Source organism: uncultured Thiodictyon sp., assembly GCF_903946935.1.
GTDB lineage: Bacteria > Pseudomonadota > Gammaproteobacteria > Chromatiales > Chromatiaceae > Thiodictyon.
This window is the reverse complement of the sequence record NZ_CAJAXH010000151.1, coordinates 1-57,671: the sequence shown is the minus strand read 5'-3', so window position 1 is coordinate 57,671 and position 57,671 is coordinate 1. Positions and strand designations below refer to the sequence as shown.

The 57,671-nt window shown below is 64.3% G+C and carries 49 protein-coding genes and 1 CRISPR repeat array (1 of these 50 running past the window's edge); of the genes, 30 read left to right on the top strand and 19 right to left on the bottom strand.

Annotated features, from left to right (window positions below):
• The 5 genes from glgX to QZX93_RS13510 form a co-directional block, all read right to left on the bottom strand.
• A protein-coding gene (gene glgX, locus QZX93_RS13530) for a glycogen debranching protein GlgX (protein WP_295389667.1) crosses the window boundary here: on the bottom strand, positions 1-1,307 show its 5' portion. Its footprint begins 817 nt before the window's first position; 1,307 of the gene's 2,124 nt are visible here — the first part of the coding sequence; it begins with the start codon at positions 1,305-1,307; the stop codon falls past the left edge of the window.
• A gap of 421 nt (positions 1,308-1,728) precedes the next feature.
• On the bottom strand, positions 1,729-2,868 hold the full coding sequence (locus QZX93_RS13525) for an MFS transporter (protein ID WP_366760355.1): 1,140 nt from the start codon (positions 2,866-2,868) through the stop codon (positions 1,729-1,731).
• Between the two features lie 35 nt (positions 2,869-2,903).
• Positions 2,904-4,007 (bottom strand): chorismate synthase, encoded by a 1,104-nt coding sequence (gene aroC, locus QZX93_RS13520; protein ID WP_295389665.1) that lies wholly within the window; start codon positions 4,005-4,007, stop codon positions 2,904-2,906.
• Between the two features lie 88 nt (positions 4,008-4,095).
• Positions 4,096-5,457, bottom strand: coding sequence for a TolC family outer membrane protein (locus QZX93_RS13515; protein WP_295389663.1), 1,362 nt, complete (start codon positions 5,455-5,457; stop codon positions 4,096-4,098).
• A gap of 206 nt (positions 5,458-5,663) precedes the next feature.
• Entirely contained in the window at positions 5,664-6,149 is a 486-nt protein-coding gene (locus QZX93_RS13510; protein WP_295389661.1) for a MarR family transcriptional regulator, read from the bottom strand.
• Between the two features lie 101 nt (positions 6,150-6,250).
• Here QZX93_RS13510 and QZX93_RS13505 point away from each other — a divergent pair, with 101 nt between their 5' ends.
• The gene (locus QZX93_RS13505) at positions 6,251-6,523 is read left to right on the top strand and encodes a DUF4351 domain-containing protein (RefSeq protein ID WP_366760353.1); all 273 of its coding nucleotides are present in this window, start codon (positions 6,251-6,253) and stop codon (positions 6,521-6,523) included.
• Positions 6,524-6,552: 29 nt separating this feature from the next.
• Here the strand turns inward: QZX93_RS13505 and QZX93_RS13500 are convergent, their stop codons facing one another.
• The 4 genes from QZX93_RS13500 to QZX93_RS13485 all read right to left on the bottom strand — a co-directional run bounded on the left by QZX93_RS13500 (position 6,553) and on the right by QZX93_RS13485 (position 12,081).
• On the bottom strand, positions 6,553-10,746 hold the full coding sequence (locus QZX93_RS13500) for an NACHT domain-containing protein (protein WP_295389660.1): 4,194 nt from the start codon (positions 10,744-10,746) through the stop codon (positions 6,553-6,555).
• A gap of 127 nt (positions 10,747-10,873) precedes the next feature.
• Entirely contained in the window at positions 10,874-11,359 is a 486-nt protein-coding gene (locus QZX93_RS13495; RefSeq protein ID WP_295389658.1) for a toll/interleukin-1 receptor domain-containing protein, read from the bottom strand.
• 93 nt (positions 11,360-11,452) lie between these two features.
• A complete protein-coding gene (locus tag QZX93_RS13490; protein WP_295389656.1) occupies positions 11,453-11,839 on the bottom strand; it encodes a type II toxin-antitoxin system VapC family toxin in 387 nt (128 codons plus the stop codon).
• The gene (locus QZX93_RS13485) at positions 11,836-12,081 is read right to left on the bottom strand and encodes a type II toxin-antitoxin system Phd/YefM family antitoxin (RefSeq protein ID WP_295389654.1); all 246 of its coding nucleotides are present in this window, start codon (positions 12,079-12,081) and stop codon (positions 11,836-11,838) included. Before QZX93_RS13485 ends, QZX93_RS13490 begins: the two co-directional genes overlap by 4 nt.
• A gap of 161 nt (positions 12,082-12,242) precedes the next feature.
• Here QZX93_RS13485 and QZX93_RS13480 point away from each other — a divergent pair, with 161 nt between their 5' ends.
• The 12 genes from QZX93_RS13480 to cas2 all read left to right on the top strand — a co-directional run bounded on the left by QZX93_RS13480 (position 12,243) and on the right by cas2 (position 25,488).
• Positions 12,243-13,640 carry a pitrilysin family protein gene (locus QZX93_RS13480; RefSeq protein WP_295389652.1) on the top strand — a complete coding sequence of 466 codons (1,398 nt, stop codon included), beginning with the start codon at positions 12,243-12,245 and terminating at the stop codon, positions 13,638-13,640.
• Positions 13,630-14,985 carry a pitrilysin family protein gene (locus QZX93_RS13475; protein ID WP_295389650.1) on the top strand — a complete coding sequence of 452 codons (1,356 nt, stop codon included), beginning with the start codon at positions 13,630-13,632 and terminating at the stop codon, positions 14,983-14,985. Before QZX93_RS13480 ends, QZX93_RS13475 begins: the two co-directional genes overlap by 11 nt.
• Positions 14,972-15,574, top strand: a complete 603-nt coding sequence (gene rsmD, locus QZX93_RS13470) for a 16S rRNA (guanine(966)-N(2))-methyltransferase RsmD (protein ID WP_295389648.1) — start codon at positions 14,972-14,974, stop codon at positions 15,572-15,574. Before QZX93_RS13475 ends, rsmD begins: the two co-directional genes overlap by 14 nt.
• A 394-nt stretch (positions 15,575-15,968) precedes the next feature.
• The gene (locus QZX93_RS13465) at positions 15,969-16,703 is read left to right on the top strand and encodes a hypothetical protein (RefSeq protein ID WP_295389646.1); all 735 of its coding nucleotides are present in this window, start codon (positions 15,969-15,971) and stop codon (positions 16,701-16,703) included.
• Positions 16,704-17,113: 410 nt separating this feature from the next.
• On the top strand, positions 17,114-19,417 hold the full coding sequence (gene cas3, locus QZX93_RS13460) for a CRISPR-associated helicase Cas3' (protein WP_295389644.1): 2,304 nt from the start codon (positions 17,114-17,116) through the stop codon (positions 19,415-19,417).
• A gap of 41 nt (positions 19,418-19,458) precedes the next feature.
• A complete protein-coding gene (gene cas5c, locus QZX93_RS13455) occupies positions 19,459-20,205 on the top strand; it encodes a type I-C CRISPR-associated protein Cas5c (protein ID WP_295389642.1) in 747 nt (248 codons plus the stop codon).
• Positions 20,206-20,207: 2 nt separating this feature from the next.
• On the top strand, positions 20,208-21,965 hold the full coding sequence (gene cas8c, locus QZX93_RS13450) for a type I-C CRISPR-associated protein Cas8c/Csd1 (RefSeq protein ID WP_295389640.1): 1,758 nt from the start codon (positions 20,208-20,210) through the stop codon (positions 21,963-21,965).
• A complete protein-coding gene (gene cas7c / locus QZX93_RS13445; RefSeq protein WP_295389639.1) occupies positions 21,962-22,975 on the top strand; it encodes a type I-C CRISPR-associated protein Cas7/Csd2 in 1,014 nt (337 codons plus the stop codon). The genes cas8c and cas7c overlap by 4 nt, the downstream gene beginning before the upstream one ends.
• 51 nt (positions 22,976-23,026) lie before the next feature.
• Positions 23,027-23,686 carry a CRISPR-associated protein Cas4 gene (gene cas4 / locus QZX93_RS13440; RefSeq protein WP_295389638.1) on the top strand — a complete coding sequence of 220 codons (660 nt, stop codon included), beginning with the start codon at positions 23,027-23,029 and terminating at the stop codon, positions 23,684-23,686.
• A gap of 168 nt (positions 23,687-23,854) precedes the next feature.
• Entirely contained in the window at positions 23,855-24,142 is a 288-nt protein-coding gene (locus QZX93_RS13435; protein ID WP_295389636.1) for a DUF433 domain-containing protein, read from the top strand.
• A 4-nt stretch (positions 24,143-24,146) separates the two neighbouring features.
• Entirely contained in the window at positions 24,147-25,181 is a 1,035-nt protein-coding gene (gene cas1c, locus QZX93_RS13430; RefSeq protein WP_295389634.1) for a type I-C CRISPR-associated endonuclease Cas1c, read from the top strand.
• Between the two features lie 16 nt (positions 25,182-25,197).
• Positions 25,198-25,488, top strand: a complete 291-nt coding sequence (cas2, locus tag QZX93_RS13425; RefSeq protein ID WP_295389632.1) for a CRISPR-associated endonuclease Cas2 — start codon at positions 25,198-25,200, stop codon at positions 25,486-25,488.
• A 179-nt stretch (positions 25,489-25,667) separates the two neighbouring features.
• Positions 25,668-27,076: a CRISPR direct-repeat array (repeat unit 37 nt; unit sequence GCATCGCCCGGCGAATTCGCCGGGCGTGGATTGAAAC).
• 769 nt (positions 27,077-27,845) lie between these two features.
• Here cas2 and QZX93_RS13420 read toward each other — a convergent pair.
• The 3 genes from QZX93_RS13420 to QZX93_RS13410 form a co-directional block, all read right to left on the bottom strand.
• Positions 27,846-30,521 carry an AAA family ATPase gene (locus QZX93_RS13420; RefSeq protein ID WP_295389631.1) on the bottom strand — a complete coding sequence of 892 codons (2,676 nt, stop codon included), beginning with the start codon at positions 30,519-30,521 and terminating at the stop codon, positions 27,846-27,848.
• Positions 30,522-30,525: 4 nt separating this feature from the next.
• Positions 30,526-30,978, bottom strand: a complete 453-nt coding sequence (locus QZX93_RS13415; protein ID WP_295389630.1) for a hypothetical protein — start codon at positions 30,976-30,978, stop codon at positions 30,526-30,528.
• Positions 30,979-31,136: 158 nt separating this feature from the next.
• Entirely contained in the window at positions 31,137-32,033 is an 897-nt protein-coding gene (locus QZX93_RS13410) for an NAD(+)--dinitrogen-reductase ADP-D-ribosyltransferase (protein WP_295389629.1), read from the bottom strand.
• A gap of 182 nt (positions 32,034-32,215) precedes the next feature.
• Here QZX93_RS13410 and nifH point away from each other — a divergent pair, with 182 nt between their 5' ends.
• From nifH to QZX93_RS13360, 10 genes are all read left to right on the top strand, one after another.
• Positions 32,216-33,097, top strand: a complete 882-nt coding sequence (nifH, locus tag QZX93_RS13405; protein WP_295389627.1) for a nitrogenase iron protein — start codon at positions 32,216-32,218, stop codon at positions 33,095-33,097.
• 120 nt (positions 33,098-33,217) lie between these two features.
• Positions 33,218-34,702, top strand: a complete 1,485-nt coding sequence (gene nifD, locus QZX93_RS13400) for a nitrogenase molybdenum-iron protein alpha chain (protein ID WP_295389625.1) — start codon at positions 33,218-33,220, stop codon at positions 34,700-34,702.
• A gap of 104 nt (positions 34,703-34,806) precedes the next feature.
• Positions 34,807-36,378, top strand: a complete 1,572-nt coding sequence (gene nifK, locus QZX93_RS13395; protein ID WP_295389623.1) for a nitrogenase molybdenum-iron protein subunit beta — start codon at positions 34,807-34,809, stop codon at positions 36,376-36,378.
• A 145-nt stretch (positions 36,379-36,523) separates the two neighbouring features.
• The gene (gene nifT / locus QZX93_RS13390; RefSeq protein ID WP_295389621.1) at positions 36,524-36,739 is read left to right on the top strand and encodes a putative nitrogen fixation protein NifT; all 216 of its coding nucleotides are present in this window, start codon (positions 36,524-36,526) and stop codon (positions 36,737-36,739) included.
• Positions 36,740-36,794: 55 nt separating this feature from the next.
• Entirely contained in the window at positions 36,795-36,989 is a 195-nt protein-coding gene (locus tag QZX93_RS13385) for a 4Fe-4S binding protein (protein WP_295389619.1), read from the top strand.
• Between the two features lie 334 nt (positions 36,990-37,323).
• Positions 37,324-38,028 (top strand): dinitrogenase iron-molybdenum cofactor biosynthesis protein, encoded by a 705-nt coding sequence (locus QZX93_RS13380; protein WP_295389617.1) that lies wholly within the window; start codon positions 37,324-37,326, stop codon positions 38,026-38,028.
• The gene (locus QZX93_RS13375) at positions 38,025-38,309 is read left to right on the top strand and encodes a DUF6129 family protein (RefSeq protein WP_295389615.1); all 285 of its coding nucleotides are present in this window, start codon (positions 38,025-38,027) and stop codon (positions 38,307-38,309) included. The genes QZX93_RS13380 and QZX93_RS13375 overlap by 4 nt, the downstream gene beginning before the upstream one ends.
• Before the next feature lie 37 nt (positions 38,310-38,346).
• Positions 38,347-39,075, top strand: a complete 729-nt coding sequence (locus QZX93_RS13370; protein WP_295389613.1) for a 4Fe4S-binding leucine-rich repeat protein — start codon at positions 38,347-38,349, stop codon at positions 39,073-39,075.
• Between the two features lie 224 nt (positions 39,076-39,299).
• Positions 39,300-40,256, top strand: a complete 957-nt coding sequence (locus QZX93_RS13365) for a hypothetical protein (protein ID WP_295389611.1) — start codon at positions 39,300-39,302, stop codon at positions 40,254-40,256.
• Between the two features lie 41 nt (positions 40,257-40,297).
• Entirely contained in the window at positions 40,298-40,861 is a 564-nt protein-coding gene (locus tag QZX93_RS13360; protein ID WP_295389609.1) for a hypothetical protein, read from the top strand.
• A 136-nt stretch (positions 40,862-40,997) separates the two neighbouring features.
• On the opposite strand, the gene QZX93_RS13355 is transcribed toward QZX93_RS13360, so the two are convergent.
• From QZX93_RS13355 to QZX93_RS13345, 3 genes are all read right to left on the bottom strand, one after another.
• Positions 40,998-41,435, bottom strand: coding sequence for a bacteriohemerythrin (locus tag QZX93_RS13355; protein WP_295389607.1), 438 nt, complete (start codon positions 41,433-41,435; stop codon positions 40,998-41,000).
• Between the two features lie 439 nt (positions 41,436-41,874).
• The gene (gene ppc / locus QZX93_RS13350; RefSeq protein WP_295389605.1) at positions 41,875-44,691 is read right to left on the bottom strand and encodes a phosphoenolpyruvate carboxylase; all 2,817 of its coding nucleotides are present in this window, start codon (positions 44,689-44,691) and stop codon (positions 41,875-41,877) included.
• 120 nt (positions 44,692-44,811) lie between these two features.
• Positions 44,812-45,243 carry a phosphate-starvation-inducible PsiE family protein gene (locus tag QZX93_RS13345; RefSeq protein ID WP_295389603.1) on the bottom strand — a complete coding sequence of 144 codons (432 nt, stop codon included), beginning with the start codon at positions 45,241-45,243 and terminating at the stop codon, positions 44,812-44,814.
• A gap of 178 nt (positions 45,244-45,421) precedes the next feature.
• Here QZX93_RS13345 and QZX93_RS13340 point away from each other — a divergent pair, with 178 nt between their 5' ends.
• Positions 45,422-46,084: an LON peptidase substrate-binding domain-containing protein gene (locus QZX93_RS13340; RefSeq protein WP_295389602.1), complete on the top strand. Its 663-nt coding sequence runs from the start codon at positions 45,422-45,424 to the stop codon at positions 46,082-46,084.
• Positions 46,085-46,243: 159 nt separating this feature from the next.
• Positions 46,244-46,855, top strand: coding sequence for an Hpt domain-containing protein (locus QZX93_RS13335; protein ID WP_295389597.1), 612 nt, complete (start codon positions 46,244-46,246; stop codon positions 46,853-46,855).
• Positions 46,856-46,868: 13 nt separating this feature from the next.
• On the opposite strand, the gene QZX93_RS13330 is transcribed toward QZX93_RS13335, so the two are convergent.
• Both QZX93_RS13330 and QZX93_RS13325 read right to left on the bottom strand, forming a co-directional pair.
• Positions 46,869-49,577 carry an ATP-binding protein gene (locus tag QZX93_RS13330; protein WP_295389595.1) on the bottom strand — a complete coding sequence of 903 codons (2,709 nt, stop codon included), beginning with the start codon at positions 49,575-49,577 and terminating at the stop codon, positions 46,869-46,871.
• A gap of 29 nt (positions 49,578-49,606) precedes the next feature.
• Entirely contained in the window at positions 49,607-50,545 is a 939-nt protein-coding gene (locus tag QZX93_RS13325; protein WP_295389593.1) for a transporter substrate-binding domain-containing protein, read from the bottom strand.
• Positions 50,546-50,827: 282 nt separating this feature from the next.
• On the opposite strand from QZX93_RS13325, the gene QZX93_RS13320 reads away from it, so the two are divergent.
• The 4 genes from QZX93_RS13320 (at position 50,828) to QZX93_RS13305 (ending at position 54,656) form a co-directional block, all read left to right on the top strand.
• A complete protein-coding gene (locus QZX93_RS13320; RefSeq protein WP_295389591.1) occupies positions 50,828-51,328 on the top strand; it encodes a hypothetical protein in 501 nt (166 codons plus the stop codon).
• Between the two features lie 12 nt (positions 51,329-51,340).
• A complete protein-coding gene (locus tag QZX93_RS13315) occupies positions 51,341-51,763 on the top strand; it encodes a YajD family HNH nuclease (RefSeq protein WP_295389589.1) in 423 nt (140 codons plus the stop codon).
• A gap of 315 nt (positions 51,764-52,078) precedes the next feature.
• Positions 52,079-54,250, top strand: coding sequence for a bifunctional 23S rRNA (guanine(2069)-N(7))-methyltransferase RlmK/23S rRNA (guanine(2445)-N(2))-methyltransferase RlmL (gene rlmKL, locus QZX93_RS13310; RefSeq protein WP_295389587.1), 2,172 nt, complete (start codon positions 52,079-52,081; stop codon positions 54,248-54,250).
• Positions 54,237-54,656 carry a SufE family protein gene (locus QZX93_RS13305; protein WP_295389585.1) on the top strand — a complete coding sequence of 140 codons (420 nt, stop codon included), beginning with the start codon at positions 54,237-54,239 and terminating at the stop codon, positions 54,654-54,656. The genes rlmKL and QZX93_RS13305 overlap by 14 nt, the downstream gene beginning before the upstream one ends.
• A gap of 51 nt (positions 54,657-54,707) precedes the next feature.
• Here the strand turns inward: QZX93_RS13305 and QZX93_RS13300 are convergent, their stop codons facing one another.
• Positions 54,708-55,388, bottom strand: a complete 681-nt coding sequence (locus QZX93_RS13300; protein WP_295389583.1) for an OmpA family protein — start codon at positions 55,386-55,388, stop codon at positions 54,708-54,710.
• Positions 55,389-55,827: 439 nt separating this feature from the next.
• Between QZX93_RS13300 and QZX93_RS13295 the strand changes: the two genes are divergently transcribed.
• The gene (locus QZX93_RS13295; protein ID WP_295389581.1) at positions 55,828-56,601 is read left to right on the top strand and encodes a DUF1295 domain-containing protein; all 774 of its coding nucleotides are present in this window, start codon (positions 55,828-55,830) and stop codon (positions 56,599-56,601) included.
• Between the two features lie 327 nt (positions 56,602-56,928).
• On the opposite strand, the gene QZX93_RS13290 is transcribed toward QZX93_RS13295, so the two are convergent.
• Complete coding sequence (locus tag QZX93_RS13290; protein ID WP_295389580.1) at positions 56,929-57,537, bottom strand: formylglycine-generating enzyme family protein; 609 nt, start codon at positions 57,535-57,537, stop codon at positions 56,929-56,931.
• Between the last annotated feature and the right edge of the window lie 134 nt (positions 57,538-57,671).

Below are 57,671 nucleotides of genomic sequence, written 5' to 3'. Positions count from 1 at the left end.
TCACTGCTGCCGGCGAGCCGGGTGGCCACCTCCGGGATCAGGCCGGGGTCGCCGCGCACGAAGCGCCGGATGCTGTCGCGGTAACGCCCGTTCCACTCCATCCAGCGGTAGCCCGGAAAGGAGCCGACCTGATAGAGCCCGGCCGCATCCCAGGCCTCGGCGATGATCTTGGCGGCGGCCAGGGTGTCCGAGAGCTCGATCCCCCACAACACCGGCGGGTGCTCCATGGGCTGACCATGCCCATCCCGCGCCATGGCGCTCGCCAGGTCGAAGCGAAAGCCGTCGACATGCATCTCGCGCACCCAATACACCAGGCAGTCCAGGATGAAGCGGGCCACGAAGGGGTGATTGGCGTTGACGGTATTGCCACAGCCGGTGAAGTCCAGGTAGATGGACTTGTCGAGTTGATCCAGGCAGTAAAAGGTCTCGTTGCCGAACCCCTTGAAGGACAGGGTGGGACCGCGGCCGTTGCCCTCGCAGGTATGGTTGAAGACGACATCCAGGATGACCCCGATCCCGGCCTTGTGCAGCGCCCGCACCAGGTCCCGGAACTCCTGGCGGTGGCTGCCCAGTTGCGGGGTCACACAGTAGCCCGGGTGGGGCGAGAAGAAACCGAAGGTGCTGTACCCCCAGAAGTTCTTGAGACCCGCCTCCCCCACCGCCGGGGGCACGTCCTGCTCGTCAAACGCCATGAGCGGCATCAGCTCCACATGGGTGATGCCTAGTTCCCTGAGATAAGGGACCTTCTCGATGAGCCCCGCAAAGGTCCCGGGGTGACGCACGGCGGCCGATGGGTGGCGGGTAAAGCCGCCTACATGCAGTTCGTAGATGATCATCTGCTCGGAGGACACCGGCAGCGGGGTATCCCCACACCAGTCATAGTCTTCGGCGAGCACCACGGCGCGCGGCGAATCATGGGGCATGACTCCATCGGCCGCGCGGCGCGCACGGTCCCAGGTACACGGATTGACCGCGCGCGCCCAGGGGTCCAAGAGTTCGATGTTGGGGTCGAAGCGCCAGCCGTGGTGGCGCGGATCATTGGGGCCATCCATGCGCCAGGTGTAATGAGTGCCGGGCGGCAGGTCCACCACCAGCAGGTGCCAAGAGAAAAAACTGTGGTTGACCTCAGGGTCCAGGCGGATGACCTGGAAGGGCTCAACACTGTCAGCCGCGGCGTAGAGTAGCAACTCGGCACCCATCGCATGGCGGCTGTAGACCGAGAAATTGATCCCGTGCTCTTCCTGGGTAGCCCCCGGCGGGTAGCGGCGACCCGGCAGGGTGCGATAGGGACCGAGAGCGTCTGACATAAACCTGACCTGATGCGTGGGACCGCGGGAGGCGCGGAAATGCCGGGACGCGTAGGAGTCAGGAGGCGTGCCGCTCAGGCCGCCGCCGCAGACCGCTCCCGGGTGCGCTGCGGGAGGCCGCTGCGTACCCGCTGTGAAGACGTCCAAGCAATTGTATTTTTTGTAAACTTCGCTCTATTACCGACGGGACGGCGAAGCGCAATCGTAATCATAACACGCACCCGCGACGGGCGATGCGCTCGGTGCGTGGTTGCGGACGCTCGCGCCTGGGAGCGCCGACAGTCTGTCGGCCGGACCGCGGGCGGTTCGCGGTTTCGCGGTGAATCGCGAAGGGCCTTGTTTTCGCGAGGACCCAACGGCGCTTCGCGCCGTCGCCGACAGAATGTCGGCGCTCCCAGACGCGGCGGGGTTTGGTGTTTGGTCAATACCGCCGCCCCAGGTCAACCCACCGCCACACCGCCCACAGGCCGATGAGCGCAGCGACCGCCCCCACGCCGAAAGCGGCGAAGGGACCCGGCGTCACCCAGAGGACGCCGCCGATCAGGCTCCCGATCGCCCCGCCGGCGCCGAAGCTCAGGCTGTTATAGAGGGCCTGGCCGCGGCCCTGGGTGCGGCCGGGAAAATAATGGTGGATCAGATGGATGGCGGCGACATGGAAGGTGCCGAAGCTGGCCGCGTGCAGACTCTGCGCGACGATCTGGATCGGCAGGGACGCGACAAAGGCGCCGATCAGCAACCACCGCAGCGCGCCAAGCCCCAGGCTCCAGAGCAGCACCCGCCGCGCCCCGAAGCGGATCAGCAAGCGGTGCATCACCAGGAACACCAGCACCTCCGCCACCACCCCGAAGACCCACAGCCCGCCCACCAACCCGGTCGAGTAGCCGGCCGCCTTGAGGTGGATGGAATAGAAGGCGTAATAGATACCGTGGCCCAACTGCATGAGAAAGCAGGCGCCGAGCAGGGCGATGACCTCCGGGCGGCGCAGCAGTCCACGCAGCGTCGGGGCCGGACCCGCCGCCTGGACCGGCGGGCTGTCCGGGACCACCAGGGTGCTGAGCCAGTTGGCGAAATAAAGGCTCAGAACCCACACCGGCACGATCGCCAACGGCGCGCTGTCCAGATGCAGCCCCAGGGTCCCCACCACCAGGATGAAACCCACCGACCCCCAGACCCGTATCCGGGCATAGTGGGCCGGCCGCGGCCCCAGGTGATTGAAGGTCACCGCCTCCACCAGCGGTAACGAGGCGTTCCAGAAAAAGCTGAACAGGGTCATCGCCAGTACCATGGTCCAGAAGCCGTCGGCGATAAAGACGGTGCCGAAGACCAGCACGGTACCCAGGGCGGCGACGCGCACCAGCGGCATCCGCCGGCCGCTGCGGTCCACCCAGTGCCCCCACAGCAGCGGGGCGACGATCTTGGTCGCCCCCAGGATAGCCATCAACTGGCCGACGGCCAACGCGTCAAAACCGCGCGACTGAAGATAAAGCCCCCAATAGGGGACCAGGGCACCGAGGGCGGCGAAATAGAAGAGGTAGCAGGCCGAGAGCCGCCAATAAGGCAGCGGCGCCCGGGGGCCGACGGCCATGGGCGCGGGGTTCAGCGGGGCGCCGCGGCCGGGATCGGCGGGGTCGGCGGGATCACATCGCCGTTCTGCGCGCGGTTACGCAACCAATGGTCGAGCAGGACGATTGCGACCATCGCCTCGGCAATGGGGGTGGCACGGATGCCGACACAGGGATCATGGCGGCCGGTGGTGATCACCTCCTTGGCCTGCCCGTCGGTGCCGATGGTGCGCCCCGGCAGCCGCAGGCTGGAGGTGGGTTTGAGCGCGATGCGGGCGCGGATGTCCTGCCCGGATGAGATCCCGCCCAAGATGCCGCCGGCATGGTTGGACAGAAAACCCGCCGGGGTCAGCTCGTCGCGGTGCTCGGTCCCCTTCTGCTCGATGCAATCGAAACCGGCCCCGATCTCGACCCCCTTGACCGCGTTGATGCTCATCAGCGCGTGCGCCAGGTCCGCGTCCAGCCGGTCGAAGATGGGCTCGCCTAGCCCGGCCGGCATGCCGCTGGCGATCACGGTCACGGCCGCGCCGATGGAGTTACCCTCCTTGCGCAAGTCGTCCATGTAGGCCTCAAGCTCCGGCACCGTCTGCGCGCAGGGACAGAAAAAGGGGTTGCGCTCCACCTCCGCCCAGTCGAACCCGCGGGGGCGGATCGGGCCGAGTTGCGAGAGGAAGCCGCGCACCAGGACACCGCAACGCTCCAACAGGACTTTCTTGGCGATGGCCCCGGCCGCCACCCGCACCGCGGTCTCGCGCGCCGAGGAGCGGCCGCCGCCGCGATAGTCGCGCCGGCCGTATTTTTGATCGTAGGTGTAGTCCGCGTGGCCGGGGCGGTAACGGTCGGCGATCTCCGAATAGTCCTTGGAGCGCTGGTCCTCGTTGCGGATCAGCAGGCCAATGGGCGCACCGGTGGTGACACCCTCAAAGACCCCGGACAGGATCTCCACCTGGTCGGATTCGCGCCGCTGGGTGGTATGGCGCGACTGGCCGGGCTTGCGCCGGTCCAGGTCCAGTTGCAGGTCCGCCGCGCAGAGTGCCAGCCCCGGCGGGCAGCCGTCGACGATCCCGCCGATCGCCGGGCCGTGACTCTCACCGAACCCGGTGACCACGAAGAGCTTGCCGAGGCTGTTACCAGACATAAGAAGGTTGGGTCCGCCAATGAACGCCAATGAACGCCAATGAAGAGTCGCTTTTCATACCATGCATCCCAATCGATCCTGGCACCCGTCAGTAGGCCGGCGGCATCACCTTATCGGCCGGATTCAGCCAGGCGTTGCCCTTGGCCAGGACGTCCCGGGTGAGCGTGCTGGTGGCCTGGTGGAGTTTGACACCGTTAAGGATGTAGGCATAGCGGGAGGCGAGATAGTCGAACTCCGCCTGGAAGAGTTGGCGCTGGGCGTTGAGCACATCCACCTGGGTGCGGGTGCCGACCTCCAAACCTGCCTGGGTGGATTCGAGCGAGGAGCGCGCCGATTTCACGGCCGCCTGGCGGGCCTTCACGTCCTCGATGCTGGAGTTGATGCCGCGGAAGGCATCCTTAACCTGTTGGTCCACCTGGCGGCGGGTCTGGTCCAGTTGATCCTGGGCGGCGCGAAAGTTGTAGCCCGCCTGACGGGTGCGGGAGGCGACTGCCCCGCCCTGGTAGATCGGCACCGTCAGGGTCAGGCCGATGAATCCGGCATCGGTGTCGGTATTGTACTGGGCGCCGGAGCGTGTGCTGCCATAGCTCGCCTGGAGCCCTACGGTCGGATAATACCCGGACTTCTGAATCTCGATGTTGGTCTTGGCGGAGGCCGCGGCGTCGACCGCCGCGACGATCGAGAAATTGTTGCGTTGGGCGCTATCGGCCCAGCGCCCGATCTCGTTGGGCTGCGGCGGACTCAGCGGCAGCTTGTCGCCGAGCCGGGCCAGGGGCAGTTGGATGGGCCCCACGATCACTCGCAAGGCCTCCCAGGCATTGTCCAGGACCGACTTGGCCTGGATCAAACCGGCCTTGGACTTGTCGGCGGCCGCCTGACTGTCATTGACGTCGGTGATGGCCACCAGCCCGACCTGAAACCGCTGCTGGGACTGCTCCAACTGGCGCTCGTCCGCGCGCACCAGGGCCTCCGATACCGTGACCGCATCGGCGGCCTTCAGCACATCGAAATAGGCCTGGGTCGTGCGCACCATCAGATCGATCTCGGCGCTGCGAAACTGCGCCTCCGCCTGGGCGATGATGGTCTCGGACTGCTTCAGGGTCATCCAGTTGGCGCGGTTGTAGACTGACTGGGTCACCACCGCCTTCCCGCTCTGGGTGCTGTAGTTGTCCCGATTGTTGAAGCTCCCGAATTGGGTCGTCGACTTGGACGATACATCGTTGTAGTCGACGGTCCCCTGCAACCCGACATTCGGCAGCATGGGGGCGAGCGCCTGGGGCCGGGTTTCCATCGTGGCAAAGAGCTTTTGCTCCGCCTGACGCAACTGGGGATCGCTCTGCACGGCGAGGTCATAGATCTGGATCAGATCGTCGGCGCGACCCGCACCGGGAATCATGAGGGCGGGCGCAACCACAAGGGTGGCGATCAGGGAAGGGCGCAGTGTCCGCATCACAAAAATCCTGGTACAGGGGGCGGCGGGGTCCGTCGACCTTGAAGCCGGACAGTATAGGCGACCCGCCCGAGCGGGCTCAATGTCAATAGACATGGCGTCCAGCGCGTGACCGAGACCCGCAAGGCAACTCGACGAAACATGGGGACTCCTCTTGCAACGGGACAAACTGTCTCGCGAGATAGATATTATCACCAGGGCGTCTGTCAGACAGCCGTGAGTTTGCCCAGTATCGCCGTGACCTGATCGATCTCCGCATCGCTCAACGTGGCCCTGACCCACCCACCGGTGCTGGCGATCACCTCGCCGATGGCGGCCGCGACGATGGGCAGCGCCGCCGCCGTCAACTGCACTGGCTTGACCCGCCGATCGGCGCTGTCGGTCAGGCGCTCGACCAGCCCCTTGGCCTCCAATTGCTGCAGGATCTTGGCCAGGCCCCCGGAGGTGATCAACACGGATCGCTGGAGTATCGAAGGGGTCAGCACCCAGGGTGGGGGCGAGCGGCGCAACGTGACGAGCACGTCCAACTCAGCCGGACTAAGCCCATAGCGGGCGCTCAGGGCCGCGGAGCGCTTCATATGCCCATCGCGCGCACGGTGGAGCGCCACGACGAACGGCAGCAGCCGGGCATCGAAGGTCTCCGGCCAGTGCGCACGGTGCATGGCGACCACGTCGGGCGGATCATCCTGCATGCAGGCAACTCCTTAGGGCTGAACGGCTGGACAGTTCCGGAATTATGTTGCTTGGAAGATGATTTGGCAATAGTATCTGTCTTGCGAGATAGTTTTTCGGGCTGCACGAGAGAGCCCTATGTTGCGTCGCCGTCGACACGCGGGCCTATCAGTCGATCTTTGCCGAGGGTAAGGTTGAGGGCAAGGCTGAGGGTGAGACTGCGGGCAAGGTCAGCAGCCTCAAACGTCTGTTGACGCGCCGATTTGGTGCCCTGCCGGCTTGGGGAGAACGGCGCATCGACGCCGCGTCGCTCACCCAACTCGACGCCTGGCTCGACGGCATCTTCGACGCCGCGAGTCTTGCCGACCTGATCGGGGCGGAAGGCGACCGCTAACCCAACGCCTGACGCTGACCGGCCGGCGGTCAGCAGAGACGGTGGCCGTCATGATTCCGCCGGCGCTGGCCCGGCGCGGAAGGCATCCATCGGGTAGTACATCCAATGCTCGCCGTCCGGCAGCGGGGCGTGCCAGCCGAGCCAGCGCCAGGCGTCGCGGCTCCAACTGACCCAGCGGCGGTTAGGACCGTCAGGGTCGTGCCAGACGACCCAGTTGCTCTCGGGGAGATTCTCAAGCGCGGTCTTGCAGAAAAACGCTCCGCCGCAGGGCTGAATCGTCCAGATCCGGATTTGTCCATCGGCGCCCGCCGACGCAAGCCAGCGCCCTCCGGGTCGACGGCGAGAGTCCAAACGCGGCCCCGGTGACCTTCCAGTTGTTGGAGTAGCTGTCCGGTCACCGGATTCCAGAGATTGATCGTGCCATACGCACCCGCTGAGGCAAGCCAACGCCCATCTGGGGCCGCCGTTAGCGCCTGCACCATACCCTGATGGCCTTGGAGCAGATGCAAAAGTCGTCCGCTCTCTGGATCCCATATCCGCACTCTGCCATCATCGCCCGCTGAAGCGAGCCAACTCCCGTCTGGCGCCGCGGTAAGGGCCTGAACCCAGTTTGTATGCCCTTCAAGCAAGTACAACTGCCGTCCGCTCGCCGGGTTCCAGATGCTCACATTGCGATCATTGCCGGCGGCGGCGAGCCACCGCCCGTCCGGACCAGCGGCCAGGGCACGCACGCGGTTATAATGGCCTTCGAGGCATTGCATCAGTCGGCCGTTCGCGGGGTCCCAGAGTCGCACGACACCGTCTTCGCCCGCCGCGGCCAGCCAACGCCCATGAGGAGCGGCGGCCAGAGCCCACGCAGAACTCTCACATTCCTCAATGCCATGCAGAAAACGGCCGTTCTTCGGGTTCCAGAACGCCACCCTCCCATTCGCGTCCGTGGAAGCAATCCAGCTCTCGTCGGGGGCTGCAGCGAGTCTCCAAATCCTGCCGCTTTGGCTTTCTATGGTGACAATCAATCTTAGTGCTTCGATATTCCAAATCCGGACTTTTCGATCTTCACCTGCGGTAGCTAGCCAACGTGTGTGGGGCGCGGAAAGCAGGGCCTGAACCCTAGCCTTATGGCCTATTGCTTCATGCAATAGTCGTCCGCACCCTGGAATCCAAAAACGTACCGTACCATCGCGTCCGCCCGCGGCGAGCCAGGTCCCGTTCGGAGCCACCGCAAGCGATACAACCCCACCCCTGTGCCCTTCAAAAATATGCAAAAAGCGACCAGTCACCGGGTCCCAAATCCGCACCCTGCCATCGTTACTCGCGGATGCGAGCCAATGGCCATTCGGGGCCGCCGCCAATGCCCATATTTTGCCCCAGTGGCCGGTGATACGGTGAAGCAAGCGCCCGTTCGATGGTTCCCAAATATACATAGTGCTGCTCTTGGTAGCCGACGCCAGCCAGTTCCCATCTGGAGCCACAGCCAAGGCCAGCACCGCGCCTTCCCGAGCTTCGAGGCGATGCAGCAGACGGCCGTGAACTGGATCCCATAGCCGGACAACCCCGTCTGAGCCCGCGGAGGCGACCCAGGCACCGTTCGGCGCTACCGCCAAAGCGCGGACCCGGTCTTGCTGGTCTTCAAGACAATGCAAGAAACGCCCGCTCACAGGGTCACAGACCCGAATCCTGCCGTCGTAGCCAGTGGAGACGAGCCAACGCCCGTCGGGAGATGCGACCAAGCAATTGATCTCGCCACGATGACCGACTACCGCCTGAGGATATGCTCCAGTCGGCGGGTTATCGCGGGCCGCAGTGAACAGTGTCGGCGGGCGGCCCTGTAAACCGACGGGGCGCAAGCAGAGCCATTGACTTTGGTAAAGCGTAGCGCTCGCAAAATCTGAGGAATTAGCCCCGCATCCATGCACCACGGCACCAGTCAGGTCCACGCCCCTGGCACTCACCCGGTCAAGCCGGCAGCGATCGAACAAGGTTCGGGCTAAGTCCGCGCCGTCGAAGCGGCTGCCGGTAAAGTCGCAGTCGATGAAACACCCCCCGTCGAGCCGGACGCCGGACAGGTCTGCGCCTCGCCAATCCATGGCTTGGTCTTTCTGTCCCTGCCAGCGTTGAAAGCGCAACGCTGCCCCCTGGAGTTGGAAACCGGCAAAGTCGGCGCCGGGCAGTTCCAGGTCATAGGCACGCAGCGCATAAGCGAGCGCCAGTTCGCTGACCTGCGCCCGGTAAGCCGCACGGATACGGGCTAGTGCAGCAAGGCAGGCCCCCGTCGCGCGGCCCGTAATCAGCCCGCCTAGGAAATCAAGCGTTTCAGGACTCGGAACCGGTATCGTCCAGTCATCCAATCGCTCTTCGACTAACGCCCGGTGTAGTGTGCGGGCGAGGAAAAACTCCATGATCGAGGTGTGCGCAAAGCGGAAGCGGTCATGCCCCTCCCGGACGATAAAGGTCGCATTACGCAGGTCTTCCTTGAGGATCTCCGGGCCTTCATCGCGACTCAAGTAGGAGCGGTATTCGATCTTCTCCCAACGCGGCTCGGCAAGGATCTGGTCCATCAACCAGTCGTTGAGGTCGGCATAGGCCAGGTCGCCCTGCTGTCTGGACCAGAGCCGCAGCGCCAAACGTTCCATCAGCAGCAACTTGTGGTCGCGGTTGATTCGATGCTTCTTCTCGTCGCGAAGGAGCCATTGGCCGACCATGCCCTCGTAAAGGTCTGCGATGCCAACCCGGCCGCCCTCACGTTGGATCGTCTCCAGTGCCTCGACTTGGTCTTGGATCAGCCGCAGGTTGTAGGGTCGACTACCCAGCTCGCGCAGGTCATGGACCTGATCGAGCATCGCGATCACCCGTCCGGCCCGGTCCGGGTCGTCGGAGAAAACCTGGCGGAAATAGGTTTCGACCTGATCGGACGAGAAGGGCAGGAGGGTGACCCACAGATAGTCCTCTCTAGTGACCACGTCTCGCTGCTGACCGTCCAGCGCGTTGAGTTGGTCCTGGAGGCTTTGGAAGAAATGGCTGCGGCAGGTCATGACTAGGCGGCCGACGCCCTCAGGTCGACGCCAGTCCTTGGGCGCACCTGGGGGCTGCTTCCAGAGAATGGGCGGCAGAATGCTCCAGAGCCGATGAATGAACAGCCGACATTGCTCAGGAGTAAGCCGGTTCATGGCCTCGTCGAGCCCATCGAACAGGATGAGGCCGCGCTGTTCTTGGGCCAGCCGGGCGATTTGCTTGGCGCCGGGGCGCTCCTGGCCGACCGGGATGTTGTAGGCGCTGCCGATCAGGTGATCAAGCATGGGTCCTAGCTCCGGCGCGCCCTTGGACCAGTCCCAGCCCATGGTGTTGACGGCGCGCAGGTCCAGGTAGACCGGCAGGGGCAGGTCCGGGTCTTTGGCGCGGCCGTCCAGCAGCACCCGGGTCAAGCGCTGGCACAGGGTCGTCTTGCCCATGCCAAGCTCGCCGAAGATCGCGCAGAACACATCGCCCTGCGGGTTGCGCAGCCAGTCGAGCAGGAAGTCGATGGCCGGGCGGCCCTCGGGGTCGGCCTGGCCCTTCAAGAGTTGGGTCACATAATGGCCGTCGTCGCAGTCGTCGGCACGGCGCAGATGGGGCAGTGCGAGGAAGTCCAGCGGGTCGCGGCGCGGCGCTCGTGTCTGGATGCGGCAGAGGATCTGCTCCGCCGCACGCCCGACCCAGGCATCACGGCCGGCGCCGCTGCGGCTGATCCAGGCTTTGCCCTGGTCGGTAAAGATCGCGCGCCCAGCCAGTGCTGTGCCTTGAAGCTTGTCCGGTGTGACCTCCTTGAGCGCCAGGGGCAACAGCGGGCGCTTGGTCTCTAAGGTGATCGCGCCCTTCTTCAGGTCCGCGATCAGGCTGGCGCTGAGCAATAGCAAGACCAGCCGGGCATCTCTAAGCCAGGTCCGGCGGGTCTCCTCGCACTGCTCGCCGACCGGGACGCCATGCCAATCGCGCATCTGCCAGTCGCAGCCACCGGCGACCAAGTGGTCCGCCAATGCCTCGTGGAGCTTCAGCGCGTCCTCGCGCTCCTTCTCGGCATAGATCAGCAGATAGCTGGGTTCGATACCCTCGGATTGGACGCTGACATACTGGTCCTGAAGGTCCGCCGGCAGACCCTGGATGGCGCCCTCGTTGAAGCGGGTGATGCGCTCGACGCTGTCGTCGTCGATCAGGTTGGGGACCGGCTCAAGCGTGTCGGGCATCATCCTTCACTCTGTGTTCTGTGTGCATCTGGGTAAGAAATCCAGCCACCCGCCGCAGGCCACTGATTCCGCGAATGTCTTCGAGGCCGCCCCGGATTCCGCTAGCGCTCCATCCGGGCTACGGGCTGGATCAGGGCCGGAGTTTGGCAACCATCGCGGCGACGAATTGGTCCACGAAGGCATCGCGGATATGGCCGCGGGTCTGGCTGAACCAGCGCCCTTGGTCGTCGCGGAAGACCTGAACGTGCTGTATGCCCTTCAGATCCGCGCTGCCGTCGAGCGGCACGGGCTTGAGGCCCACCGGGACCAAGGGCTTGTGGATGGCGACGGTCTTGGGGCCAAGGGACTCGATGAATTGAGGGATCTCGTTCGCGGCGATGAAGTCACTGGCGAAGAACTCCGGCGAGAGCAGCAGGAGTCCGAATGCGCAGCGTGTCAGGGCGGCGTCGATCTCGGCACGCCAGGCGGCGCCCAGGGGGATCATCCGGTCGTTCCACTCGGCGTACCCCGGACCGGTCGCGATCTTGAGGCGCGGGCGCAGCAGGTCCAGGAGCGCGTCGACCTGAGGCCGGTCCTTGCGGGCGTAGCTCACGAAATACTCGAGTGGGGTCGGCATCTTGGCGGGTCACCATTCCTTCGTTTGGTGATGCCAGTTTAACCCTACTATGCGGGCATGAAAAGGGATGTATCCGGGTCTTGGCAAGGAACGTTAGGTCCGGATCAAGTCCAGCCCATAGGGTACAAACAAGGCATCATGTGTCACCACGACCAAGCGCTCGACGCGCGCCTGGGCGATCAGCATGCGATCGAACGGATCATGGTGGTGGTCAGGCAGGTTGCGGGTCTCCGCGGCGTGCTCAAAACTGATGGGGAGCCGTTCAAAACCGCTCGCATTTACGCCCTCGGCGAAGTCCACCGTCAATTCCAACTTTCCCAAGCGCGCCTTAATCGCCGCCTCCCAGGCGGAAGCAGCACTGACGAAAACGACGTCGGCCCGGCTGATCGCATCGCGGGCGACCGGCTTCAGCTGCGGGGCATCCAACTTCCACCACAGGAAAACATGAGTATCCAGCAACAGCCGCGACCTGTCGGTCATGCCTTACCCTCGAAAGCATCAAGCATGTCTGCCGGCAGCGGTGCGTCGAAGTCCTCGCTGATCCGGACCTTGCCCTGCCAGCCGCCGGGGCTGCGTGGGCGGTTGGGGGTGCGCAGAGGCACGAGCTTGGCGAGTGGACGGCCAGCCTTCGCGATCACGATCTCCTCCCCGGCGGCCGCGCGGTCGACCAATTTAGACAGCGAGGTCTTGGCTTCTGAGAGATTGAGTACGGTTTGCTGCACTTGACTTGGCCTGCCTGGTGTAAGTGCCCCAAACGATACGCGCGGACTCCCCTGGGGACAAGCCACCCCCCAGCATGACCAAATTGTCACGCCCCAGACTGGCAGGACCCGGGGTGCGCCCCAAACATGGGGGGCCACTGTTGAAAGCTACCGGAAACCCCATGCACCGACGATCAACCCTCCTCGCCTTACCCCTGCTGCTGGCCCTGCCGCTGGCGGCCCCGGCCGTCGCGGCCGACCCGCCCAAGGTCTTCGAGCGGCAGCTCGGCAACGGACTCAAGGTCCTGGTCAAGCCCGACCACCGCGCCCCGGTACTCACCTCGCAGGTCTGGTACAAGGTGGGCGCAAGCTACGAGTACGGTGGCATCACCGGCATCTCGCACCTGCTCGAACACATGATGTTCAAGGGCACCAAGGACCATCCGGCCGGGGAGTTCTCACGCATCGTGGCGGAGAACGGCGGGGAGGACAATGCCTTCACCGGCGCCGACTACACCGCCTATTACCAGAACCTGGCAGCCGACCGGCTGGCGGTCTCCTTCGAGTTGGAGGCCGACCGGATGCGCAATCTGGCGCTCAACCCGGACGACTTCGCCAAGGAGCGCGAGGTGGTGACGGAGGAGCGGCGCATGCGCACCGACGACGACCCCCAGTCGCTCACCGGCGAGCAGTTCGACGCGGTCGCCTTCGCCGTCTCCCCCTACCGCAACCCGACGATCGGCTGGCCCGGCGACCTGGAACAACTCAAGGCGGCGGACCTGCGCGAGTGGTATCGGCTCTGGTATGCGCCCAATAACGCCACCCTGGTGGTGGCCGGCGACGTGGAGCCGGAACAGGTCTTTGCCCTGGCCGAGCAGTATTTCGGCCCCCTCAAAGCGGAGACCGTGGCCCCGCCCAAGACCCAGGCCGAACCCGCGCAACTGGGCGAAAAGCGCCTGCACGTCAAGACCCCGGCCCAGGAGCCCTACCTGCTCATGGGCTACAAGACACCGAACATCGCCGCCGCGGCCGAACCCTGGGAACCCTATGCGCTGGAGGTCCTGTCCTCGGTCCTGGACGGGGGCAACAGCGCGCGCCTGGAGCGCGAACTGGTGCGGGGCAGCCAGATCGCCTCCTCCGCCAGCGCCTCCTACAGCGCCTTCGGCCGGCTGTCCGGACTCTTCCAGCTCGACGGCGTCCCGGCCAAGGGTCACGACATCCCGGCCCTGGAGCAGGCACTGCGCGCACAAGTAAAGCGGCTTCAGGACGAGCCGGTGGACGCCGCGGAGCTCGCACGCATCCGCACCCAGTTGATCGCCAACAAGGTCTATGAACAAGACTCGGTTTTCAACCAGGCCGTGAAACTCGGGGTCCTGGAGACCGTGGGCCTCGGCTGGCCGCTGGCCGACCGATACGTGGACAGCTTGGCCGCGGTGACCCCGGAACAGGTCCAGGCGGTGGCCCGCAAATATCTGATCCCGGACCACCTCACGGTGGCGATCCTCGACCCCCAGCCGCTGGACGGCAAGCAACTGAAGAAGGCCCCGGCGGGTCTGGGAGGACACGGCAATGTACGCTGAGACCCATCGCACGCTCCTGCGCTCCACCCTGGCCATCGGCCTGCTGCTGATCGGAACGCTCGCCCAGGCCACCCCCAAGATCGAGACCTGGCAGACGGCCAACGGCGCCCGGGTGCTGTTCGTGGCCGCACCGGAACTGCCAATGGTCGATGTGCGCGTGGTGTTCGATGCCGGCAGCGCACGCGACGGCGACCACCCGGGGCTCGCCGCCTTCACCGCCGACATGCTCAACGAGGGCGCCCGCGACTGGAATGCCGACACCATCGCCGAGCGGATGGAAAACGTGGGGGCCACGCTCACCGGGGCGACCGATCGGGACATGACCTCGGTGGCCATGCGCAGCCTCACCCAAGAGCCCGCCCTGGGGACCGCGCTGGAGACCCTGGCCGGGGTGCTGACGGCCCCAACCTTCCCCGCCGATGCCCTGGAGCGCAACCGCGAGAATACCCTGATCGGTCTGCGTCAGGAGCAGGAGCAACCCTCCAAGGTGGCGTCCAAAGCGCTGATGCAGCAAATCTTTGGCCATCACCCCTACGCCTCGGACCCCAACGGCACCGAGGCGTCGATCCGCACCCTGAGCGCGGCGGAACTCAAGTCCTTCCATGACCGCTATTATGTCGGCGCCAACGCGGTGGTCGCCATCGTCGGCGCGCTGGATCGGCCGGCCGCCGCCGCCTTGGCCGAGCGCGTGGTCGGCACACTGCCCACCGGGGAGCGGGCCGCACCCCTGCCGCCGGTGGCGCCGCTCACGGCCGGGAGCCTGGAGCAGATCCCCTTCCCCGCCAGCCAGACCACCGTGCTGGCCGGCCAGCCGGGCGTGGCCCGCGGCGACCCGGACTATTTCGCACTCTATCTGGGCAATCACATCCTGGGCGGAAGCGGGATGGTGTCGCTGCTGATGGACGAGGTACGGGAGAAGCGCGGGCTATCCTACAGCACCTACAGCTATTTCCTGCCGCTGGCCCAACCGGGCCCCTTCGTGATGGGGCTCCAGACCAAGAACGCCCAGGCCGAGCAGGCGCGCACGGTCATGATCGACACCCTCAAGCACTTCGCCGCCGAGGGTCCGACCGCGGCGCAACTCACCGCCGCCAAAAAGAATGTGACCGGGGGCTTTCCGCTGCGCATCGCCGAGAACTCAGAGATCATCCCCTATCTCGCAGTGATCGGCTTCTATGGGCTGCCGCTCGACTATCTGGACCGCTTCACCGACCGGATCGAGGCGGTGACGGCCGAGCAGGTGCGTGACGCCTTCGCCCGCCGGGTCCACCCGGACCGGCTCGCCACCGTCACCGTTGGGGGTGAAGGCGAGGCCAAGCCCCCCGCCGCCAATGGCCCGGACTAAGGGCACTACCGGGACCGCGACCGGCCCGGGACACCTGCGCATCATCGGCGGTCGCAATCGCGGCCGCCGACTGCCCATCCCGGATCAGGTAGGGCTGCGCCCCACCGCGGACCGGGTGCGCGAGACCCTGTTCAACTGGCTGGCGCCGGTGATGCCGGGTGCGCGCTGTCTGGACCTCTTCGCCGGCAGCGGCGCACTGGGACTGGAGGCCGATTCGCGCGGCGCCGGCGCGGTGGTCCTGGTGGAGCGCAACGCGGCGGTCGCCCGGCAACTGCGCGCCAATATCGACACGCTCGGTGCCGAGGGTGTCACGGTGATCCAGGCGGATGCGCTGGCCTGGCTCGCCGGGCCACCCTCCCCGTTCAACCTGGTCTTTCTGGACCCGCCCTTTACCGACTCACTCCTTGCGCCAGCCTGCGTCTTGTTGGCCAGCCAGGGTTGGCTAGCCCCGGGCGCCCGGGTCTACCTGGAGACCGGCGATCGCAGCGGCTTCCCGACGCTGCCGCATGGGTGGGAGCTGATTCGCGAACAGACCGCCGGACAGGTGCGTTATGGCTTGGTCCTGGTCAATCTTTCTGAAGACACATAGCATTTTCGCCGCGCTGAACTATACTTTTCCCCATGGCAAGGCCGCTTCGCGGCGAACCCGCCGGCGAACTTAACCGGTCGATGCCGCGGATGAATCGCCGCGAGGCCAATTGCCACGATACGTCTGCGCTCTGCAACCGCACCATTCCAAGACTCACCCAAAGCGCTATAACAGGAAATATATCATACTGTTAAACGCAGTCCACACGGTGTTGCGCTACCACCGCACGGCTGCGCTCTGGAACCTCAAGGTTACGGTCCAAAACCGCACGACTGAGCCCCGCAACCGCAGGGTTGACACCTGAAGCCCTATGGGTAGGTCTTGGAATGGTACGACTGGATCATGGAGTGGTACCGGCGCATAGCACAATTGCGCCAGCGCGTCTTGGAAGGCGATGGCTCCGTTCTGCAAGGGTGCGATCCCAGCGCGGAACGACCCGCCGCGATCCTCGGCAAAGGCGAGGGAGCGCCGCGAGCATTCCAGTGTAGTCAGGCTGGAGAAAGCCAACATGGCAAAAACTGATTTTCTCCCGAATAGAGACAGCGATCTCGCGGTCGCCGTCGCGCGCGCCATCTCAACGCTGACGCCCGATCCGGCGGCTTATGGTGTCACGCCAGAGGATCTCGCCCCCGTCGCCGCGGCAGCCGCCGATTTTGATGCCAACATCGCCCTGGCCAGCAAGGCCGCCGCCGCCGCCAAGGGCGCGACGACTAAGAAAAATACCAGTCGCCACCACTTGGAGGAGGAGTTCCGGGGCCTGGTTCGGCGCATCAAGGCGCATCGCGGTTATACCCAGGAACAGGGTGATTTACTCGGGATCGAAGGGCCTAAACACCTGGTCGATCTCACCGGCGCCAAACCCGATCTGACCGCGGTCGATCAGACCGCCGGTGTGGTCGTCTTGAGTTTCACCAAGCGTGAAAGCGACGGCATCAACCTCTACTGTAAACGCGAAACCGACGAGGACTGGGTCTTACTGGGCCATGTCATGGCCTCGCCCTTCGTTGATAATCGCCCATTGCTCCATATCGGCATGGCCGAGCTGCGGCGCTATACCGCGATCTATCGGCTGAAGGACACGCAGGTCGGACCCTTCAGCGACGATCTGGTCATCGCCTGCGCGCCCTAAGCGCCAAGGATGGGCGTGATCGGTGTTGCAGCCGCAGCGGCAGGTCGGTCGGCCTTGAGACCGACCGACTGGGGGCGCCGCACCCAGTGAGGTTGTGCAAGTATTCCACGGAGCGGTTTCCCGTCGCCGGGATGGAGCGCAGCGGAATCCAGCGTTCTGCGGTAAGCCACCGATCTTTCTGCTTCCCGCAAGGCCGCGCCCCAATAGCTCTCCCCCGCCCCGCCAGCCGATTGCCGACAAAGGCCTTCCTGGTTTATCCTCACCTGCCAGAGGGGTTGCCGCTGAAGCCTGCACCCCCGGCGTGCGGCAGAGCCCGGCAACCGATCCGCGACTAAAGCCCGCACGCATACGGTCCTGAAGCGCACAGCGCCTGGGGCTTTGACTTGAGCGCGAACGCAGGAGGGAACGCAGTGGAAGATGTGGATTTCTATGCCCATAGCGCCAATGCCGCCGGGGATTGGCACCGCTTGAACGACCATCTGAAGTCCGTTGGCCGCCACGCACGGACCCTCGCCGGCATCGCCCCATGGCGTGAGGAGGCCGGTCTCGCCGGAGATCAGCACGACCTCGGCAAGTACGCCGATCGCTTCCAGGCCCGCCTGCGGGGGCGCGACTCGGGCCTGGATCATTGGTCGATCGGCGCCTGGCTGGCCCTCAAGCAACACCAGTCAATTGCCGCCGCACTCGCGATTCAGGGCCATCACATCGGCCTGCAACGAGGCGACCCAATGAGCCTGATGGGTCTGGACCCAGCCAAGCTGACCAACCAACACCCACTCGGCCTGGCACTCTCCGACGCCGACCTGGAGCGATTACTGGCCCGAGCCCAGGCCGACGGTCTGCAATTCACCGCACCCGCGACCAAGGCCGTCACCTCCTGGCACAAGGCCGTCGCCGCCATGCTCGACGTGCGCCTGCTCTTCTCCTGCCTGGTCGACGCCGACTTTCTGGACACCGAGGCGCATTTTGAAGGCAATGCCAGCGGCAAGTGTCCGCGCACCCCAGGCCCGGCACTCGACCCCCAAGCCGCCCTGGATGCACTTGATCGTTACATGAGCGAGGGCATCCGCCCGGGGACACAGGCGCAACCCGCCGTTCGCGAGGCGCGGGACGCCCTTTGGCAGGCATGCATCACGGCGGCCCAATCAGATACCGGATGCTTTACGCTGACTGCCCCCACGGGTTCCGGCAAGACCTTGGCCATGCTCAAATTCGCGCTGGAGCAGGCGCACCGCCATGGGCTCAAACGCATCGTACTGGCCGTGCCCTTCCTCACTATCATCGAGCAGACCGCCAGGGTCTACCGCGCCATCTTCAACGACTTCCCCGAGCACTTTGTGCTGGAGCACCACAGCCTGGCCGGACTCGGCGCCGAGACCAGCCAGGCGGATGCCCAGCCCCCTCAGGAGCGTGAACGGCGCCTCCTGGCTGAGAACTGGGATGCCCCCATCGTCATCACCACCAACGTGCAATTGCTCGAGTCCTTGTTCTCGAATCGCCCATCCGCCTGCCGCAAGATCCACAACCTGATGGAGTCCGTGATCCTGTTTGACGAGGCCCAAAGCCTACCGACCCACCTCGCCGTCCCCACCCTGGCCGCACTATCGCACCTGTCTGCCGCCTACCGCACGAGCGTCGTCTTCGCCACCGCGACCCAACCCGCATTCGACTCGCTACACGCAGCGGTCAGCAAACACGCCGCCCCCGGCTGGCAACCCGTCGAGGCCGTCCCCGATCATCCGGCGCTGTTCGCCGCCTTGAAGCGCGTCACCGTGACTTGGCCGAAGCCGGGCGAGAAGCGCACCTGGGACGACCTCGCGCAAGAGCTTCAAGATATCCCGCAAGCCCTCGTCGTAGTCAATCTCAAGCGCCACGCCGTGGCCCTGCTGGAGGCTCTCGGCGACGCGCCTAATATCGTTCACCTCTCAACCAACCTGTGCCCCGTTCACCGCCGGGCCGTGCTGAACCGCGTCCGCAAACGACTCGCCGCCGGCGAGCCCTGCCGCCTCATTTCCACCCAATGCGTCGAGGCCGGCGTCGACCTGGATTTCCCGCGCGTGTTCCGAGCCTTCGCACCGCTGGAGGCCATCGCCCAGGCGGCGGGACGCTGTAATCGGGAGGGACGACTGAAGGAGCCGGGCAAGGTGTGGGTCTTCGACCCCGAGGAACAGGGCGATTGGCGCCGACGTTACCCGACCCACGCCTATTTCCAGGCAGCCGAAGTGACCCGGCGGATACTCTTGGAGCATGGCGCCATCGACATCAACGACCCGGCAGCCTTTCAGAACTACTACCGGCAACTCTATGACCTGAGCCAACCCGCCAGTCAGAACCCGACCTTTGAGGAAGCGATCAATGCTCGGGACTTTCCCGAGATCGCCCGCCGCTATCGGCTCATCGAGCAGGATGCTATCCAGGTATTGGTCCCCTGGACCGAACAGATCGACGACTATGAGGCATTGCGTGACGAGGCAGAAGCCGACGGTATCGGTGGCGCCTGGATGCGCAGCGCTCAAGGACTTGCCGTCAGTGTGTATCGACCCCGCCCGGACCACCCCGCCTGGAGTATTCTGATACCCGCCAAGCTGCGTCGCACTGGCAGGGCCGATCGTCAACAGGATGCGTGGTTCATCCTCGAAGACCCACACGGCAAGCATTACGACGAGACGCTGGGGCTCATCCTGCCCCAATCGGACCCGGTACTCATTGGCTGAGTTCATTGTTCAGCCTGAATCGTCAATCCACAGGAGGAACGATGGCCAACGGCACGCATACCCTCGAAGTCTGGGGCGACCTCGCCTGCTTCACCCGCCCGGAGATGAAGGTGGAGCGCTTTTCTTATCCAGTCATTACACCATCTGCGGCGCGCGGCATCTTCGACGCCATCTACTGGGATGCCCGCCGCGAGGGCGATCGTGTTCGTCCGTATTTTTTTTGGCAAGTCACCCGTATTGAGGTACTGGAACTGCCCCGTTTCATCGCCTTACGGCGCAATGAGGTCAAGGATCGGGTTCCGGGGACTGCCATCCTCAATAAATGGATGAAGGGCACCGCCACTCCGGAACCACTCTGGGCAGATGGTAGCGATGGCGACCAGAAGGGACGCACCCAGCGCCAGACAATGGCGCTGAAACACGTCCGCTATCGACTCACTGCTCGGATCGTCCCGAAATCCGCATTCCGGACAGACCAGAACGCCATGAACAGCCAGTTTCAACGTCGCGCCCGTGCAGGCAAATGCTTCCAACAACCCTATTTCGGTTGCCGCGAATTTCCCGCCTTCTTTGAATATGTGGAAGACCCAGGCGCAGCAACACAACCGCCGGTCGCGCTGGACCAACACCTGGGGTTGATGCTGTATGACATCTTCGACCTGAACCGCGAGGCCGTCAAGGATGGCGACCCGTCCTACATCAGCCTGTTCGATGCCACCCTACACAGTGGAGTGCTGGAGGTTCCGCCGTTCGATAGCCCTGCCGTCAAGAAGCCAGGAGGAGCCTGATCATGCTCCAACAACTTGCCGCCTATGCCGCGACCCACTTGCCCCCACCTGAAGCAGGCTTCAAGTCCCGAGAGATCCGCTGGTCCGTGGAACTGGCCGCCGATGGACGCTTTCTGAACGTCATGCCACTCGGCGACGGCAAGCGCGGCCAGGACCTGGCTCGCTGCCCGGATATGCACGGGATGAAGGGCGGTGGCCGCGCTCATTTTCTGATTGAGTCCTGTCAATTCGTCTCACTGTTGATAAAGGGCGACGAGCCCCCCGACGACAAGACCCGCAAACGGCACGCCTATTACATCGATCTACTCCGCCAGGCCGCTGGTACCGTACCGGCGTTAACGCCCATTGCCGACCTGATGGTCCATCCCGAGCGCGTTGCCGAGCTCCGCAGAGCACTGACAGCGCACAAGGCGAAGCCGACAGACTGGATGAGTTGGCGCATTGGCGGGCAGGACCCGCGTACCGCACTGGAGATTCAGTCCTGGTGGCGCGACTGGCGCCGCACCGACTTGGGCAGCGCCGAGCCCGAAGGCACCATGCTGTGCCTCCTGACTGGTAAGCCCCTTCGCCCGCTAGCGACGCATCCGCCGATTACCGGTCTATCCGGAGTCGGCGGGCTGGCGATGGGCGATGTGATGGTCGGCTTCGACAAGGCATCCTTCGGGTCCTATGGACTCGACCAATCCGCCAACGCGGCCATGGGTGAGGAGGCCGTTCAGCAATATGTCGACGGACTCAACGACCTGATCCGCAACCACAGCCGCAAGCTTGCCAATGCCCTGGTCGCCCACTGGTACAAGGACACGATCGCCCCTGCGGACGATCTCTTCGCCCTCCTGATGAGCATGGACACCGAGGAGCAGACCGAGGCCACGGCGCTCTCCGCAGTCCGCCGCTTGCTCGATGCTATACGCTCCGGCGAGCGCGCCGATTTAGGCCACAACCGTTATTACGCCCTGACCCTCTCCGGTGCCGCCGGGCGCGTCATGGTACGCGATTGGATGGAAGGGTGCTTTGAAGACCTTGCGGGACACATCGCCGGCTGGTTCACCGATCTGGCCATCGTCGCCCGCGATGGTCACGCGCTTGCTCACGATCCCAAATTCATGGCAGTCTGCGGTGCCCTGGTACGCGACCTTAAGGACCTGCCGGCCCCAACCGCCGCCACCCTCTGGCGAGTTGCAGTCCAGGGTTTGCCGATTCCCCGATCCCTGCTGGCCTTGGCACTGGCCCGCTTGCGGGCAGAGCGCGTGGACAAGGACCAACCCCCGATCAATCACGCCAGGATGGGCCTCATTCGGGCCTACTTCGTTCGACTCACTCCCGGAGGTGACGCTACCATGACCGCCTATCTGAACCCGGACCACCCGGCCGCCGCCTACCACTGCGGACGCCTGCTCGCAGTCTTTGCTAACCTCCAGCGTGCCGCCTTAGGGGATGTCGGGGCCGGTGTTGTCCAGCGCTACTATGCAGCAGCAAGCCAGACCCCGGGCCTCATCATCGGCCGACTCGCCGCTAATTCTCGCAATCACTTAGGAAAACTCAACCCTGGGCTCGCTTGGCAGTTCGAGAACCAGTTGGCCGAGGTCATGGGCCGCCTGGGTGATGGCGCACCGCGTATCCTCGATCTCGAAGGGCAGGGCCTCTTCGCCTTGGGCTATTATCAGCAATTGGCCGCCCTGCGCCCCGGTAAGAAAGCCATCGACGACGATGTCACACCTGCCCCAGACCTTGCATCATCAGAAGGAGACAAGAAGTGACTGCTATACAGAACCGCTACGAATTTCTCTATCTTTTCGATTGCGAAAACGGCAACCCCAACGGCGACCCGGACGCTGGGAATAGCCCCCGTCTAGACCCGGAGGACATGCACGGCCTGGTATCCGATGTGGCCATCAAGCGCCGAGTACGCAACTATGTTCAGACGGCATTCTCAAACACTGCACCTAATGCAATATTCGTCGAGCACGCAACAAATCTAAACACGAAAATCGCCCTTGGCCATGAGAAGACTGGAGGAATGCCCCCTTTCGACTCACAGGCAAAGAAATGGAAAACCACTAAAGGAAAGGCGAACGACGCAAAGGACTGGATGTGCCAAACCTTCTTTGACGTCCGCACATTTGGTGCCGTGATGTCAACCGGACCGAACGCAGGTCAAGTACGTGGCCCCGTCCAGGTCGCATTTTCTAGGTCGCTCGATCCAATCCTGCCAATAGATGCATCCATTACACGGATGGCCGTGGCAGACAATGAGATAAAGGGCGCGAATATTGGGTCGGCAGAGTTTCGCGCTTGGGAAGAGCGTCAGTCCGAAGATGAACTTCGCACCATGGGTCGCAAGTCGCTGATCCCCTACGGACTCTATGCCTGCAAGGGTTTCGTCTCCGCGCACTTGGCACAGGGCACCGGCTTCTCCGATGATGATCTCACCCACCTCTGGGAGGCCCTGCTCGGCATGTGGGACCACGACCGCTCTGCCTCCAAGGGCGTCATGTCTTGCCGCGGGCTCTATGTCTTCAAGCACGTCGGCACCGATACCGACGCTGCTCAGAAGGTACGCCAAGCCATGCTCGGTTGCGCCCCGGCCCAGCGGATGCTGGACTTCTCCCAGCCTGGGCGCAAACAGACCAACGCGATTATCGAGGTCAGCCATCACCCAGACTTGCAGGGCTCGCCGCGGACCTTCGCTGACTATGTGGTGACACCTCATCCCGAGCGCCTGCCCGCCGGGGTTGAATTGTTGATCGACGGCAAACTGCCTCATTAGACCAGGCAACTTAACCCTTCCCGGTCGCCGGGAAGGATTCAGGAGACGGATGTGAACGATAGCCCCGGACCTGTCCTGGTGCCCCTGACGCCCGAACCGGTCAACCTCTCGGCGCTCAACCAATATGGCTATTGCCCGCGGCGTTGCGGGCTCATTTATCTGGACGGGGAATTTGAGCAAAACATCCATACTGCCCGGGGGAACGCAGAACATGAGCGGGTCGACCGGGCTGCTCATGTGGCCGGACACGAGGGCGCGCGGATAGAATACGCGCTCCCGGTCTGGAGCGAACACTGGGGTCTGATCGGCAAGTGCGACGTGGTAGAGTTCTGGCCAGATGGTACCCTCTACCCGGTTGAGTACAAGCACGGACCGAAGAAGAAGCACATCAACGACGACCTGCAACTCGCCGCCCAGGCCCTCTGCCTGGAAGAGATGTTCGGCCGCGAGGTCCCCAAGGGCGCTATCTTCCACGCCGCCAGCAAACGCCGTCGCGAGGTTGTCATTACCGCTGAGTTACGCCGTTCGGTAGCCGAGACCGCGGATGCCATTCGCGCGATGCTTGCGTCCGGGCAGTTGCCGCCACCGGTCAATGACCGACGCTGTGAACAATGCTCCCTAAACGCCATCTGCGAGCCGACCATCACTGCCGCCACGCGGCGACACCGGACGGCTCTGGACTCACTCTTCGAGCCGGACATAGCCGGCTGATATGGGTCAGTAGCAAGTCCCGACATGACCCGTATCGAATGGACACGCGGCGTCCCACATGGACTATGGCCAAGGACCAGGTGGCGACGCTGCCAGCCGGAAGACTGGGCGATTACTGAGGCGTCGGACTGTCGATACACGACTGAATTTGCTGAAGGAGCACGTACCATGACCGATTGGCAAGACCGCATCGTTTCCGATCCCAATATCCTATTCGGCAAGCCCCGCATCAAGGACACTCGCATTGGCGTGCAATTTGTGGCCGATTTACTGGCCTCAGGATGGAGCGAGGCGCAGATTCTGGAAAGCTATCCGCACGTCAAACAGCGCGATTTAATAGCGGTCCTTTCCTTCGTCCGCGACTGCATGAAGGACCAGACCTTTATCACTCAGGAAGCGGCGCAATCCGACAGGCGACCTTGCGGGCAGGACGCTTCAATGCAGACTATGGAGTAACCTGATGTATACCGTACAAAACACGCTCTACGTCATGACGCCGCAAGCCTATGCGCACCTGGACAATGAATCCGTGCGCATCGAGGTGGAGCGGCAGACCCGGTTGCGCGTGCCGCTCCATCATATCGGCGCACTGGTCTGTTTCGGCAATGTCATGATCTCACCGGCCCTGATGCACCGACTGGCGGAAGAAGGCAAGTCAATGGTGCTACTCGAAAATTCGGGTCGATTCAAAGCCCGGTTAGAGGGGCCGGTATCCGGTAACATCTTATTGCGCCAGGCGCAGCACCGGGCGGCGGCCGACCCCGCTTTTACCCTCACGACCGCCCGCGCCGTGGTTGCCGGCAAGCTGCGCAACAGCCGCTCGGTTCTACTGCGCGGCGCCCGCGAAGCCGCTGACTCCGCCGAGGCGGACGCCCTGACGCGCGCCGCCGAGGCCTTGGCCGCATCGGTGCGCGCGGTCCCATCCGCCGCGGACTTAGACACACTGCGAGGGTTCGAGGGCGAGGCCGCCCGCGGCTATTTCGCCGCCTTGAATCTTATCGTCAAGCCCCAGGCACGCGCGAGCTTCACACTGGACGGACGCACGAAGCGTCCGCCACGCGACCGCTTCAACGCACTCATCTCATTTCTCTACTCGATGCTGATGAACGATTGCCGTTCAGCCGCCGAGGCAGTCGGACTCGACCCTCAGCTCGGCTTCTTACATGCCGTGCGCCCCGGGCGTGCCTCGCTCGCCTTGGACCTGCAGGAAGAATTCCGCTCGGTGATGGTCGACCGGTTTGCACTCACACTGATCAATCGCGGCCAACTCAACGCCAAAGACTTCGACGAACGCGAGGGTGGTGCCGTCATGCTCAACGACGCGGGTCGCCGAGCCGTGGTCGCTGCCTGGCAGGAGCGGAAACAGGAAGAGGTCGCCCACCCGCTGCTTGACAACAAGGTCCCGCTCGTTCTACTCCCCTTCGTCCAAGCCCGCCTGCTCGCGCGCACGCTGCGCGGCGAGATGGAAGGCTACCTGCCCTATCTCGCCAAGTAGATGAGGAACCTATATTATGCTCGTCATCGCCACCTATGACGTATCGACCGAAACCAGGGAAGGTCGCCGCCGCTTGCGCCGGGCTGCGAAGGTCTGTCTACGGTTTGGCCAGAGGGTACAGAAGTCGGTCTTCGAGTGCCAAGTCAACCAGATGCAATTCGAAGAGCTTGAACGCGACCTACTTGCCGAAATCGATGTTACAGAAGACAACCTCCGTTTCTATCGACTCACGGAGCCTCACGATCTCCGCGTCAAGCAATATGGCACCTTCCGGTCGCTGGACTTTGAGGCCCCCCTCATCGTCTGACGCGCGAACCCCAAGCGACTGCCGAAACCCCGGCAGGTTCGCGCAGCATCTATCTCTATGATCTTTAACAACTTAGGCAAGCAGATCCTTCCGCGGCCCAGCATAACGCTTGCGCCCGCCCGCTGGTTCGCGCAAGCTTCACTTGTTCCGCTGCGCAATCAAACGCTTGCCGCCGCGGGGCATCGCCCGGCGAATTCGCCGGGCGTGGATTGAAACATTAGGATCGCAGACGCGATCAACCGACGTCGGGCGCATCGCCCGGCGAATTCGCCGGGCGTGGATTGAAACCCGGATCGCAGCCAGGCAAAAACACGATCGAATCATGCATCGCCCGGCGAATTCGCCGGGCGTGGATTGAAACTCGATCGCTCTGCGCCCGGTTCCGCGGGTGCATTTCGCATCGCCCGGCGAATTCGCCGGGCGTGGATTGAAACTGTAGTACGCCTGCCTACCCCGTTTAGCGCGGATACGCATCGCCCGGCGAATTCGCCGGGCGTGGATTGAAACGGCACCAAGGGCAGGGCAGAGGCGATGCCGACCATCGCATCGCCCGGCGAATTCGCCGGGCGTGGATTGAAACTTGTGCGTATCTAGCCTGGTTAGCACGCTGGCCAGGCGCATCGCCCGGCGAATTCGCCGGGCGTGGATTGAAACGCTTTGCAGTGCAAGCGCAATTTGATGCACCGAGTCAGCATCGCCCGGCGAATTCGCCGGGCGTGGATTGAAACTCCCGTATTGATGTAATCGAAACCTTTGGGGTCGGCATCGCCCGGCGAATTCGCCGGGCGTGGATTGAAACTTCAGAGTGTGGGAGGGGTGTTAGCTCGTGTGAGGCATCGCCCGGCGAATTCGCCGGGCGTGGATTGAAACTGTAAACCTAAACTCGCGTGCCACGGTGACGTACTGCATCGCCCGGCGAATTCGCCGGGCGTGGATTGAAACAGATGCACCACCCACGCTCCGCGTACACAGGGTTCGCATCGCCCGGCGAATTCGCCGGGCGTGGATTGAAACTTCCACCCTGTGGCGCTGGTGGCGTTGGTGTGGCTGCATCGCCCGGCGAATTCGCCGGGCGTGGATTGAAACACGCTTCAGCACCGCGTGCTCCAGCCACTGGGGGGCATCGCCCGGCGAATTCGCCGGGCGTGGATTGAAACGCGTCCAACCCCGCGGGGTTGACGCGCTGCGGCGAGCATCGCCCGGCGAATTCGCCGGGCGTGGATTGAAACGGCTTGGCAGGCGGCGTGGGGCAGCGCTTGAACGGCATCGCCCGGCAAATTCGCCGGGCGTGGATTGAAACTGACAATGGTGGCACGTACGCTGGTCCAGATTCAAAGCATCGCCCGGCGAATTCGCCGGGCGTGGATTGAAACAATTTCGGCGTTAGCGGACTAGCCTCAATTGTGGGCATCGCCCGGCGAATTCGCCGGGCGTGGATTGAAACGCGCCCCGGTGCGCGGAACAGCAGGGTATCGAGCGGCATCGCCCGGCGAATTCGCCGGGCGTGGATTGAAAATCTTTGCGCAGGATGAACTGCGTCTGCCCCACTGCGCATCGCCCAGTCATTTGACTAGGCGCGAATTGAAACCAATGCGTAAGCGTGATTTATTCGGTTGGTCTTGCTGGCATGGGACGGGCCGATGGGCGGCCTGTCGATGAGGTCTCCTTCAATCAGTTCGACCCGCGCCGCCGGGTCCAGTGTACCAGTCTCGCCCATCCGGAAGTATTCGCTCAGGGTGATGGGGTGGCGCCTGGGACCGGCGGCAATCGGCGGGGCGATCGGGATGGCAACGGCGGCAGACATTCTGCATCCTCTCCTGCTCAGGGTTTGCTCTCAAGACTAGACGAAATGACGCGGGCAGAAAAGGTTCACAGCGCGGTCGCGGCGCAGTCGCACCGGAGACGGCGCCGCCGCTGCCAGCCATGTAGGAACACACGAACCGCTCACAGGGTCGAGATTCGCACCGCGTAGACCCCGCCGGCCTTGATCAAGATTCCGGCCACTTGGGCTCGCCGAGTGCGTAGTCAGGCCATCTTGGCCTGACACCGTCAGGGCTGGAAGCCCTGACTACGCACGCCGCTGGCCGGGATTATGATCGACGCCACCCCGCCGATGACGACATACTCGTCCTCGCCCTTGAGCATCCCCGGCAGCAGGCGGTTGTGGAAGACCCGTGGTGCCGGGCGAGCAACCCGAAACGTTTCAATTTAGAATCCCCGCAAGGACGAGTGACAGCCGGTCGATCGTGATCCCGAATACCGGAACTATTGTTGTGAATCCCGGCAACCCGAACATCGCCACCTCGATCATGAAGTAGCACCGGTGGCGGATCGCCCTATGGCCCTCTCACCAAGCATCAACGGCGACCAAGACGCGCAATATCCAGCCGGGGCGCAAAGGCATACAGGTCCACGATGCGTGAGGTGGCTGCTGTCCTGTTGCGCCGCAAGCCGATTTCGACGATACCAAGCTCTCTTAAGATATTCAGAGCGGAGAGCGGTTCACTTTCTCCGGCATTCTTAAGGGCTTCCAGGAAGTCATCCTCATTCTGGTATGACTTGAAACCCGTCAGACGTAAGATGCGAGAACGCTGCTCTTGACCACTCTCGGTCAATAGTTCTTCCAGGCGCGCGCTGGAAACCTCTGGCATGGCGTCACGAAGCGAGCGCGGGTCCAGCAGGGGAGCCGACCCGACGCGGCGGCCCTTGCGGATGCGCACGGCGGCCTCGAGCAACCAGAGTGCAGCGCGCGGAAACAGGCGTTCTTTGCCGTCACGCAACCGCTTTTCCACCCAGCTGGTGGAGCGCGTATTACTCTCACCCGTACCCAAACGATCTCCCCAGATCAACTCCAGGGCGGCCGCCCAGTCCTCGCGCGGCGTCTCTTCCAGGTTATCGATATTGACTCCGCGTTCCGCGACATGAGCGCGAAATGTTGCGGAGGCAGCCGCCATTGCGCGCACGATCAGGCGCCAAATATCGTCCGGACGCCAAGTGAGTGTCACATCACGCTTTTGGTACTTGGCTTGCTCTTCGGTGCCGAGACCGTCGAAAATATCCTTGCGGAGAAAAACTTTCACACCGACCTGGCGGGTGGAAACCCAGGAGGCGTTCGTCTGGTCAAGCAATCCCACGATCAATCCGCGGCGCCGTTTGAGCCCTTCCTCGGTCTCGCCGAGGGCGACGTCCAGATCGTCAAATAACAGGGTGACGCGTTTACCTTTGCGCTCGCACCACTCGTCCAGAGCGCGCCAGGCATCACTGATCAGCAGCGGTTGCCCCTGGTCGATGAGGGTACCAATAGCATCCAAGACACCCTGCTCGCCCGGAGCATCCACCAAGAGTTTGAACTGCTTATCCATTGCCGAATTGGAGAAGCTGAAGCGCCATTCCCTGCCAAGCGCGACCATCGCTCTACTCAGGGCCAGTATGGACCACGCATCCCGCCAGCGATCTGGGAAGGCCCTGTCAAGCTCCAAGAGGAGGTTTTGGGATGCCGGCGGCCTCGCTCCTCGGCTGGAGCGCGGGCTGGCATAGCCCTCAACGAAGATGACGTTCTGGAGTGACGAGACGCCTGAGCGCTGCCTGAGGAGTTCCGGCTGCTCCAGGCAGATCCGCCGCAGGTAGCTCTTGCCGGTTCCCTTGGCACCAAGCACGAGACAGGTGTCGTGACGCACAAAGCGGTCCAGGTCCGATGTGCGTGTGAACAGCCGGGCCAGATCTTGTGGGTCTGCACTCTCCGCCTGTGGCACGGGAACCACGGCTTCCCGGATCACCTGAGCCGCCCAACCCTCCGCGATTTGAGCCAGCGCCCTTGGCAACGGCGGCGGTTCGATGCGATCGGCCAGGTCCCGATAACCCTCCCCAATGCCGCTCACCAACAGGCCACCATCGTTCTCGACGATGCGCGCTGAGTAGTCGATAGAAATGATGTTGACATCGGCCGGCAGGTCATCGGCCGGTGTCGCCAACGCCTCGGCGATCTCTGCGCGGGCCTGCTCCAGTTGGGCCTGCAATTCCTCCAGGCAGCGCCGTCGCGCGTCATCACCTGCCGGTAGCATGCCAGCCACGAAATGCACCAGCGCGGGCCGTCCACGCGCCCTGCGGCTACGCTCCAAGGCAATGACCGCCGGGACCAGAGACGGATAGGTCGAGGGTGCGGGCGAGGCGAACAGGACCACCTCGTCTGCCAGGTCAAGAACGGCCAGAGCGGATTCGTCGCAGTAACCGGAGCGGGCATCCAACAGAACCACCCGCGCCTGGGAGACGCGGATCGCGGCTTCCAGCAGCCGCCTTAGCGGCGGCCGGGAACCGCGGTACAGGACGCTTGGGGCAAGCGGCCCCAGCAAGGCGTGGACAAACGGGATATCGGCCTTCGCCGGCCCCAGAACCTCGACCAGGGCGCCCGCGTCGACACCGGCCATCAGACTGCCTTCAAGTAATCGGTCAAGCGTCGCATCGGCGACAGTTGGGTCCCCGGCCCGCCGAACCAGGTCCTCGAAACGCGTCCGACCACCGCCGTCCGGGTCGCCCGTCAGCGCACCGACCAGGGCCGGGGACTCCAAGTCCAAGTCGACTGCGAGGACCTTCACCTGTCGGCGTCCCAGCAACATCGCGACATGGGACAAGGCCGTGGCACGGCCGACTCCACCCTTGATGCCCCAGAACGCGATCACCTTGACCCCGTCGGGAAGGCCGCGGTCATCGGGCACCAGCGGTTGGGGCTCCAGCATCAGGGCATCAGGCCAATTTGGCGTACCGATCAGACGTTGGGAGAACAAAAGTTGCTCCTCGCCCTCCTCCAAATCGTCCGGCGACTTGAGCAGGGTCAGGGTGCGCTCGGGCAGGCGTAGACCACGCTCTTCCAGTTGCTCTGTCAGTAACCCCAAAGGATCGTCGGTATCCGCGAACGCATCGGCCAGAACACGCAGATCCACTGATCCCTCCCGTCCGCGCCGCACCAAGAGGCTCTGGGGATGGAACAGATCGTCGATCGCATGCCGCAGTTCGGATAAAGAGGCTTCGTTTGTCATGGTCTTACGTCACCAGCTCATGCATCCACTCGACCAGCCGTTCGGCCGACTCAACCAGCGGCTCCGCGAGCCCCCGGTTCGGCTTCTTGACACCATAACGATGCTGATAAGGGGCAGCACCGTTCAGGCAAAACATAGCCTGGTGTTCGTCGGCCGTTGCCTGTTCTATGATTGGGCCCGGCAGGCCACGCCAAAGTTGAAGCAGATCGTGGCCTTTCTTGCCTGCAAACAAACCTGCGACCGGTCCGCCCTGCAAGTCCTCGACCGAGTTGGCCTGCCTCCCGTGGAGCAGCGCGGCCTTGAGGGCGCATTCGGCCGCGACCAGGGCCATGGTCACGGCGCCGTCGCGCTGTTTCTGGGACTGGGGATAGTCAAGCAAAGCCCGCGCCTCTCGCGCACGCCGCCGTGCCGCATCGAAAAAGCTCTGACGAGTATATTGCGGCTCGACCTTCGCCATGCATGTCACCGACCCTAAGAGGTTTATCGTTAGGTCGAAAGGATATCGCAATACCCACGTCTTAGCGGGAGTTTTCCGCGGGCCTTCTGCGCCGTCATCACGCGTCTCTGGCGCTTCTCAACAACCCGCCCCAGGTCTGAGGCTTCACTTATCAGAGCTCACAGGGTCGAGATCCGCACCGCGTAGACCCCACCGATGACGACATACTCGTCCTCGCCCTTGAGCATCCCCGGCAGCAGGCGGTTGTAGAAGAAGACCTTCGGCAGCGGCACCTGGGCGGTCAGCAGATAGTCGCCGAACTCGTCGGCACGCTCGCGGTCGCTGGTGAAGCTGTTGAGGTTGTTGAGCAGGACCAGATAGCCGCCGTCCGGCTCGCGGCCCAGCACCTCGTGATCGCCGATCGAGTTGATGCCCCGATAGAGCGTCAGGTGATTGAGCCCAGGGTGCTGGCGGCGCAGCTCGTACTGACAGTAGGTGTAGAGCAGGTCGAGCTGGGACTCCAGGGCATTGGTGCCATAGATGCCCCGCACCGCCTCAGTCTGAAACTCCACATAGGCCGCGCTGCCGCGCCCGTGTAACGGCCCCCCGTGGTGCCGGGCGAGTAACCCGAACCGGGTCTCCGCCCAATATTTGAGCACCGCCCCCTCGCGCCCGTCCGAGTCGAAGGACCAACCGCGTACCTGCCGTAGATAGTTGGCGTTGGCCCGCGACTTCTTGCGCCGGCCGGGGGTGAGGCCCGCCTCCTCCAGGTGTTCCAGACAAAAACGCACCGTCATGTAGTCGACAAAGCACTGGGCCCGGGCCCGATGGTCCTCGACCGGGTCCAGGCGGCGGCACAGGTCGGCGTGGAAGTCGCGCACCCCATCGATTGCGAGCGGCACCGGGTGTCGCTGGTAGGCCAGGCTGCCCAGGATGCCGGCGGGCAGGTTGCAGCGATTCAGACATAGCCGCGCGGCCTGGGGCAGCGCCGCCGCGGACCAGGCATCCGCGGGGTTGCGCCCAGGGTCGCCTGCGCCCGAACCAATATCCGACCCCTTTTGTCTGTTGTTATCCATACAGCGGCCGCCGCCTTGTCGTGGATGCTACCAAGACCGTAGAGCCCCTCACAAGACCGCATTCGCTTGTTTTACAGTATCTTTTAGTATGCATTGTGACCTGGCACGAGGTTTGCTGATAGGCAATCGAACGCAAATTTTTGTTCAACCGCTGCGAAAGCCCCTCACAGGAGAACCTACCCATGGCACTGCGTCAATGCGCCATTTACGGCAAAGGTGGAATCGGCAAGTCCACCACCACCCAGAATCTGGTCGCCGGCCTGGCCGAGGCCGGTAAGAAGGTGATGATCGTCGGCTGCGACCCCAAGGCCGACTCCACCCGTCTGATCCTGCATGCCAAGGCCCAGAACTCCATCATGGAGATGGCGGCGAACGCCGGCAGCGTCGAGGACCTGGAACTGGAAGACGTACTGAAGGTCGGCTACCGCGGCATCAAGTGCGTCGAGTCCGGCGGCCCGGAGCCGGGCGTCGGCTGCGCCGGCCGCGGTGTTATCACCGCCATCAACTTCCTGGAAGAGGAAGGCGCCTACGAGGCCGATCTGGACTTCGTCTTCTATGACGTGTTGGGCGACGTGGTGTGCGGCGGTTTCGCCATGCCCATCCGCGAGAACAAGGCCCAGGAAATCTACATCGTCTGCTCCGGCGAGATGATGGCCATGTACGCGGCCAACAACATCGCCAAGGGTATAGTGAAGTACGCCAACTCCGGTAGCGTGCGTCTGGCCGGCCTGATCTGCAACAGCCGTAACACCGCCCGCGAAGACGAGCTGATCATGGAACTGGCCCGCCAGCTCGGCACCCAGATGATCCATTTCGTGCCCCGCGACAACGTGGTGCAGCGCGCCGAGATCCGTCGCATGACGGTCATCGAGTACGACCCGAAGGCCGGGCAGGCCCAGCAGTATCGCGACCTCGCGCACAAGATCATCAACAACAAGAACTTTGTGATCCCGACCCCGATCACCATGGATGCACTCGAAGCGCTGTTGATGGACTTCGGCCTGATGGACGAGGAAGACGAGTCAGTCGTCGGCAAGACGGCCGAGGCGGAAGCCGCCGCCTGATCGGACGCAGTACCAAGATCGTGCCCCAAGGCGCCCTTGGCGCCGCGGTGGTTCAGAACAGCGTTGTTGCAGAGCGTCTCGTCGGCGGATTAGCCGCGGCGCCCGTAGCGGAGAGCCAACATGGCAAATTTGACTCGTGAAGAGACCCTCGACCTCATTGCCGAAGTCTTGGAAGTCTACCCGGAAAAGGCCAAGAAGGACCGCGCCAAGCACCTGGCGGTCAACGATCAGTCGATCGAGCAGTCCAAGAAGTGCATCACCTCCAACCGTAAGTCCCTGCCCGGTGTCATGACCGTGCGCGGCTGCGCCTATGCCGGCTCCAAGGGCGTGGTGTGGGGCCCGATCAAGGACATGATCCATATCTCTCACGGCCCGGTCGGCTGCGGTCAGTATTCCCGCGCCGGGCGCCGTAACTATTATGTCGGCATGACCGGGGTCGACACCTTCGGCACCATGAACTTCACCTCGGATTTCCAGGAGAAGGACATCGTCTTCGGCGGCGACAAGAAGCTCGCCAAGCTGATCGACGAAATCGAGCAGTTGTTCCCGCTCAACAAGGGTATCAGCATCCAGTCGGAATGCCCGATCGGTCTGATCGGCGACGACATCGAGGCGGTCGCCAAGAAGAAGGGCAAGGAGATCGAGAAGCCGATCGTCCCGGTACGCTGCGAGGGCTTCCGCGGGGTCTCCCAGTCGCTGGGTCACCACATTGCCAATGACGCCATCCGTGACTGGGTCATCGGCAACCGCGACGGTGACGACTCCTTTGCCACCACGCCCTATGACGTGGCGGTGATCGGCGACTACAACATCGGCGGTGACGCCTGGGCCTCGCGCATCCTGCTCGAGGAGATGGGCCTGCGCGTGGTCGCCCAGTGGTCCGGCGACGGTACCATTGCCGAGATGGAGCTGACGCCCAAGGTCAAGCTCAACCTCATCCATTGCTATCGGTCGATGAACTATATCAGCCGGCACATGGAAGAGAAGTACGGGATCCCATGGATGGAGTACAACTTCTTCGGGCCGACCAAGATCGCCGAGTCGTTGCGCAAGATCGCTGCCTTCTTCGATGAGACCATCCAGGCCAACGCCGAAGCGGTCATTGCCAAGTATCAGGCGCAGTACGATGCGGTCATTGCCAAGTACCGGCCGCGGCTGGAAGGCAAGCGCGTGATGTTGTATGTCGGTGGCCTGCGCCCCCGTCACGTCATCGGCGCCTATGAAGACCTGGGGATGGAGGTAGTCGGTACCGGCTACGAATTCGCCCACAATGACGACTATGACCGCACGATCAAGGACATGGCCGAATCCACGTTGCTCTATGACGACGTGACCGGCTACGAGTTCGAGGAATTCGTCAAGCGCATCAAGCCGGATCTCATCGGTTCCGGTATCAAGGAGAAGTACATCTTCCAGAAGATGGGCATCCCCTTCCGCCAGATGCACTCCTGGGACTACTCCGGCCCCTATCACGGCTATGACGGCTTCTCCATCTTTGCCCGGGATATGGATATGACCATCAATAACCCCTGCTGGGGCAAGATGCAGGCCCCCTGGCTGGCCACCGAGGCGGCCGAAGAGGAACCGGCGCAGGCCCGCGCCTAGCGGTGAGCGGCCGCCGGTGCGCCGGCGGCCACAGTGTGTACGCCCGAAGATCAGTCCCTTTCATGCCTGTGTCCGCAGATTAGCGGCGCGGCAGGAGATTCGAAATGAGCCAGACAGTCGACGACATCAAGCCGAGCTACCCGCTATTCCGGGCGCCGGAGTACAAGGACAATCTCGCCAACAAGCGTAGCACGGTCGAGGAAGGCCATACCAGCGAGCGCGTGGCTCAGGTCTTCCAATGGACCACGACCGAAGAATACAAGGAACTCAACTTCAAGCGTGAGGCCCTGACCATCAACCCGGCCAAGGCCTGCCAGCCCTTGGGCGCGGTGCTCTGTGCCTTGGGGTTCGAGAAGACCCTGCCCTATGTGCATGGCTCTCAGGGGTGTGTGGCCTATTTCCGCTCCTATTTCAACCGCCATTTCAAGGAGCCGATCGCCTGCGTGTCCGACTCCATGACCGAGGACGCGGCGGTGTTCGGCGGCCAGAAGAACATGTTCGACGGTCTGGAGAACGCGCTGGCGCTCTACAAGCCGGAGATGATCGCGGTGTCCACCACCTGTATGGCGGAGGTCATCGGCGATGACCTGAGCAGCTTCATCACCAATGCGAAGAAGGAGGGTCACATCCCCGAGGATCTGCCGGTCCCCTTCGCCCATACCCCGAGCTTTGTCGGTTCTCATACCACCGGCTGGGACAACATGTTCGAGGGTATCGTCCGCAGCTTCAGCCTGAAGACCATGGACGACAAGGTGGTCGGCAGCAACGGCAAGATCAATCTGGTGCCGGGCTTCGAGACCTACCTGGGCAATTATCGGGTCATGCATCGCATGCTCGATGAGATGGGCGTGGCCCACACCATGTTGTGCGACCCCACCGAGGTGCTGGATACCCCGGCCGACGGCGAGTACCGCATGTATGCCGGCGGCACCACCCAGGCCGAGGTCAAGGACGCCCCCAACGCCATCGATACCCTGTTGCTGCAACCCTGGCAGTTGCCCAAGACCAAGAAGCACGTCGAACTGGTCTGGAACCAGCCGGCCACCCCCATCAACATCCCCATGGGCTTGGAGTGGACGGACGACTTCCTGATGAAGGTCTCGGAGCTGACCGGTAAGCCGATCCCGGCCTCGCTGGCCAAGGAGCGCGGCCGCCTGGTGGACATGATGACCGACAGCCACGCCTGGCTGCACGGCAAGAAGTTTGCGCTTTACGGCGATGCGGACTATGTCCTGGGCATGGTGAAGTTCCTGCTGGAACTGGGCGCGGAGCCGACCGATATCCTCTGCCAACATGCCAACAAGCGTTGGAAGAAAGAGGTTGAGGCCATTCTCGCCAAGTCCCCCTACGGCAAGGGCGCGACGGTGCATACCGGTGCGGACCTGTGGCACTTCCGCTCGCTGGTCTTCACCAACAAGCCGGACTTCATGATCGGCAACTCGTATGGTAAGTTTATTCAGCGCGACACCCTGCACAAGGGCAAGGAGTTCGAGGTCCCGTTGATCCGTATCGGGTTCCCGATCTTCGACCGGCACCACCTGCACCGCATGACCACCCTGGGGTATGAGGGGGCGATGTATATCCTCACCACCCTGGTCAATGCGGTCCTGGAGCGACTGGACGAGGAAACCCGCGGCATGGGCACCACGGACTATAACTACGACCTGGTCCGCTAACCGGGAACCGACCGCCATCCCCGGCGGTCGGCTCCCGGTGACGGTGAAGCAGTCCGCGAAGAACGTCAAGCGGATTGCTTCACTGGTCCGGCAGCGACGGCAACCCGCGGGAGCGTCGCTGCACCCAGCATATAGAGGTGACCCAATGCCCAGCGTGATGATCCGTAAGAGCGACAGCGGCGCGCTCCTCTTCTATGTCGCCAAGAAGGACATGGAGGAGACCATCGCCACCGTAGAGACCGACACCCCCCAGACCTGGGGCGGTGAGGTGGAGCTGACCGACGGGTCCCGGTGGTACATTGACCCCATCAGCCCACCCCCGATCTTTCCGACCACCCTGCGCTTCAAACGCGCCGATTGATCCTGTAACCGGCCGCCGTGTGCGGCGGCGTCGACTAGAGAACCGGAGACCCACCATGGCCATGCAAATCGTCAGATCCGCCTGTACCGCCTGCGGCGACTGCGCGCCCATCTGCCCCACCAAGTCCATTACCCCGTTCAAGGGCGTCTACAAGATCGACCCCGACACCTGCACCGAGTGCGAGGGCGAATTCGACATGCCACAGTGTGTCAATGCCTGTATGGAAGACGACTGCATCATCGCGGCTTGAGGGGTATTGTCCGCAAATGAACGCAAATTAACGCAAATTAGGCCTATGCGGGGACGCGAAGCCTCGCGAAGAATCGACCGGCGTTAATGGTTCAGGTTGCGGAGTTCAGCCGCCCTCGGTTGGCCCTTGGACCTCACCGTAACAGGGTCCACGGGGCCAACCAATGGCCTGTCGCGCGCTCGGTGATCGGCGCGACGATCACCGCCGGAAAAAAGGTGAGCGGGCGGATGCAGTATGTCAGAGGTCAGTGGCGATCAGCGCGGTGCAGATACGCGCCTTAGCCACCCACCATTTTAATTTGCGTTCATTGGCGTTCATTGGCGGACAATCAATCATGGCTAGCCCAATCTCCGAAGACCTCGCCCTGCGGATCGGGCTGGCGGCCCGCGCCCTGCCCGACACCGACCCGGCACGCCTGATTCGGGTACTGGGGGCGGCCGTCGGTCTGCCCCCGACGGTGGAGAAGCTTGCCGCGCTCAAGGTCAAGGACCTGCGGGCCGCGGCCGACGGCGAACTGGGCGACATCGACCTCGATGCACTCAAGGCCGCCTTGGCGCACCTCAAGGGCGAGGGCATCGTGGACTCTGCCCCCCCTCCCCCGCTCGACGCCTACACCGACGGCGACATGCCCGGCTCCATCCGGGTCGCCTGCGCCTCCGACACCGGCGACCACCTGGACGGCCACTTCGGCGCCGCCCGGCGCTTCCTGATCTATCAGGTCTCGGCGGCCGAGTGCCGACTGATCGACGTGCGCCGGGTGGACGACACCGGCGCCGAGGACCGCAATGCCTACCGCGCCGGTCTGATCGCGGACTGCCAGGTGCTCTATGTCGCCTCCATCGGCGGCCCGGCCGCGGCCAAGGTGATCAAGCTGGACATCCACCCCATCAAGGACGCGGCCGGCGGCAGCGCCCGCGAGCGCATGGTCCGGCTCCAGGAGACCCTGTCCCACCAGGCCCCGCCCTGGCTCGCCAAGGTCATGGGCATGGCGCCGCAGGAGCGTATTCGCTTTGAACGCACCTGCGAGGAGGATGCATGATCAGCGTTGAGCGTCTCGATCAGGTGGTGCAGGTGGTTACGCGGGCCGGGCTCAATGAGCAGACCCTCGGCGCCCTGCGTCAGGCCTTCGCACCCATCCATTTCACCTACTGCCAGGATGAGGACATTGGCGAAGGGGTTGGCGTGACCGCGCCGGTGCGCAGCGCGGAGGGATTCAACCTCTATCTGGTCGACGGCCAGGCCCACTGCCTGCGTCTGACGGCCGATCCGCAGGCCGCGACCGGCCTGGTCCTGGCCGCGCTCGACCATGGAACCCACTAGGGCGCCCGCCCTTGGGTCTGCGGCGATTGAGCCCGACGTGTCCGCACCACCGGTCGCCGACTGTGCCGAGTGCCCACACCGGCACGACCTGCTGACCCAGGGCCGCTGCACCCCGGGGGACGTGTGCGTGCGGGTCATGAGCGGCCGTCAGATCGAGCGCTTCTTCCGGGTCAATCCGGCCCTGGCGGACGCCTATGCCGGGGACGCATTCTGGGAGCGGCGCGCCATCGCCGCCCGTTATGTCTCGCAACAGACATTGCTGACGCTGATCGCAGACCCGGACGAGATGGTACGCCGCGTGCTCGCCTACCGCCTGCCGATCGAGGCCCTGGCGACGCTCGCGACCGACCCGGATCGGGAGGTGCGGGTGATGGTGGCCGAACGCCTACCCGCCGAGCGGGTGGAGTGTCTGGCCGCCGACCCGGACTATCTGGTGCGCCAATATGTGGCGCGCCGCCTGCCGGTCGGGCGGCTGTTCCGGATGATCCGCGACCCGGATCGCCAGGTGCGCGTTACTGTCGCGGACCGCCTCCCGCTGGAGAGCCTGGGTCTGCTGCGCAACGACCCCGAGCCCGAGGTGCGGATCAAGGTGGCCGAGCGCATCGACTACGAGGAGGCCGACGGTCTGCTTGCCGACCCGGACTGGCGGGTGCGCCTGCGCCTGGCGGAGCGGCTGCCGGTCGACCTGCTCGGGGCCTTGCTCGAAGACCCCGACCCGGATGTCCGGGCGACAGCGCAGGCCCGGTGGGCCGAACGAGAGGAATAACATTGTCCGCAAATGAACGCAAATGAACGCAAATGAGAAACGGATCTTGCGTATTGGGCCGATTGGCGGCGCCTAAACAGTCTCGATGCCGACCCTCCCAACCTCTGTTGCATTTATCTGTTGCATTTATTAGATTTGGGTTCATTAGCGTTCATTTGCGTTCATTTGCGGACGAATAATTCTTAATAATTCTTATTAAACCAACGAACGATCAGGTTAAGCGAATGACAGCCACCGACCTTGACCCACAGCAATCCCAGACGCTCGCCCTGCGCGTGGCCGAGGCCTGCGCCGCACTGCCGACTGGGGCGGACGTGCCGGCCCTGGTGGCGGCCATCGGCAGCCTGTTGCCCGGATTGGAGGTCCGTCACGCACTCTCGCGCGGCGGCTGGCACCGCCTGGGCGGGGTCGTGGACCGCGACGGGGCGCGCATCGCCGAGCACATCGCCTCTTGGGCGGAGGCGCTCGGCGGCGGTGACATCGACTCACTGATGGCACAGATCGACGGCCAAGACTATTGTGCGACCCGCCTCAACGGCCAGACCCATTATCTGGTCGCGGCGACCGGCCCGGCGGCGCGCGACTTCATCCAGATCGAGATCGAGGAGTTGCAGGAGGTACTGGATCACAGCCTGAATGAGCCGGACTGGTTCCCGGACAGCATCGCCGACTTCGTCGACCCCATGGACCTGCCGCACCTGGAGCCGCAACCGGTGGGGCCGGCGCGGCTGGTCTTTCGCCGATTGCTGCCGATCAATGCACTGTTGGACTCCACCGACGCCAGCCCCCGACTCACCCGCTTCCTGGCCGATTGGGACCGCAGCAGCGCCGGTGAGACCTCCATCTTCTGCGAGCACTGGGTACTCGCCATCCGTGAATATCGCGACCAGGAGGGCGACGACCACCGCAGCGCCAAGCCGGTTGCCATCGCCGCCGCGCAGGCCCCGGCGCTGCCCGATGGCGAGGTGGCACGGGGCGCCCAGCTCGCCAACCAGATCCACGGCTTCGACCGTGTACTCGGCTACCCCTTCGCCTGGTACTTCCACATGCTGACCAACCCCAAGGTCTCGCACCAATTGGCGGAGGCCGTCCACGCCGACCTGATGGGCGCCTACGACTACCTGCCGGTGCGCGACCTCAAGGTGCTGCGCGACTGGTACAACCAGCCCTATGGCGCCTAAGTCAACGAATCGCTACACCCAACACTGAGAGACCAACCCAGATGCTGCTCGACACCTACCAGGAACAGGAACGCTACTGGCTCATTACCGCCCAGGGCCCGACCGGTACCGCCGGACTCTTCGCCTTCCGCGGCGATTTCACCGTGCTTGCCGGCGAGTACGACGAGGCGGCCCGTAAACGCAACCCGCCCCGGGCACTGCTCAAGGAGGCGGTGATGCTCGCCACGGCCGAGAAGCTCCAGTTCGTCGCCGGCAACTTCGCCAGCATCGACGAACTACCCGAGTTTGTCGCACGCTTCCAGGGCGACCTGGCCCCGGACTGTGTCCCAGTCTTCTACGTGGACAATATCGCCGCCAGCGCCCAGGTCCAGATCGGCGCCAACCGCTATGTCCTGCTCAAGTTCGACGATGGGATCGTCTGGAACAACCTGATGGAAGAGTTCTATGTCGAGAAGGCAGACCTGAAGGGCCAGAACTCCGAGGATAAGGTGCTGGTCGTCGCCCAAGCGGCCAAGGGCCACGCCTTCAAATTGCCCGAGCAGACCCTGGAGGCCGTTCAGGCGGCCAAGACCACCAGCCGCCGCGAGGTCTGGGGGGCGGTGTAAGGCCAACCGGCGCAACTGCGCCTTTGCCAGGGTCGGCTAACGGCCATGGCGCCCGCACGACCCCGAACGATGAAAGTGGCGGGCGCCTTGGCCGTTCCCCCTCCCCGCCCTCCCCCAATCGGGGAGGGAGCACTGGCTAACCGAAAAACCGACCCAAAGTCTTCTTGAGCCAACCAGGATTCAACATCTTGGATGCATAGGGGGCATAATCCTTGTCATCTCTCTTGATGTGGTTGGTTAACCATATCTGCAGCGTACTCATCAATTTACCGGTCACATCCCGCCCCTCTTCATGCTGGCGGACCAAGTTATTGATGTTTGAAATAAACGCTTCATGAACCTTCTTGTGCGAGTCGGACAAGGGATAGCCCGCATTCTTCATCAATTCTTCTTCAAAGGCGAAATGGGTGGTCGTGTAATCGACCAGGTTCATCAGGATCTGAGTCACATCTTCTTTGTTTTTCTCGTTTCTCGCAACAGACAACTCGTTGATATAATCGATAATTCTTAGGTGTTGGCTGTCGATCACATCGATACCGACCGAGAGCGACGGGTCCCAGGACCAATAGAGCATTGCATTTCTCCGCGCTTGCGCGAACTAGGTGATTCATGGCCGGTAGACGCGATTGCGTCGAGAGCTCCATGCGTTTGACGTTACGCGCAGAGTATGTGATGCCGAGCGGCAGCGGCCTGCGTGATCGGCCGGTCGCTCAACCGCCGTCCAATTGGCAAAATTATTGTTAACTTTAGATAAAGGGCCGTCCCCAGTCAACCCCGTGGCCGTCGACCATAAAACGCATGACGGCTGCGGTCATAGCGATCCATAAGATGGCGGCGCGCCGGGCCGGTCATCAAGACCCACCGCGACGCGGACGCGCCGACTGCCAAGCCCAATCCTGACCCCGCCATCATCCTCGTAGGAACGGCCCCCGGCCGCGACCGGCCTCGCAGATTACCGCGGCGTTGCGTATTGCCGAGAGGCTGGCCGCACTGGAGTGCGGCGCCCCCAGCGGTCAGCCCGTATTGCGCATCCCCGCCGCAATGGCATTGATCGAGCGCAGCAGCGGATCGAGCCATTCCTCCTGCAACGCCTCGTCCTGCTCGGCGCGATAACGCCCGAGCACCGCCACCTGGATATGGTTGAGCGGGTCCAGATAGAGGTTGCGGCGGGCCAGCGAATGGGCCAGGTCCGGGGTGTCTTCCATCAGCGAGCGCAGGCCGGCGACGTGCAACACCTGGGTGCAGGTGCGCTCATATTCGGCCTCGATCAGGCCATAGATCACCGCCGCCTGCCGCTGGTCCTGGGCCAGGCGCAGGTATTCACGGGCGATGTGCATCTCGGCCTTGAAGAGCGACATCTGGGTGTTGGACAGCAGCGCGCGGAAATAGGGCCACTCCTGGTACATACGCTGGAGCTTGGCGAGCCGCTCGGGGTCGCTGCCGCGCCAACGCTCGATGGCCTGGCCGACACTGAACCAGGCCGGCAGCGTCGTGCGCGACTGGCCCCAGCCGAAGACCCAGGGGATGGCGCGGATGGATGACAGCGCGCGGTCGCCCTTCTTGCGGTGCGAGGGCCGCGAGCCGATGTTGAGCAGGGCGATGGCATCGAGCGGCGTACACTCATAGAAATAGTCGAGGAAGCCGTCGGTCTCGCGCACCAGCCTGCGGTAGCCCTGCTCGCCCAGGCGCGCCAACTCGTCCATGATGCCCAGATAGTCCTTGCGGTCCGGCGGGGGCGGTGCGATCAGGCAGCGGCTGGCCTTGATAAGCCCGCTGATGCCCATGATCAGCTCATAACGGGCGGTCTCCGGGTTGGCATAGCGGTAGGACAGCACCTCGCCCTGCTCGGTGAACTTGATCTGTCCATGGACCGTATCGGGCGGCTGGGCGAGGATCGCCTCGTGGGTGGGGCCGCCGCCGCGCCCGATGGTGCCGCCGCGGCCGTGGAAGAGCCGGCAGCAGACCTGGCGATTGTCCGCCAGCGCGATCACCTTGCGCTGCGCCTCGTAGAGGTTCCAACTGGCGCAGAGGATGCCGCCGTCTTTACACGAATCCGAGTAGCCGAGCATGACCTCCTGGCGGTTGCCGGAGGCCTTGAGCAACGCGCTGTAGGTGGGGTTGTCGAACAGCGCGGTCATCACCGAGTCGATGTGACCCAGGTCGTCGATGGTCTCGAACAGCGGGGCGATCTGGATGTTGCAGAACCACCCCTGGCGATCGCGCCCGGCGAGCCCGGCCAGCCGCGCCAGCAGCATCGCCTCCATCACATGGCTGGCGGTGTGGGTCATGGAGATGACGTACTGCCCGAAACAGCCGCGGCCGATCTCGGCACCCAGGTGCGCCATCACCTCAAAGACCTCCAGGGTCTCGCGGGTCGCCGGGGTCAGGGTCGCCTTCTCGAAGATAAAGGGATGGGGGTGGGCGATCGACTCGGCCAGGGCCATGAGCCGCTGGTCCTCGTCGAAGGCCTCGTAATAGGGGGCGCCGGGCTGGCGGGCGAAGAGCTCGGTCACCGCCTGGGTGTGGCGGGTCGACTCCTGGCGGCAGTCCAAGTGGACCAGGTGGAAGCCGAAGCTCTCCGCCAGTCGAATCAGGTCCTGCAAGGGTCCGGCGGCGGCATTGGCGTCGCCGTGGTGGATGAGCGAGTCGCGGATCAGATAGAGGTCGGCCAGGAACTCGCGGTCGCCGGCATAGCCGCCCGGCGGCACCGCGTGGTGCTCGCCGCGGATGCGGGCGCGCACCCGGTCCAGGTTGGCGGCGAGCCGGTGGTCCATGATGGCGAGCTTGCGCCGATAGGGCTCGCTGGCGAAACGGCGCAGGCCCTGCCCCATGGTCTCCAGCCAATATTCCTCGTCCGCGTCCAGGCTGTCCATGAAGGCCGGCGAGGGCTGGCAGATGGGGACGGTGTGACTGAGCACCCGGCGCAAGGCGATGACGCGGCGTTGGTACTCCTCCAACACCAGTTGATGGTGCATGCGCACCGCCAGCTCCGTGGTCTCGGGCTTGACGAACGGATTGCCGTCCCGGTCCCCGCCGATCCAGGAACCGAAGCGGATGAAGCTCGGCACCCGCAGCCCGCCCTCCGGGCCATAGCAGCGGCGGATCGCCTTCTCCAGGTTCCGATAGGTCTCCGGCACGGCCTTGAACAGCGACTCGCGGAAATAGTGCAGGCCCTGGCGGACCTCGTCGATCACCTGGGGCTTGTGGACCCGGACCTCGTCGGTCTTCCACAGGCCCTGGATCTCGGTCAGGATCGCCTGGAGTTGCTCCACGCGCTCCTCCTCGTTGAGCCGCTGGCGGTGCAGGCCCTGGGCGATCAGGAAGATGCGCCGGAAGGCGTCGGAGATAGTGCGGCGCTTCGACTCGGTCGGGTGGGCGGTGAATACCGGCAGATAGATCAGGTGGTTGAGCAGGTCCTGAAACTTCTGCGGGGGTACCCCATCGGCATGGAACTGGCGCACCGTGTCGTCAAACGAGCCGAACCACAGGCGCTCGCCCGAGGAGATGCGGTCCATGCGCGAGAGATAGGCGTTGAGCTCCTCGGCGGTGTTCACCAGTCCGAAGAAGATGGTGAAGGCGCGAATCACCTCCGACAGGGTCTGGGCGTCCACCGCGTCGATGCGCTTCATCAGCTTCTCGCGCAGCGCCGCGTCCTCCTGCTCGCGCAACTGCATGAACCCGTCGCGCAGCCGCTCCACGATCACCAGTACACGCTTACGGCTGTGCTCGCGCAAGACCTCGCCGAGCAGGGCGGTGAACAGCTTGATGTCGCGCTCCAGGTCCAGGGCCTGGTGCCCCTCCTGGTTCCCATCGGGGATACTCTGATTCATTGACGGATTCCGCGTGCGGCCGCTAGGGTTATTGGCTCAAGCACCCATTCTAACCCGTAGGGGCACAGTATAGGCGGGGGAATCGGTGCGGCGATGCCCCCGACCCGGGGCCGCCCCGGTTCAATGTCCCTCGCCGGGGCCTGCCCCCTTCGCGTCCTGGCGCCTGACCAGGTAGTAACCGCCGATCAGGATACCGAGCAGGGCCGCCAGCCCGAGCAGATAGAGCGGGTCGACCGAGGATGACTCCAGCACCACCACCTTGCGCGTCAGCGCGGTGATGGCGATCGCCAGCATCATCTCGACATGCACCGATTTATCCTTCATATACATGTAGATACTTGACATGAACTCGATTGCGATCAGGACGATGAGGAACATGCCGAAGACCTCGAACAGCTCGTGCAGGTCCAGCAGCAGGCCCTCCTGGTTGGTCAGGTCGTGGTAGATGATGGCGCAAAGCTCCACTACGGCGAGCGCCGCCACAACGCCGATCAGGAGCAGCAGCACGCCGGCCAGGGTGCGTTCGAAGAGATGAAAGAGGCGGTCGATCATGGCGAGAATAGGTCGGAACTGGTGGGTGGAAGATCGGGCGGCAGTGTAAGACCAAAGGGCCGGCGGACGCACGCGTCGGCGAGCGCCCTGGGGAACCTGGATGATCGCCCCCAAACTACGGATGACGACAGGGCGCGTCTGCCCTATCCTGACGGCCGACCGCATCCCGGAGCCCCCCATGAGCCGCAACCCGTTTTTCCCCCGCTTCGCCGACCTGCCGGTCGAGATCCCGATCTTTCCACTGTCCGGTGCCGTGGTGATGCCCGGCGTCCAGTTGCCGCTCAATATGTTCGAGCCGCGCTATCTGAACCTGGTGAACGATGCACTGGCGGATGCCCACCTGATCGGCATGGTACAGCCCACGAGCGAGGACCTGGAGGCCGATGAGCCGGAGATCCACCGCATCGGCTGCGCCGGGCGCATCACCTCCTACAGCGAGACCCCGGACGGACGCATCGTGCTGGTCGTCACTGGGGTGTGCCGCTTTCAGGTGCGCGCCGAGGTAGCTGGACGCGGGGGTTACCGGCGGGTGTCAGTGGACTGGGAACGCTTCGCCGCCGATTGTCACGAGGAGACCCAGACCATCGCCGACCGCGACGGTTTCCTGGTCTCGCTCAAGTCCTATTGCACCCTGCGCGGGGTCGAGGTGCCCTGGGACGAGGTCAAGAAGATGGCGGACAGCGACCTCGTCAACCTCTTGTGCGCCCACCTGCCGTTGAGCCCCGAGGACAAACAGGCCCTGATCGAGACCATCGCGCTCGGCGAGCGGGCGAGCCTGATGCGCGGCCTGATGGACATGGCCTCCGCCGCCAGTATGGACGTGGCTGAACTGCGGCATTGAGGGGCGCCCGGAGCGGGCCGCCGGCGCCGCCGCCGGCCGGCTCCCGGCACGGATCGGCTGAGAGGGGGGAGGCCCTTCTCTGGTAGGATCTTGGTCCCTTAGCACGGCCTGGCACGCTCGCCGGACGGCCGACCCGCCACCCAAGAGGTACTCGCATCGATGGAGCCCTACCCAGGCGACCAGCCCCCTTTCGTCCCCGGCATCGACAGTGCCGAACTCATGGAGCGCGTCGGCGACGACCTGGACCTGTTCTGGGACGTGCTCGGCGAGTTCAGCGACGCCTACCGCGACACCCCGGTGCAGATCGCCCAGGCGCTCGCGCAGGACCCTGACACCGCCCGGCAATTGGCCCACACCCTCAAGGGCGTCCTGGGGAACCTGGCGGCCACCGAGTTGTTCCCCGCCTGCGCCGCCCTGCATGAGGCGATCCGCGAGGGCCAACCGGAGCGCTACCCGCCACTGCTCGCCACCCTGTCCGCCGGCATCCCGGCGCTGTGCGATGCCATCGCTGCGGTGCGTAGCGGGGTGAGCGGCGATCGGCCGAACCCCGGGCCGAGTGTCGTACCGGACTGGTTGGCCGAACGCTACGCCGCGCTGGCGGTGGCGCTGGCGGGACACCGGGCGCGCGACTGCAAGGCCCTGGCGGACGAGCTGGCGGCGGCCGACGTCGGCGCCGCGCAACGGCCCTTCTGCACCGAGCTGCATGGACTGGTCAGCGCCTATCGTTTCAAGGAGGCCCAGGCCCTTCTTGAACAGCACCTCACGGCCTGACCCGCGACCCCGCTCAGTGCAGCGTGGGCGACGCGGTGCCGAAGACCCGCCCCAGGGTGTCGACGAGGATTTGCCGATCGAGTGGCTTGGTGATGAAGTCGTCCATGCCGGAGGCCAGACACAACAAGCGGTCGGACTCCAATGCATGGGCGGTCATGGCCACGATCGGCAGGTGGCCGAAGTGTGACTCGAAGTGCAACTCACCCGCCGCCTCGGCGGCGCGGATGCGCCGGGTCGCCTCCAGACCGTCCATTTCGGGCATCTGAATATCCATCAATACCAGTTGGTAACGACCGTCCTTGACCGCCCCCAGGGCCAGGCGGCCGTTGTCCACCGACTCCACCCGATAGCCGAGTTTGGCGAGCATGGCAGTGGCCACCTTCTGACTGATCTTGTTGTCCTCCACCACCAGGATTTGGGCATCCTCGGTCGCCGGCTCCGGGGCCGCCGGTCGGTCGAGCGGGGCCTCGACCAGCGGCACCGCCGTCTCCGGGACCGGTGTCGGCACCGGCAACCCCAAGGCCTCAAACAGGGCCGAGCGATGGACCGGCAGGGTGAGTACCCGTATCGGACACTCATCGGTCAGGTTAAAGTCGCGGCGCCGCCCCTGCGGCACCAGGGCCAGCACCCGCACCGGTCGCTGCCAGGGCTGATGGGGCACCAAGTCGCACAACCGGTCGCCCTCCCCGCCCGGCTCGCGCAGGACAATCGCCACCAGGGCGAAGGGCGCCCCGCGGTCCTCGGCCAGCAGCAGTTCGTCCATCGCACTGGCGGTGTCGGCGGCAGCGACGACCGTGACCCCCGCATGGGCCAAGGTCTCGGTGAGCGCGTCCCGCCCGATGGCCAGGGTGTCCATGACTAACGCCCGGGGCGGCTCCGGCCAGGTCGGCGCCGGCGGTTCCAGGGTGGCAGCCCGGATAATCGGCAACTCGAACCAAAAACAGGAGCCATCCCCCTCCCCGCTGTCCACCCCGATCTCGCCGCCCATCAGGTCCATCAGCCGGCGGCAGATGGCGAGCCCAAGCCCGGTGCCGCCATAACGGCGGGTAAACGAGGTGTCCACCTGGTAGAACGACCGAAACAGCAGCCCCAGCCGATCCGCCGGGATGCCAATGCCGGTGTCGCGCACCGCGAAGTGCAGGCGCGCACCGCTGGCCGCTCCGGGCCGCACCTCGACCCGCACCTCGACCTCGCCGCGTTCGGTGAACTTGATGGCGTTGCCGATCAGGTTGATCAGGACCTGGCGCAACCGGCCCGGGTCGGCATGCAGCCGATCCGGCACCGTCCGCTCACAGATACAGGCGAACCCCAGGCCCAGGCCATCGGCCTTGTAGGCGAACATGTCGGAGAGCTCTTCCAGCAGGTCGCGCAGACCAAAGTCGGTCTCGTCCAGGGCGAGCTTGCCGGCCTCGGCCTTGGAATAGTCCAGGATGTCGTCGATGACTCTGAGTAGGGCGTCGGCCGAGTTGAGCACCACCTTGACATATTCGCGCTGCTCCTGGTCGAGCCGGGTCTCAGCCAGCAGGTTGGCCATCCCGACCACCCCAATCATCGGATTGCGGATCTCGTGGCTCATATTGGCGAGGAACTCGCTCTTGGCCCGGTTGGCCGCCTCCGCCGCCTCTTTGGCGTCGCGCAGTTCGCTCTCCACCCGCCGCCGCTCGCCGATTTCCTGTTCAAGCTCCAAGTTTTTCTCCTGCACCATCCGCTCGCGCACGGCGCTCTCGCGCAGATGCGACTGCAAGGCGACGGCGCGCAGGTTCAGCCGCAGGATCAGAAAGACCCCGAGCAGCACCACCACCGCCAGGCTTGCCATCCCCAGAAACAGGTGCCAGGGTTCGAGCCGGCCACGCAGTTGCGCGTAGTACATCTGGTCGATCAGCATAAACTCGGTCCCCGGCACCAGGCGGACGAGCGCGATCATGTGTTCGCCGTTGCGCGCAGGGCCGTCGCGGAACTCGAAGAGCTGGCCGTCAGTCATCGCCCGAGACAGGGTCATCTGCGCCAGGGCCGGGGCCAAGTCGCAGCCCACACCGCGCAGGTGCCGGCCCTTGACGGCGGCCACGCAGGTGTCGTCGGTGTTGCGATCCACATTGAGGATCTCGTGCATCACCAGGTCCGCGTTCAGCAGGGCGATGAACTGCCCGGCATAGGCGCCCTTGAAGGTGTATGCCAGAGACGCCACCAGCGTGTGACCATCCTCCAGCACCCGGATTGAACCGTCCACGTCGGCCGGGTTCAAAAACTCCTTCCAGGGCCGACCGAGACCGGCCGTCTCACCCACGTCCGGCACATCGACCAGCACCTCTCCCGCATCGTCGAGCAGAACCAGGCGCTCGTAGATCGGCCGGGTACCGATGCGCTTGCGGTCAATGAGTTTGCCAAAGCGGGTGCCAATCGACATCAGGCTGGCCTTGAGCCCATATTGCAGGCTCATCCCCAGGGCGCGATTCTCGAAAAAGCCGGCCACCTCCCGCGACAAGGCCAGGTTGGCCAGATCGTCCCGCCGCTCGCTGAAGAAATATTGCAGCGCCGCCACCCGCCGCCCGCTCTCCAGACGCCGCTGCTGCTCCATGGTCTGGCGCAGGTTGGTGGCGGACCAGTAGTTGGCCACCAGCAGGAAACCCACATACAGCGTCAGTACAACACTGATCAGGATGGTCGGGAGACCATACCTGGGCGCAATACCGCGCAGAGTCCCCCGGGGTTTGGGTTCTTGCATACTCGCTCTTTAACTCCACGACTTGAGGTTCAGCGTGGTTTGGGCAGAAAATCCGGGAAATAGTCGACCACGAAGGGATAATACCTCAGGGCGATACGCGTGAACTCGCCGCTCGCCTTCAACTCTTTAAGAAACTGGTTGAAAGACTCGCGCAGGTCCTTATCCGCGGGGCGGAAGGCGGGGGCCATATCCTGCCGCTCGCTGACCGGACCAATGACCTTGATCTCCCCCGGCCATTTTTGCAGGGCCACCAGTGCATCCGGCACGTCGAGCAAGGTGAGCTCCGACTCCCCATTGATCACCGCCGGTGCCAATTCGTTCAAGGTACCCTGGAACATGGTGACCTTGGCCCCGGTTGCCTTGATGTCATAGAGTTCGGGATCGAGACAGGTATTCGCCTTGCCGAGCAGGGTGCGGCGGGGCATCAGCGCCTTGGTCGCGGCGATGTCCTTGTCCAGCACCGCACTGGGCCGGATGGGCGACACCGGCAGGTCCGCCCGGGAGACCAACCAGACCTGGGTCGGGAAGGTCGGGGCCGCGAAGGCGACCACCTTGGCCCGCCAGGGAATCACGGTCATCCCGTTGGCAATCACGTCGCCGCGGATCGGCGTCTCACCCAGCAGCTCATAGTCGTCGCCCTTGCTCGCCACCTTGCGGCCGATCAGGTCGCCGATGATCGCACCCCAGTCGCTCTTCACGAACTCGTAACGCACCCCAAGATGCGCCGCAAAGGCGCGCATCAGTTCGACGTCCATGCCGTCTCCCGCCCCGGTGACGAAGTTTGCATAGGGAACGCCCAGGTGGCGCAGGACCCCGCGCTCCTTGACCTCATCCAGCGCGCCCGCCGTCGCCACGCTCACCAGCGCGACGGTGAGCGCGAGGCCACCGATGAGGCTGCCAACCAGGCCCCGGCCGAAGCGGGTTCGGCAAACGGCCGTGTGTGCGCTCGCAAGCGATGGGTGATGCATGATATACCTCTGACTTGGGACCTATTGTGACCATTAGTTTACTGCGGAACGCAAGACGCCATAGCGATTAAGTCGGCCATCCCGACCGCCGGTTAAGGCACGCCGACGCCGCCCGGGCCCATGACGCCCCACACCGCAGCGCGGGCGCTGGGGGGTTGCGTCGCGCGGATCTGGCCCTGATACTAGGCGATTAGTTTGCCCATACGCGCGGTCGCGCCAGCCTGTCGGCCCGCTCCGGGGGCCGCCCCATCCATCGACCTATTTTAGGGATCTCACCCGACCATGAGACTCACGACACTCTTCATCGCCGCGACGACCCTGCTGGTCGCCGGCCTCCTGACGCTCGCCCCACCGGCCGATGCCAGGCGCATGGGCGGCGGGGGCAACATCGGTAAACAATACAGCATGCCGCGCCAGACCGCAGCACCCCAAGGCACCCCCGGTCAGGGTGCTCAGGGCGCCGCCGGCCAGCGCGCGCCGCAAGCCGGCGGTGCCAGCCGCTGGCTCGGCCCGCTCGCCGGGCTGGCCGCCGGCGGACTGCTCGCCTCAGTGTTCTTCGGCGGCGCCTTCCAAGGCCTTCAGATCGAGGTGGTGCGTCTGAACGCCGAACTGGCGTCGGTGCAGCGCGACGGCGATCTGGCGGTCGCCAGCATCCTGTTCTCCGGCCTGATCCGCGAGGATCGACAAGGCGTGGCCCAGGAGTTGCGCGAGTACTGGCACGTCCAGCACGCCTGGGCGAGCCCCTCCGGCGACTGGTATGTCGCCGGCATCCAACAGGCATGATGAGGTCAAGCCATGTCCGCCAACACCCCCCCACGCCACGGTAAGACCGGTCGACCGATCGACACCGACAAACTCGACCGCATCGTCACTGAGGCACGCGCCGCCAGCGACGAACGCGCCGCCGGTTACCGCGAACAGGCCCTCAAGCTCTACCCCTGGGTGTGCGGGCGTTGCAGTCGCGAGTTCGACCGGCTCAACCTGCGCGAACTCACCGTCCATCACAAGAACATGGACCACGACCACAACCCGCCGGACGGCAGCAACTGGGAGCTGCTGTGTCTGTATTGCCACGACAACGAGCACCAGCGCTACGAGGAGCACCGCGCGGCCGTGGCCGCCGGCCGGGGCGGCAAGACGCTGGGCGGCGGCGGCCCGCCAACCACCCACAAGGCACTGGAAGGCCTGGCCGAACTGCTGAAGGGACGCAGTACCTGAGGGTTGGAGCGGCCGGCAAATAGTCTCACGCCAAGGCGCCAAGCTCGCCAAGAAGACAATGGACGGAGTGGAAAGCCGTCGCTTGACTCTCAGCCGCAGCTAGATCGGCGATACTCCCGGTCCGACAAGCAAAATCTTTACCTTGGCGAGCTTGGCGCCTTGGCGTGAGATAGTCGGGCTAAGGCCGCTCCCCCTACAGGTGCTTGCTGTACGCCGCCCTGCTCGCCCGGCATGACCGGCGCGACGTGATAACCTTGGTCGATTCGCCTACCGCAGCAGCCTGCGGGCCAGTCAGCATCCCGAGAGTCCCGCCCCATGCAACGCTACACCTTTTTCGCTACCGCGCCCAAACACCTGGGCAGTCTGCTCGCCGAGGAGTTGGCACAACTGGGGCTCGCCGGGGCGGTGGAGGCGCGCGGCGGCGCCCGCTTTACGGGGACGCTGGAGGACGGCTACCGCGCCTGTCTATGGTCACGGGTGGCCAACCGGGTCCTGCTGCCGCTCGCCCAATTCCCGGCAGCAGACATCGAGTCACTCTACGCCGGGGCCCGCGCCATTGCCTGGGAGGACCACCTGTCGCTGGAGCGGACCTTCGCGGTGCGCTTCGACGGCAACCTCGCCGGGGTCAACAACAGCCAGTTCCCGGCACTCAAGGTCAAGGACGCCATTGCCGACCGCTTCACCCAACACTGCGGCGCGCGGCCGAACGTCGACCCGGACTACCCCGATCTACCGATCCATTGTTATGCCTTCCAGGACAGCGCCACCATCGCGCTTGATCTCTCGGGTGGCTCACTGCATCGGCGCGGCTACCGCGAGGAGGGCTCGGCCGCGCCGTTAAAGGAAAACCTGGCGGCCGGTATACTGTTGCGCGCCGGCTGGCCGGCCATCGCCGCCGCCGGGGGCGCACTACTCGACCCCATGTGCGGCTCCGGCACCTTGGTGATTGAGGGCGCGCTGATCGCCGCAGACATCGCCCCCGGACTCCTGCACCAGGACTTCGGCTTCCTGGGCTGGGCGGGGCATGAACCCGCCATCTGGGCACGTCTGATCGACGAGGCGCAGGACCGGCGCCGCGCCGGCCTGGAACGACGCAACCCGCTGCGCGGTTATGACGCCAGCCCCACCGCCATCCGTGTGGCACTCGCCTGTCTGGAGCGCGCCGGACTGGCCGGGCGCGCCCATTTCGAGCGGCGCGAACTGGCGGACTGCTGGCCCGGCAGAGAAGGCGACCTGGGCCTGGTCGTCGTCAACCCGCCCTATGGCGAGCGACTCGGCACCGACATCGACCTGCCGGGTCTGTATGCCAGACTGGGCACCCTACTCAGGGAGCGTTTCATCGGCTGGCGCGCGGCCATGTTGACCGGCAACCCCGATCTTGGTAAACAGATGGGCCTGCGGGCGCTGCGCATGCACACGCTCTATAACGGCCCCATCGAATGCAGGCTGTTGCACTTTGAGGTCGACCCGCAGCACTTTGTCTCCAGCCGACCGCGCCCCATTGCACCCGCGGAACGCAGCGACGGCGCGACCATGCTGGCCAACCGGCTCACCAAGAACCTCAAGGCCTTGCGTAAGTGGCTCAAGGCCCAGGAGATCGCCTGCTACCGGCTCTATGACGCGGACCTGCCCGAGTACGCGGTGGCACTGGATGTCTACGAGGGTGAACAACGCTCCATCGTCGTGCAGGAATATGCCGCGCCCGGGACCATCGACCCCCGGGACGCGCGCCGCCGACTGCGCGAGGCCATGAGTGTGATCCCTGAGGTGTTGGAGGTCCCAGAGACCCAGGTCTATCTCAAGGTGCGTGAGCGCCAGAAGGGCGAGCGTCAGTACGAGCGACTGGCCGAGACCGGCCGCTTCCATGAGGTTGCCGAGGGCGGTCACCGCTTCCTGGTCAACTTCGAGGACTATCTGGACACCGGGCTGTTCCTGGACCACCGTGACACCCGCCGACTGATCGGCACCCTGGCGGCCGGCAAGCGCTTCCTGAACCTGTTCGCCTACACCGGCACCGCCACCGTCTATGCCGCCCGCGGCGGGGCCGCGGCCACCACCACGGTAGACCTGTCGCGCACCTATCTGGACTGGGCGCGGCGCAACCTGGAACTCAATGGCATCCGGGGACCGGCCCATGAGCTGATCCACGCCGACTGCCTGGACTGGCTGCGCCTGGTGGAGGGCCGGCGCCGCTTCGACCTGATCTTCCTCGACCCGCCCACCTTCTCCACCTCCAAGCGCATGGAGGAGACGCTCGACATCCAGCGCGACCATGCCGCCCTGATCCGCGCCACCATGCGCCTGCTGGAGCCGGGCGGCATCCTGATCTTCTCCAACAACCTGCGGCGCTTCCGCATGGAAGCCGAGGCCCTGCCCGAGTTGGAGATCGCCGACCTCGGCCGCGAGACCCTGCCCCGGGACTTCGCCCGCAACCCGCGCATTCACAATTGCTGGCGTATCCAAGAGGCTACCGATGGTCAACGATGACATTCAGGCAATCGTCGACGATTTCGACCTATTGGATGACTGGGACCAGCGCTACCAATACCTGGTCGAAATCGGCGAGCAATTGCCGGCCATGCCGGCAGCCGAGAAAACCGATGAGAACCGGGTCAAGGAGTGCATGAGCCTGGTCCATGTGGCGGCCCACCCGGATGGGGGCTCACCGCAGCGACTGCACTTCAGCGGCGACTGTGACACCGCCATCATCAAAGGGGTGGTCGCAATCCTGGTGCGCTTGCTCTCCGGCAAGACCCCCGCGGAGATCGCGGCGACCGACGTGGATGCACTCTTCGATGGACTCCATCTACAAGAGCATCTGAGCCCCAGTCGCCATGTCGGCGTCTATGCCATCGTCGAGCAGATGCGCCGGCAGGCCCGGGGCTTACCGTAAATCTAGCAAAGAGCGGTTCTCACGCCAAGGCGCCAAGCTCGCCAAGGTGTTTCAACTCCCCTCGGTAATGGGCACGATGGTGATGTCCACCCGGCGATTCTGACGCCGACCGGCGTCGGTCTCATTGCTCGCCACCGGTTGCGATGGGCCGAAGCCGGAGGCATAAATGCGGTCGGGCAAGACGCGCTGGCCCTCCAGATAACGCTGCACTGAGGCCGCGCGCCGCTGCGAGAGTTGCTGGTTGTGCTCCGCCGAACCCGTACTGTCGGTATGACCGGCGACCACCAACTCGGTCTTACCATACTTGTTCATGATCTTCGCGATCCGGTCCATGGTGCTGTCGAAGCTCGGCTTGATCCGATCGGAATCCACCTCGAAGGTGGTCTCGCCGGTCATGCGTACCAGCAGTTTGTCATTGGGCAGCTTGTCGACCCGGATGACCCCGGAGGCGATCTCCGGGGCCAGGGACTTCACAAAGTCCTTACGCTGGCTCTCCATATAGGCCCCCGCCGCCCCCCCGATCAGCGCCCCGCCGACGACCCCGATCAGCGCCCCGCGGCCGGCTTGACCGCTCGCTGAACCGATAATCGCACCCAAGGCGGCACCGGTGGCGGTACCGATGACCGCCCCCTGCCCCGTTTCGGTCATCCCAGAGCCGTCGGTGGCACACCCGGCCACGAGCAGACTGACGGTCGCCGCGATCGCGGCACGCTTGGCAAAAGACTGATTCATCGGGACAACTCCACATCTGATGTCATTTGTTGAAAGGCAACGTACACGCGATCGCCGATCAACCGACCCGGACGCGCACCGCTGGGGCGGGATGATAACAGAGCCACAGTACACTTCCGGAATCTGGCAAGTGCCTCCTGCCCCACCCTTGCATAACATCCATAAAATACGGTTTTCTCGTTCGCCCTGAGCCTGTCGAAGGCTGAACGAGAAAACTTTAGCCGCCTGAAGTTAAGCCGCCCGTGGTTCGACAAGCTCACCACGAACGGCTTAACTTCATGGCATTGCACCCTTGTATCCCGCCGATTGGACAATAGATACACATCCTGATCGCCACTGCCCTAACGAGGAGACCCCATGCCCCGCCCACTCTGCCGCCAAGCACCGCCGGATAGTCATGGGCGCAATCGACAGTCGCCGCGCCACCTGGACACCACCCATGTTTGACCTGAGTCTATACGGCACCGGACTGGCCGCCGCCCTCGGCCTGGCCCTGATCGCTTGGCTAGTGAGCATCCCGCTCAAGAAGGCGAGCATCGCGGACTCAGTCTGGCCGATTTTCTTCATCCTGCTCGCGCTCGTCTATGGCCTGGGAGCGTCCGCACCCGGTGCGCGGGCCACGCTCGTCTTCGTGTTGGTGCTGCTATGGGGGGCGCGGCTCGGCCTCTACATCACCCGCCGCAACTGGGGTGAACCGGAAGACCGACGCTACCGTGCCATGCGCTCGGCCAATGACCCCGGGTTCTGGTGGAAGTCGGGCTATATCGTGTTTGGACTCCAGGGCGCCCTGGCCTGGCTCATCTCTCTGCCACTCCTGGCCGCGATCCTGGGCACCGCGCCACTCAATTGGCTGGACGTAGCGGCCCTGCTTCTGTGGCTCTGCGGCCTGCTGTTCGAGGCCGTCGGCGACCGGCAACTCGCCGCCTTCAAGGCACGCCCGGAGAACGCCGGCCAGGTGATGGACCGCGGCCTGTGGCGCTATACCCGTCACCCCAACTATTTCGGCGAGGCCTGTGTCTGGTGGGGCTTCTATCTCTTCGCCCTGGCCGCCGGCGGCTGGTGGTCCATCGGCTCGCCCATCCTCATCACCTGGTTGCTGCTGCGCGTCTCCGGCGTCACCCTGCTGGAGCAGGACATCGGCGAGCGTCGCCCCGGCTACCGCGAATATATCGAACGCACCAACGCATTCATTCCCGGGCCGCCGCGGGGCTGAAATGCGGTACGCGAAACGGTAGCCGCCCCATCTGAAGCTCGTCGATCACAATGGCCATCGTGTTCTCCGGTTATCGCGCTCCCCCGGTCTCCTTGGGAACGCGGTGAGGGAAGCGCTGCTTAACGGGTCTCCAGTCACCTGAAGCGGCGGTTCCGGGGCGGGGTTCCCAAACGGAGTTTGGGGACCAGGGGACCAGGGAACCAGGGAACCAGGGAAGGAGCGCCCCCGCTGCGCACCTGAACCTGGCGCCGCCCGGCCCGATCCGCTCCGCGGGCCGGGCCGCGCGAGGTTCAGGCGCTCCGCTACCGCCTGCCAGACTGGCTGGGCTCACGACGCCTGAACTCGGGCACAACGGAACCCCAGGTAGTCATTACAGGAATCGGGCGCGAACTGGTTGCGGTACGCGCAACGGCAGTGGCGCGCGTAGCCGTACCAGGAGCCCCCGCGGACCACCCGGGCCGCGCCGGACTCCAAAGGGCCAACCGGGTCGACAACAGGGGGCTCACCATAGGCACGTAGTCCGTCCGCGCACCACTCCCAAACATTGCCGAGCATGTCATACAGACCCCAAGGATTGGGCCTTTTACGCTCAACCGGGTGGCTGCCGGATCGCGGGTGAGGAGACTGCTGCGCGGGCCAGCCGGATGAATCCCGGCCGTCCGACAACTCAAAGTCTACCCCACTGTTGCCGCCATACCAGGCGATGGGGTCCAGAGCAGGGGCGTTGCGTTGCCCCAGGATTTCGATCGGGCCGCTAAAGAGTGCGGTGTCGCTACCGGCCCGACAGGCGTATTCCCACTGGGCCTCGGTCGGCAGCACCAGCTCAAGCCCGGGGATCAACCCGTTGAGACGGGCCATGAACGCCTGCGCATCCTCCCAACTCACCTGCTCCACCGGGCGGTCCGGACTTTGGAAGCGGCTGGGGTTCTCGCCCACGGCAAATCCGTTCTAGCCCGCCGTGGCTGGCCGTCCCCGCCGACGGCGGGAATTTTCGGTCATGCCCAGGTAGTCGAACACCAGGCGGACGTTGCGTGCCAGGCGCTGGATGGTGGCGGCGACGGTGTCGCGGG

Coding starts and splice junctions, on each gene's coding strand:
- aroC (WP_295389665.1), bottom strand. CDS start 4,007: ATGTCTGGTAACAGCCTCGGCAAGCTCTTCGTGGTCACCGGGTTCGGT.
- QZX93_RS13515 (WP_295389663.1), bottom strand. CDS start 5,457: ATGCGGACACTGCGCCCTTCCCTGATCGCCACCCTTGTGGTTGCGCCC.
- QZX93_RS13510 (WP_295389661.1), bottom strand. CDS start 6,149: ATGCAGGATGATCCGCCCGACGTGGTCGCCATGCACCGTGCGCACTGG.
- QZX93_RS13500 (WP_295389660.1), bottom strand. CDS start 10,746: ATGATGCCCGACACGCTTGAGCCGGTCCCCAACCTGATCGACGACGAC.
- QZX93_RS13495 (WP_295389658.1), bottom strand. CDS start 11,359: ATGCCGACCCCACTCGAGTATTTCGTGAGCTACGCCCGCAAGGACCGG.
- QZX93_RS13490 (WP_295389656.1), bottom strand. CDS start 11,839: ATGACCGACAGGTCGCGGCTGTTGCTGGATACTCATGTTTTCCTGTGG.
- QZX93_RS13480 (WP_295389652.1), top strand. CDS start 12,243: ATGCACCGACGATCAACCCTCCTCGCCTTACCCCTGCTGCTGGCCCTG.
- QZX93_RS13475 (WP_295389650.1), top strand. CDS start 13,630: ATGTACGCTGAGACCCATCGCACGCTCCTGCGCTCCACCCTGGCCATC.
- rsmD (WP_295389648.1), top strand. CDS start 14,972: ATGGCCCGGACTAAGGGCACTACCGGGACCGCGACCGGCCCGGGACAC.
- QZX93_RS13465 (WP_295389646.1), top strand. CDS start 15,969: ATGGCTCCGTTCTGCAAGGGTGCGATCCCAGCGCGGAACGACCCGCCG.
- cas5c (WP_295389642.1), top strand. CDS start 19,459: ATGGCCAACGGCACGCATACCCTCGAAGTCTGGGGCGACCTCGCCTGC.
- cas8c (WP_295389640.1), top strand. CDS start 20,208: ATGCTCCAACAACTTGCCGCCTATGCCGCGACCCACTTGCCCCCACCT.
- QZX93_RS13435 (WP_295389636.1), top strand. CDS start 23,855: ATGACCGATTGGCAAGACCGCATCGTTTCCGATCCCAATATCCTATTC.
- cas1c (WP_295389634.1), top strand. CDS start 24,147: ATGTATACCGTACAAAACACGCTCTACGTCATGACGCCGCAAGCCTAT.
- cas2 (WP_295389632.1), top strand. CDS start 25,198: ATGCTCGTCATCGCCACCTATGACGTATCGACCGAAACCAGGGAAGGT.
- QZX93_RS13420 (WP_295389631.1), bottom strand. CDS start 30,521: ATGACAAACGAAGCCTCTTTATCCGAACTGCGGCATGCGATCGACGAT.
- QZX93_RS13415 (WP_295389630.1), bottom strand. CDS start 30,978: ATGGCGAAGGTCGAGCCGCAATATACTCGTCAGAGCTTTTTCGATGCG.
- QZX93_RS13410 (WP_295389629.1), bottom strand. CDS start 32,033: ATGGATAACAACAGACAAAAGGGGTCGGATATTGGTTCGGGCGCAGGC.
- nifH (WP_295389627.1), top strand. CDS start 32,216: ATGGCACTGCGTCAATGCGCCATTTACGGCAAAGGTGGAATCGGCAAG.
- nifD (WP_295389625.1), top strand. CDS start 33,218: ATGGCAAATTTGACTCGTGAAGAGACCCTCGACCTCATTGCCGAAGTC.
- nifK (WP_295389623.1), top strand. CDS start 34,807: ATGAGCCAGACAGTCGACGACATCAAGCCGAGCTACCCGCTATTCCGG.
- nifT (WP_295389621.1), top strand. CDS start 36,524: ATGCCCAGCGTGATGATCCGTAAGAGCGACAGCGGCGCGCTCCTCTTC.
- QZX93_RS13385 (WP_295389619.1), top strand. CDS start 36,795: ATGGCCATGCAAATCGTCAGATCCGCCTGTACCGCCTGCGGCGACTGC.
- QZX93_RS13380 (WP_295389617.1), top strand. CDS start 37,324: ATGGCTAGCCCAATCTCCGAAGACCTCGCCCTGCGGATCGGGCTGGCG.
- QZX93_RS13375 (WP_295389615.1), top strand. CDS start 38,025: ATGATCAGCGTTGAGCGTCTCGATCAGGTGGTGCAGGTGGTTACGCGG.
- QZX93_RS13365 (WP_295389611.1), top strand. CDS start 39,300: ATGACAGCCACCGACCTTGACCCACAGCAATCCCAGACGCTCGCCCTG.
- QZX93_RS13360 (WP_295389609.1), top strand. CDS start 40,298: ATGCTGCTCGACACCTACCAGGAACAGGAACGCTACTGGCTCATTACC.
- QZX93_RS13355 (WP_295389607.1), bottom strand. CDS start 41,435: ATGCTCTATTGGTCCTGGGACCCGTCGCTCTCGGTCGGTATCGATGTG.
- ppc (WP_295389605.1), bottom strand. CDS start 44,691: ATGAATCAGAGTATCCCCGATGGGAACCAGGAGGGGCACCAGGCCCTG.
- QZX93_RS13345 (WP_295389603.1), bottom strand. CDS start 45,243: ATGATCGACCGCCTCTTTCATCTCTTCGAACGCACCCTGGCCGGCGTG.
- QZX93_RS13340 (WP_295389602.1), top strand. CDS start 45,422: ATGAGCCGCAACCCGTTTTTCCCCCGCTTCGCCGACCTGCCGGTCGAG.
- QZX93_RS13335 (WP_295389597.1), top strand. CDS start 46,244: ATGGAGCCCTACCCAGGCGACCAGCCCCCTTTCGTCCCCGGCATCGAC.
- QZX93_RS13330 (WP_295389595.1), bottom strand. CDS start 49,577: ATGCAAGAACCCAAACCCCGGGGGACTCTGCGCGGTATTGCGCCCAGG.
- QZX93_RS13325 (WP_295389593.1), bottom strand. CDS start 50,545: ATGCATCACCCATCGCTTGCGAGCGCACACACGGCCGTTTGCCGAACC.
- QZX93_RS13320 (WP_295389591.1), top strand. CDS start 50,828: ATGAGACTCACGACACTCTTCATCGCCGCGACGACCCTGCTGGTCGCC.
- QZX93_RS13315 (WP_295389589.1), top strand. CDS start 51,341: ATGTCCGCCAACACCCCCCCACGCCACGGTAAGACCGGTCGACCGATC.
- rlmKL (WP_295389587.1), top strand. CDS start 52,079: ATGCAACGCTACACCTTTTTCGCTACCGCGCCCAAACACCTGGGCAGT.
- QZX93_RS13305 (WP_295389585.1), top strand. CDS start 54,237: ATGGTCAACGATGACATTCAGGCAATCGTCGACGATTTCGACCTATTG.
- QZX93_RS13300 (WP_295389583.1), bottom strand. CDS start 55,388: ATGAATCAGTCTTTTGCCAAGCGTGCCGCGATCGCGGCGACCGTCAGT.
- QZX93_RS13295 (WP_295389581.1), top strand. CDS start 55,828: ATGTTTGACCTGAGTCTATACGGCACCGGACTGGCCGCCGCCCTCGGC.